Origin of the sequence: Variovorax sp. Varisp36 (genome assembly GCF_047304235.1) — a bacterium.
Classification (GTDB): Bacteria; Pseudomonadota; Gammaproteobacteria; order Burkholderiales; family Burkholderiaceae_C; genus Variovorax.
On the sequence record NZ_JBGLYU010000011.1, the window covers coordinates 1 to 55,404 of the forward strand.

The window sequence follows — 55,404 nt, forward strand, 5'->3', positions numbered from 1 at the left end:
GGCGATTCGCAGCGCTCGAGCTGGCTGCTTTCGCCGGCGGTGGCGCTGCCTGCGGCGCTGCCGGTGGCCATGGTCTTAGCCGACTGGCTGCCCATCTGCATGTCGGTCGCCGCGCAACCGGTGAGGAGAAGTGCGCCGACGGTGATGGCCGCGAGCGGGAACTTGGTGAACAGCATGGTGGACTCCCTCCGTTTATTCAAGAAATCTGGGGTTGGAAAAACAGCGGTCGAGGATACGCGCAAAGGATTGCAGGGATCAATCAAACGAACGCCAGCCCCTCGGTTCACAACACTAGGCCGTTCGGCGGATGCGCTCGATCAATCCGTTGAGGGCCTCGATGGAGCCGAAGTGGATGGCGAGCTCGCCGCTTTCCTCGACCCGGCCGCCGCGCTTGCTGCGCTTCTTGATGCGCACCTCGACCTCGGCGGTGAGCAGGTCGGCCAGTTCTTCTTCCACGCGCTGCAGGTCGCGCGACTTCTCGCCGTCGTTGCTGCGCCGCGATGGCGTGAGCGTGAACTCGGCCGCGAGCTTCTTCACCAGCGACTCGGCCTCGCGCACCGACATCTTCTTGGCGGCGATCTGGTTGGCCGCCGTGATCTGCGTGCCGCGATCGAGCGACAGCAGCGCGCGGGCGTGGCCCATGTCGATGTCGCCGGCCATCAGCATCTGCTGTGCGGGTTCGGCCAGGTTCAGCAGGCGCAGCAGGTTGCTGGCCGCGCTGCGCGAGCGGCCCACAGCCTGCGCCGCTTGCTCGTGAGTGAGCCCAAACTCACTCACAAGGCGTTGCAGACCTTGGGCTTCTTCGAGCGGATTGAGGTCTTCGCGCTGGATGTTCTCGATCAGCGACATCGCCGCCGCGGCCTCGTTGGGCACGTCGCGCACCAGCACCGGCACGCTGTCGAGGCCCGCGAGCCTGGCGGCGCGAAAACGGCGCTCGCCCGCGATGATTTCGTATTCCGCGTTCTTGGTGGCAGCCGATTCGGCATCGAGCCGGCGCACCAGGATCGGCTGCATGATGCCCTGCACCTTGATGCTCTCTGCCAGCTCGTAGAGCGCGCCTTCGTCCATGCGCGTGCGCGGCTGGTAGACGCCAGCAACCATCTGCTCGAGCATCAGCGTGTTCGGGTTCCTTGGCGCGCCGCCCTCTTCCGGGCCCACGTTGCCGTTCAATCCGTTGTCGACGGAAGGCGCGGCCGTCGGGCCGAGCAGCGCCTCGAGGCCGCGGCCCAGGCCCTTGGGTTTCTTGGTCGCCATCAGTTCTTTTCTTTCGAGATTTCGTTCAGGAGCTTCCGTCCTTCAGGCCAGTCGCCGAGGCCGGATTCAGCATTCAGGTGGCCGCCCGGGCCGGCATCGATGAAGCGCGCCCCCCAATCCCTGGCGAGCTGCTGCGAGCGCGGGGCTTCGCAGTACGGGTCGTCGTTGGCGGCGATCATCACCGCCGGAAACGGCAGCGGCTTGCGCACGATCGGTGCCCAGCCTGGAATCAGCTGGCGCAGGTCGTCGCGCTCCACATCGCCAGGTGCCACCAGCAGCGCACCGCGCACCTTGTGCGTGTTGCGCGAATGCGCGGCCCAGGCCGCGACGAGGATGCAGCCGAGGCTGTGTGCCGCAAGAACCACCGGGCCGGGCGAGGCCAGCACCTCTTCTTCGAGCCGCGCAGACCAGTCGCCGCGCAGCGGTCGCATCCAATCGTGCTGCTCGACACGGCGATCACCGTGAACCGACTCCCACAGGGTTTGCCAATGGCCGGGGCCGCTGTTCTGCCAACCTGGCAGCAGCAGGATGCGAGGATCTGTCATTTGCTACTAACTCGATAGCGCATTGCCAGCCGGTGGCATGCGTCAGGCGTTGTTTTCACTGGTGGAATCGGATGCAGGCGCGACAGCAGGCGCCATCACGTCGTCGGGAATGGGCAGGTCCGGCGCAATGCGCGTGACCGGTGCGATCGGCGGTGCCACCGCGCCCGAGGCAAAAGCGCTTGCGGGTGGCATCTTGTCGATCAGCTCCTGGGCAAAGGCAATGAAGGCCTGGCTGCCGCGGGCGGCCGGATCGAACACCACGCCCGGCAGTCCGTAGCTTGGTGCCTCGGCCAGCCGCACATTGCGCGGAATCACCGTGTCGAACACCTTGTCGCCGAAGTGGGACTTGAGCTGCTCGCTCACTTGCTGCTGCAGCGTGATGCGCGGATCGAACATCACGCGCAGCAAGCCGATGATCTGCAGGTTCTTGTTGAGGTTGGCGTGCACCTGCTTGATGGTGTTGACCAGGTCGGTCAGCCCTTCGAGCGCGAAGTATTCGCACTGCATCGGCACGATCACGCCGTGGGCGGCGCACAGGCCGTTCAGCGTCAACAGGCTCAGGCTCGGCGGGCAGTCGATCAGCACGAAGTCGTACTCGGCACCGACGGCGGCCAGCGCGGTGCGCAGGCGCTTCTCTCGGCGATCGAGTGCCACCATCTCGACTTCCGCGCCGGCCAGTTCGCGGTTGGCGCCCAGCACGTCGTAGCCGCAACCACCCTCCACCAGCTTGTCCGCCTTGACGCGGGCCTCGGACACCGAGGCCGATTCGAGCAGCACGTCGTACACCGTCAGCTCCAGCTGGCGCTTGTCGATGCCCGAACCCATGGTGGCATTGCCCTGCGGATCGAGGTCGATCATCAGCACGCGCTGGCCGACTTTGGCGAGGCCGGCGGCCAGATTGACGGTGGTAGTGGTCTTGCCGACGCCGCCCTTTTGGTTGGCGATGCAGAAAATCTTGGCCATGTGAGTACCGGGATCGATCGATCAGCGCGAGATTGCGAGCTTGACGCCGAAGGCGATCAGGAAACTGCCGGCAAGCTTTTCGAGCGTAGTGGAAATGCGGGGATTCGCGCGGATGCGCTCGGCCAGGAAATGCGTGAGCAGCGTGGAGGTCAGGCCGTACAGGAAAGTCAGCGCGGCGATGGTCACCGCCATTGCGCCGAAGGTGATCAGGCCCTGGTGCCGGGCCGGATCCACGAACAGCGGGAAGAAAGCCATGTAGAACACGATCGCCTTTGGGTTCAGCAGCGTGATGGTGAACGCCTGGCGCATGAAATGGCTGGGCTTGATATTGAGGATGGGTGCCGAACCGGGCTTGGCCAGCAGCATCTTGATGCCCATCCAGGCCAGATAGGCAGCACCCAGCCACTGCACAGCCTTGAAGGCGGCCGGGTAAGCCGCCATCACGGCCGACACGCCAGCCACCGCCGCCCACAGCAGAAACTGGTCGCCGATGATGACGCCGGCCGTCGCAGCCAGGCCGCCTCGGATGCCGCCCTTGCTGGTCGAGGTGATCAGCGCCAGATTGCCCGGACCGGGAATCAGAAGAAACAGGACGATGGCGGCGACGAATGCGCCGTAGTCAGCAATGCCGAACATGGGTTTTGCCTCGAAAAAGCGAGTCGGAAGAGAGACCGAAGGGAGGCATCGAGTCTAAGCGAGCACGCCGTCACAGAGACTGTTCCGACACCGGCTTTTACCGGTGCCGCCGCTTCTTTTGCGTATTCAGTCGCTGATTTGGGCGAGGTCCTTGCGCGCCCAAACGATGCAACGCTCGGCATCCAGGCCCGGAACCGTCAGTTGTTCCACGTGAAACACTTTGACGCCCTTGGGCAAGATTGCAAGTTCATCGTTGGGCACCTTGCCCTTCATGGCCAACCAAACGCCGCCGGGCGCGAGGAGGTTCATCGAACCGTTGAAGAAGTCTGGCAACGATGCGAAGGCGCGCGAGCTGATGACCTCGTAGCTGCCAGCCAGGGATTCGACTCGGGCGTGCAGTCCGCGAAGGTTCGGCAGTTCCAGTTCGGCTGCCACTTGCTGGACAAAGGCCGCCTTCTTGGCGACCGCATCGAGGCAGCTCACCTCGAGGTCGGGCCGCATGATGGCGATCACCACGCCGGGCAAACCGCCGCCGGAGCCGACATCGAGCAACTTGCCCTTCCCTGCCCACTCGCGTTGCAGCGGTGCGATGGCCGCAAGACTGTCGAGCAGGTGGTGTGTGAGTACGCTGGCCGGATCGCGCAAGGCCGTGAGGTTGTAGACCTTGTTCCACTTGAGCATCAGCGTGCCGTAAGCCAAGAGGCGCTCGCCCTGGCTGTCGGACAGGGCGACTCCCATCGCAGCCGCGCCTGCGCGCAGCGTATCGATCGGCGCCGTCATTCCGCAGACTGCGGCTCGGTGGCTGCTTCCGTGGTGGCGGTGTCGCTGGCAAAGGCCTTGTGGCCACCCTTGCGCAGATGAATCATCAGCAAAGAAATGGCGGCTGGCGTCACACCGGAGATACGTGAGGCCAAACCCAAGGTCTCGGGACGGTGCTTGTCCAGCTTCTGCCGCACCTCGAAACTCAGCGCCTTGACTTGGCCATAGTCGAAGTCGGCGGGAAGCTTGAGGTTTTCGAAGTGCGCTGCGCGCTCCACCTCGTCGTGCTGGCGCTCGATGTAGCCTGAGTATTTGGCCGAAATCTCGATCTGCTCGATCTCGGTTTCGCTCAGCGCCACCTGCGCGTTGTACTTGCCGCCGTCCAGTGACATCAGCGTTTCGTAGCTCACGTCGGGCCGGCGCAGCAGGTCGGCCAGGTTGTATTCATGGTCGATGGCCTTCCCCAGCACCCGCTCCGACTCGGCGGCCGGCAGGTTGCGCGGGTTCACCCAGATCGACTTGAGACGCTCTGTTTCACGTGAAACAGCATCACGCTTGCGGCTGAAAGCGTCCCACCGTGCGTCGTCGACCAAGCCAAGCTTGCGCCCTGCTTCGGTCAAGCGCATATCGGCGTTGTCCTCGCGCAGCTGCAGACGGAACTCGGCGCGGCTCGTGAACATGCGGTAAGGCTCGGTCACACCCTTGGTGATCAGGTCATCGACCAGCACGCCCAGGTAGGCCTCGTCGCGACGCGGCAGCCAGGCGTCTTCGCCACGGCACTGCAGCGCGGCGTTGATGCCGGCGAACAGGCCCTGGGCAGCGGCTTCTTCGTACCCGGTCGTACCGTTGATCTGCCCGGCAAAGAACAGGCCCTTGACCGAGCGGGTCTCGAAGCTGCTCTTGAGTTCGCGCGGATCGAAGTAGTCGTACTCGATGGCGTAGCCAGGCCGCAGGATGTGCGCGTTCTCCAGGCCCGGCATCGAGCGCACCAGCTGGTACTGGATGTCGAACGGCAGGCTGGTCGAGATCCCGTTCGGGTAGTACTCGTTGGTCGTCAGTCCCTCGGGCTCCAGGAAGATCTGGTGGCTTTCCTTGTCCGCAAAGCGGTTGATCTTGTCTTCCACACTGGGACAGTAGCGCGGACCCACGCCGTCGATCTTGCCCGTGAACATGGGGCTGCGGTCGAAACCCGAGCGGATGATCTCGTGCGTGCGCGCGTTGGTGTGGGTGATCCAGCAGGGCATTTGCCGCGGGTGCATGTCGGTGCGGCCCATGAAGCTGAACACCGGCATCGGCCCTGCCCCACCAGGCATGCCGTCGCCCGGTTGTTCGGTGCACTTCGAAAAATCAATGCTGCGGCCGTCGAGCCGCGGCGGCGTGCCGGTCTTCAGGCGGCCCTGCGGCAACTTCAGCTCCTTGAGCCGCGCCGACAGGCTGATCGCCGGCGGATCGCCCGCCCGGCCAGCCTGGTAGTTATCGAGGCCGACGTGGATACGGCCATCGAGAAAAGTGCCCGCGGTCAGCACCACCGTGCGCGCGCGAAAGGCAATGCCCACTTGCGTGACGGCGCCGACCACGCGATCGCCCTCCACCATCAGGTCGTCGACTGCCTGCTGGAACAGGCTCAGGTTCGGCTGGTTTTCCAGGCGGTGGCGGATCGCTGCCTTGTACAGGATCCGGTCGGCCTGCGCACGGGTGGCGCGCACGGCCGGGCCCTTGCTCGAGTTGAGAATACGGAACTGGATACCGGCTTCGTCCGTCGCAATTGCCATCGCGCCGCCGAGCGCATCGACCTCCTTCACGAGGTGGCCCTTGCCGATGCCGCCTATCGACGGGTTGCAGCTCATCTGCCCCAGCGTCTCGATGTTGTGGGAGAGCAGCAGTGTCTTGGCGCCCATGCGCGCGGCAGCGAGCGCGGCTTCGGTGCCGGCATGGCCGCCGCCAACGACGATCACGTCGAATTCTTTGGGATACAGCATTTGAAATGGGAGCGCACAACTGACGCGTGCGCGGCGCAAAAGGGGGCGCCAATTTTAATCGTCCAGGCCCCTTTGCGCCCGCTGTGTGGACAAGCTAGGGGCGCCTGCCCAGTTGCGCCCCAACGCCCGTTGTCATTGAACAGATTGCTATGTACTTTATAGCAATCGGGCTGCATCAATCGAGCGTCTTCTTCACCGCGCCAATGCCAAGCGCGGCCAGCACGATGAACAGAACCGCCAGTACCAGGAACAAGCCGAACAGCAGCTTCGCAATGCCGGCAGCACCCGCTGCCACGCCACCAAAGCCCAGCAACGCGGCCACAAGGGAGATGCCCGCAAAAATGATCGCGTACTTCAACATTCGGAAACTCCTTCCGGCAGCCTCATGCCACCGTGCCGCGGAGCTTAGAAGAGCGGTCGATACGCTCGATGGTCACCGCGCGCGAGCCGCCGTAGGACAAGAACGCGAGGTTGCCAAACCCGCTAGCATCCGCTGCGGTCTCCCACAAAATCAACCTCCGTCATCCATTGGAGTTTTTTCGAATGAAGCTGTATTACTCGCCAGGCGCCTGCTCGCTCTCCCCTCACATCGCGCTGCACGAGGCAGGCCTCGCCTTCGAGCCGGTACTGGCCAGCACCAAGAGCCACAAGCTGCAGGACGGCACCGACTACTACGGCATCAATCCGCTGGGCTACGTGCCGATGCTCGAACTCGACGACGGCGCCCGCCTGCGCGAAGGCCCGGCCATCCTCCAGTACATCGCCGACCTCGCCCCCACCAAGAACCTCGCGCCGGCCGCCGGCACCATGCAACGCTACCGCCTGCAGGAGTGGCTGACCTTCATCGGCACCGAAGTGCACAAGGGCTTCAGCCCCCTGTTCAACCCGGGCATGCCCGAAGAAGCCAAGGGCATCTTCAAGGACAAGCTCAAGTCGCGCTTCCAGTGGCTCGACGGCGAACTGGCCAGCAAGCCGTTCCTGATGGGCGATCATTTCAGCGTGGCCGACGGCTACCTGTTCACCGTCACCAATTGGACCAAGCCGACCGGCGTCGACATCTCTGACTTTCCCAACCTGCTGGCCTGGCACGCACGCGTGGGTGCCCGGCCCGCCGTACAGGAAGCGATGAAGGCCGAAGGCCTCCTGAAGTAAGCCGAAGCACGCGAAAGCGTGCAGAAGCAACGAAGCGAGCGAGGCTCCTCCTAGGGAAAACCCGCATCGCTTCAGCCACAAGCCGCACGATGCGGCTTTTTTTATGGCGCACGCTACGGGAAGGCTTCAGAAGACCGAAGAAGGAATCTCCACCATGCCCGAGAAGACCCCTCCCGAACTGCGCGAAGAGATGCGAGGGCCCGTCATGTGGCTCACCATCGACCGGGAAGAGCGCCGAAATGCGATCAACGGCGCGGTGGTCGCGCGGCTGTCGGACGCTCTTGCCCGCGCCAACAGCGACAACGCCGTGCGCGCCGTGGTCATCACCGGCGCCGGCACACGCGCCTTCTGCGCAGGCGCCGACCTGCACAGCGGCACTTCCTTCAAGTTCGACTATGCCGCGCCTTACCAGAACATCGCCAACCTGTTCCGCCAGGCACGCCAGTCGACCGTGCCGCTGATAGCCCGCGTCAACGGCGCCTGCATGGCGGGCGGCATGGGGATCATGGCGATGTGCGACATGGCGGTGGCCAGCAGCCAGGCCGTGTTCGGCCTGCCCGAGGTGAAGGTCGGCCTCTTTCCTGCGCAGGTGCTCAGCGTGCTCGGCGGCCTGCTGCCGCGCCGGGTGCTGGCCGAGATGTGCATCACCGGCGAACCCATCACCGCCGCGCAGGCGCTCGAACTGCGGCTCGTGAACCGCGTGAGCGACGACGTCGACGAAAGCGTCGACTGGCTGCTCGGCCGCATGCTCGACAAGTCGCCCGCCGCCATCCGGCGCGGCCTCTACACGATGAAGAAGATCGAGGCGATGGCCTTCGAGGAATCGATGGCCTTCACCGAAAGCCAGATCGGCCTGTTCGCACTCACCGAAGATGCGGCCGAGGGACAACTCGCCTTCCGCGAGAAGCGCAAGCCGCAATGGAGCGGCCGATGAACAGCGGCAACGAACGCACCGTCCGCATCGGCGGCGCCTCCGGCTTCTGGGGCGACAGCAGCGTGGGCGCGCCGCAGCTCGTGGGCAGCGGGCAGGTCGACTACCTCGTGTTCGACTACCTTGCCGAACTCACCATGTCGATCCTCGCGGGCGCGCGGCTCAAGAAGCCCGAGCTGGGCTATGCCACCGACTTCGTCTCCGTCGCGATGAAGGCCGTGCTGAAGGACGTCGTGAAACAAGGCATCCGCGTGGTGAGCAACGCCGGCGGCGTGAACCCGCAGGGCTGCGCCGATGCGCTCGCGGCGCTGGCCGCCGAACAGGGCATCGCGCTGAAGATCGCTGTGGTGAGCGGCGACGACGTGTCCCCGCTGCTGCCGCAGCTGCGCCAGTCGCAGCCGCCCGTGCGCGAGCTGCAGAGCGGCGCCGCCTTGCCCGAACGCGTGCTCACTGCCAACGCCTATCTGGGCGCACGGCCGATCCAGGCCGCGCTCGATGCGGGCGCGCAGGTCGTCATCACCGGGCGTTGCGTCGACTCGGCCGTCACGCTCGGCGTGCTCATGCACGAATTCAATTGGCAGCCGGGCGACTTCGACCTGCTCGCGGCCGGCAGCCTCGCGGGCCACATCATCGAATGCGGCTGCCAGGCCACCGGCGGCCTGCACACCGACTGGGACACCGTGCCCGATTGGCCCAATATCGGCTACCCCATCGTCGAATGCAGCGCCGACGGCAGCTTCGTCGTCACCAAGCCCGCTGACACCGGCGGCAAGCTCACGCCCGCGGTGGTGGGTGAGCAGATGCTCTACGAGATCGGCGATCCCGCGGCTTACCTGCTGCCCGACGTGGTGGCCGACTTCACGCAGGTGCGCATCGAGCAGGCCGGCGAACACCGCGTGCGCGTGCACGGCGCGCGCGGGCGTGCGCCGACCGCGAGCTACAAGGTCTGCGCCACTTATGTCGACGGCTTCAAAGCCGCGGCGCAGCTCACCATCGTCGGCTTCGATGCGGTGGCCAAGGCCAGGCGCACGGGCGAGGCGATCCTCGCGCGCACGGGTGCGCTGTTCTCGCAGCAGGGATTCGGCCCCTACAGCGGCGCACTGCTCGAAGTACTCGGCGCGGAGTCATGCTACGGCCCGCATGCTCGGGCCCTGCAGACGCGCGAAGCTGTGCTGCGGCTCGCGGTGACGCATTCGCGCAAGGAAGCCCTGGAACTGTTCGCGCGCGAGGTCGCGCCGGCCGGCACCTCGTGGGCGCCCGGCACCACCGGCGCGGGCGGCGGGCGCGCCTCGGTCTCCCCATCGATCCGGCAGTACGCATTCCTGCTCGACAAGTCGCAGGTCGAGGCTCGCGTCGGCATCGACGGCGTGTGCATCGACGTGCCCCGCGCCACAGCGCCTGCGCCGCACGCCGGGTCCGTTTCACAGCCTGCCAGAGCCACGGAAACGCATGAAGCACCTGTGCCCGCGGACGCCGTCGAAGTGACGCTGCTGCGCCTCGCATGGGCGCGCAGCGGCGACAAGGGCGACACCTCGAACGTCGGCGTCATCGCACGCCACCCCGCCCTGCTGCCGCTGCTGCGCGAACAGCTCACCGAGGCGCGCGTGGCCGAATGGCTCGCACACCTTGTCAAGGGCCGCGTCACGCGCTACGAGGTGCCGGGCATCGATGCCTTCAACTTCGTCTGCGAACAGGCGCTGGGCGGCGGCGGCATGGCCTCGCTGCGCAACGACCCGCTCGGCAAGGGCATGGGTCAGATCCTGCTCGCCATGCCGCTGCGCGTGAGCCCGGCACTGCTGGCGCTGCTTCTCTAGCACCATTCGGGACAACCGTGCGACAGCAGGGTTGAGGCCGGGCGCTTAGCCTTGCGCCTGTTCCAACTCTGCCATTGATCGCACGATGTCCAACCTCTTCGACCCCATCCAGGCCGGCGACCTGAAGCTCGCCAACCGCATCGTCATGGCGCCGCTCACGCGCAACCGCTCGCCGAATGCGATCCCGCCCGACCTCGCCGCCACCTACTACGCCCAGCGCGCCAGCGCCGGCCTGCTCATCACCGAAGCCACCGCCATCAGCCACCAGGGCCAGGGCTACGCCGACGTGCCCGGCCTCTACGGCACGGAACAGCTCGACGGCTGGAAGCGCGTGACCGACGCCGTGCACGCCAAGGGCGGCAAGATCGTGGTGCAGCTGTGGCACGTGGGCCGCGTCTCGCACAGCGAACTGCAACCCGGTGGCGGCAAGCCCGTCGCCCCCTCGGCCATCACCGCCAGGACCAAGACCGTGCTCATCAAGGACGGCGTGCCGACCTTCGTCGAGACCTCCGAACCGCGCGCGCTGGATGCGGGCGAGCTGCCCGGCATCGTGCACGCCTATGCGGTGGCTGCACGCAGCGCGGTCGAGACCGCCGGCTTCGACGGCGTGGAACTTCACGGTGCCAACGGCTACCTGCTCGACCAGTTCCTGAAGGACGGCAGCAACAAGCGCACCGACGACTACGGCGGCAGCATCGAGAACCGCGCCCGCCTGCTGCTCGAATCCGCGCGCGCCGTGGTCGACGCCGTCGGCGGCGGCAAGACCGGCATCCGCCTGTCGCCCGTGACGCCTGCCAACGACGCGCACGACAGCAACCCGCAGCCGCTGTTCACCTACGTGGTGAAGCAGCTCGCCGCGCTCGACCTGGCCTACATCCACATCATCGAAGGCGCCACCGGCGGCCCGCGCGAAATCGAAGACCGCCCCTTCGACTACGAGGCCCTCAAGGCCGCGTACCGCCAAGCCGGCGGCAAGGGCGCATGGATGGTCAACAACGGCTATGACCGACCGCTGGCCGAGGAAGCGCTGAAGGAAGGCGATGACCTCGTGGCCTTCGGCAAGCCCTTCATCTCGAACCCCGACCTCGTGCGCCGCCTGCGCGAAAACGCGCCGCTCAACGAGCTCGACAAGGCCACCATGTACGGCGGCGGCGCGAAGGGCTACACGGACTATCCGGCACTGGCCTGAGCCACGCCGTGGTACGGGGCCATGGCAAGATGCGGCGGACCCATCCATCCGCCGTCATCCGCCGACAGGAGAGAAATGCCATGGCCCTCATTGCGCAACGACTGGCCTCGCTCGGCCTCGTGCTGCCGCCGCCTGCGATCCCGCCGGCCGGCGTCATCCTCCCCTTCCAGTTCGTGCGCGTCGTCGGCCGCCGCGCGTTGATCTCCGGCCACGGTCCGCTCAACGCCGATGGCACCATCGCCGCACCGCTCGGCAAGCTGGGCCGCGAACTGAACGTCGAGCAGGGCTGCGCAGCCGCGCGCCTCACGGCACTCGCGATGCTCGGCAGCCTGCAGCGCGCCCTCGGCGACCTCGACCGCATCACCGCGTGGACGCGCGTGTTCGGCATGGTCGCGAGCGCACCCGGCTTCGACAGGCAGCCCGCCGTCATCAACGGCTTCTCCGACCTGATCCTCGAATTGTTCGGCCCCGACATCGGCGCGCATGCCCGCAGTGCGGTGGGCATGGCGGAGCTGCCGTTCAACATCCCGGTCGAGATCGAGGGCGAGGTGGAAATCGGCGCATGAGCCCCGCCGACAAAGGCTTTCTGATCGACCTGATCGCCGCACAGCCCGCGTGTTCCTGCGCAAGCCTTTGAATTGATCCTTCCGATGCAACTCGACCGCATTCACCACGCCGCCATCATCTGCGCCGACTACGTGGTGTCGAAGCACTTCTACACCGAGGTGCTCGGCCTGCGCGTGGTCGCCGAAAACCATCGCGCCGCGCGCGACTCGTACAAGCTCGACCTCGCCCTGCCCGACGGCTCGCAGATCGAACTCTTTTCCTTTCCCGGTGCGCCCGCGCGACCCACGCGGCCCGAAGCGCAAGGGCTGCGCCACCTGTCGTTCGAAGTGCACGACGTGCAGGCTGCGGCCGATGAACTCGCATCGCAAGGCATCGCGGTCGAGCCGCTGCGCATCGACGAATACACGGGCCGCCGCTTCACCTTCTTCGCCGATCCCGACGGTCTTCCGCTCGAACTCTACGAGGCCGCGCCGGCCGGGAACCTCGAGGCGCTGCTGTTCGAACTCGAAGGCGCACTGCATCTTCGCGAGGTGCGCGCGAGCGCCGCGAAACTCGAAGAACTGCTCGACGACGACTTCCACGAACTTGGCGTCTCCGGCGCGGTCTGGACGCGGGATGCCATCATCGATGCGCTGCGTGGCGAGGCCTTTTCGGCACGCACGATGTCGGACTTTCGCGTGCTGCGCGTGGCACCCGACGTGGCACTGGTCACCTACCGCGCGCACCGCCAAGCCATTGCGCAGCGGCCTGCAGCGGACTCGCTGCGCAGCTCTCTGTGGAAGCGCCGGCATGGCCGCTGGCGCATGGCGTTCCACCAGGGTACGCCGCTCTAGCTTGCCGGCGCTTCAGCCCGCTTCGCCGAATGCCACGCTGACGCGCAAGCCAGTGGGCTCCGCCGCTTCGAGCCTCAGCTCGGCGCCCAGCAGCTCGGCATAGCGCGCCACGATCGACAGCCCCAGTCCCGAGCCCTGCCCCAGCTTCTCGCCGGCCGGACCCTGCGCCCAGCGCTGCATCAGGTCGCGCTGCGCCTCCAGCGGAATGCCCGGCCCGTCGTCGATCACACTCAGCGTGTGGCCCGCGAGCTCGACCGTGATGGTGCGCCCGCCATAGCGCAGCGCGTTGTCGATCAGGTTGTCGAGGATGCCTTCGACCAGCGCCTCGTTGGCTTGCACGACCACGCCGTCGTCGAGGCCCCGCGCGCCCAGGTCGACACCACGCGCGTCGGCGCGCGCAAGGTGCCGCAGCACCGTCTGCTCGGCCAGCACGTCGAGCCGCACCGGCACGCGCTTGAGCTCGGTACGCGCCTCCTCGGCCAGCGCCAGCGCCAGCAGCTGGTCGATCAGGTGGCTGGCGCGCGCCTGCCGTTCCGAGACGCGCTCCAGCTGCTCGCGCCACACATTGGTGTCGTGCTGCGCCAGCCCGTACTCGGCCAGCGCGCGGATGCCCGCCAGCGGCGTGCGCAGTTCGTGCGCCACGTTGCCCACGAACTCGCGCTGCGCCTGCACGCTGTGGCCGAGCCGCTCGAACAGCGAGTTGACCGCGTTGCCCAGGCGCTGGATCTCGCGCGAGGTCTGCGCCACCGCCACCGGCGACAGGTCGCGCACGTCGCGCCGGTCGAGCGCGCGCTGCAGGTCGCCGAGCGGCCGCAGGTCGCTGCGGATGCCGTACCAGAGCCAGATGGCCAGCAGGATGAGCAGCACGATCTGCGGCGCCAGCGCGTAGCCCAGCAACTGCCGCACCAGTGCGGTCCGGCTCAGCGTGGTCTGCGCGATCACCACGCGGTACGGCATGCTGATGTCGGGCTCGGCGTCGTGCTCGAGCACCACGGCGCGCAGCACGCTGCCCTCGTAGTTGATGTCGGCGAAGCGGTAGCGCGCCCCGTCCGCCGGCAACGGCGCCTGCAGGCCCGGCTGCCCGGAGATCAGCGTGCCGTCGAGCCGCTGGACCGCGAAGTACACCTTGTCGACCTGGTCGAAAAGCACGGTGGCCACCTCGCGCGGCGTCAGCAGCAGCTCGATGCCGCGTTCGCCCGCCTGCACGTTGGCCGACAGCGCATAAGCGTCGTCGAGCATGCCGCGGTCGAAGGCCTGCTCGGAAAAATAGTTGGCGATGACCAGCGCGATGACCGCACCGACCATCCACGTGAGCGCCAGCGGCACCAGCACGTTGCGCAGCACGCGCCGCGTGAGCGATGGCGCACGAACGGCCGAGGGCTGCGGTTCTGTCGTCTGTTCGGTCACGCGCGGATCACACCTCGGCTTCGAGCAGGTAGCCGATGCCGCGCAGCGTGCGGATGCTCGCGCCCGAGCCCTGCAGCTTCTTGCGCAGGCGCGAGATGAAGGCCTCGAGCGCGTTGTCGCCCAGCGATTCGTCGAAGCTCGAGAGCTTGTCGGACAGCGCCCGCTTGCTCACGGTGCGGCCCGGCGGACTCATGAGTTCCCACAGCACCTCGAACTCGCGTGCCGGCAGGTCGAGCGGACCGCTCGCGGTCGAGAAGCGGCGTGCCTTGCGGTCGAGCTTCAGCTGGCCCAGCAGCACGAGGTCTTCGGTACCCTTCGCGCGGCGCACCAGCGCACGCAGGCGCGCTTCGACCTCGGCCAGGTCGAAGGGCTTGCCGAGGTAGTCGTCGGCACCCGCGTCGAGGCCCGCGATGCGTTCTTCGGTACGCCCGCGCGCCGTGAGCACCAGCACCGGCGTGCGGTCGCCCCGCGCGCGCGCCTGCCGCAGCGCGTTGAGGCCGCTCGCGAGGCCGCTGGTCGGGCTTGCGGTGGCCGGCAGGTTGAGGTCGAGCAGCACGGCATCGAAGGGCTGCACACGCCACAGGTGGTCGGCGTCCTCGACGTTGGTCGAAACGTCGACGCGATGGCCGGCATCCGCGAGGCTGCGCACCATCACGTCGCGCAAAACGGCGTCGTCTTCGACAAGCAGAATTCGCATGGTGTTTGAATGGTTGGGGGGTAATCTGCCTCGCGAACGACGGGTCAGCGGCCGGTCAGTCGCTCCAAGCGATAAACGCCGCATGAGCATACGACAGCACGATGAAACACGGGCCATTTTCATGGCTGGCACCACACGATGAGTGCGCGTGAACCCTCCGATCTGTTGAGCCTTGTGCCTCCGCAAGTGCAGCGCACCGCCGTGGTCCTGCTGCATGGTTTATGCAGCACGCCTGACGAGCTGCTGACCGTGCAGTCCGCACTGCGCAGCCGCGGCTACCCGGTGCACCCGCTGTCGATCGAGGGTTATTCGTTCGATGCCGCTGCGCCGCTGCAGCGCGCCGCGCCGTACGAACGCTGGCTCGACGCCATCCAGGCCCATGTGAAGGCGCTGCGCACGCAGCACGACCGCGTGATGCTGGTCGGCATTTCCGCCGGCGCCTCGCTCGCGCTCGGCGCGGCCATCCGCTGCGGCAGCGACGTCGATGCGCTGGTGCTCATGTCGACCACGCTGCGCTTCGACGGCTGGGCCATCCCGCGCACGCAATTCCTGCTGCCGCTGGCCTTCTACACGCCGCTCGGCCGGTTCTGGCAATACCGCGAGCGCCCGCCCTACGGCGTGAAGAACGAGCGCGTGCGCGCCTGGATCGAGCGCGAGCTGCGCCATCGCAAGGTTTCGCGCGCCGGAAGTTCCGTCATCGGCGTGGGACATCTGCGCGAGCACGACCGGCTCATACGCCACGTGCGGCGCAACCTCAACGGCGTGCAATGCGGCAACGTGCTCGCGCTGCATGCCCAGCAGGACGAGGTGGCCAGCGTGGCCAACCTCGACATCCTCGCGCGCGGCCTGCGCTGCCGCGACTTCCGCACCGTCGTGGTCGCCAACAGCTACCACATGATCACGATAGACAACGACCGCCAGCAGGTGGTACGCGAAACGGTATCGTTCGCCGATGCCGTGGCGCATGGCACGACGCCAGAGCATCCGCTGTACGCCTGACCTCGTTCGACACGCCTGAAAGGAAAGCATCTCCATGTCTTCTTCCGCTTCGCCCACCTTCAACAGCATCGCGGCGATCCTCGAGACCGACTTCCGCATCGAGCGCTCGGCCATCTCGCCGGCCACCGCGCTGTCGGACCTCGGCCTCGACTCGCTCGCGCTGATGGAGTTCGTCTTCGCCGTCGAGGACGCCTTCCACCTGCGCATTCCCGAAGACCGCCTCGACCCGCGCGAAGCCGGCATCACGCTGGAACGCCTGTGCGACGTGATCGACGCCGAGAGCGCCCCCGCGGCCGCCGTCCAGCCCGCCGAAGCGGCCGCATGAGCAGCGGCGCCGCCCACGCCGTGCTCGCCGCTTCGGCCACACGCGCCGCCTCGGCGCCGGTGCGCGTGAGCGGCATCGGTTTCGTCACGCCCATTGGCCGCACCATCGAGGCCTTCGACGAGGCGTTGTTCGCGGGCCGCTCGGCCGTGCGTGCGCAAACGCTGGAGATCGAGGGCATGGACCCGATGGCGCTCGCCGTCGCCGCCTGCGACTTCGATTCGAATGGCATGCGCAGCACCTCCCGCCTGCCGCTGGACCGGGGCACCGCCATGGCCCTGGCTGCGGCGCAGGACGCGGCGCTGGAAGCAAAGATCGACCTCGACACCATCGACCGCGACCGCCTCGGCATCTTCTGGGGCAGCGGCCTCGCCGGCGCCGGCACCTTCGACAACACCACCAGCGCGCTCTACGGCGAACAGCGCCGCATGCGTCCGACCACCGTGCTCACCGTGATGCCCAACGCCGCCGTGGCCGAGCTCGCGCTGCACTTCGGCGCACGCGGTTCGGCCATTGCCTACGCCTGTGCCTGCGCCTCCTCGGCCGTGGCCGTCGGCGAGGCGATGCGCGCCATCCGCGGCGGCTGGATCGACGTGGCCATCGTCGGCGGCCACGACGCCATGCTCACGCCCGGCGTGATGGCCAGCTGGAACGCAATGCGCGTGATGGCGCCGCCGCCGGCCGATGCGCCCTCCTCGGCTTGCCGTCCGTTCTCGGGCGACCGCGCGGGCTTCGCCATCGGTGAAGGCGCGGCCGCGCTGGTGCTCGAATCCGAAGCGCATGCGGCCGCACGCGGCGCCGAAGTCGCGCCCTTCGTGCTCGCGGGCTACGCCACCAACTGCGACGGCACGCACATCACCAACCCCGACACCGCGGGCCAGGTGCGCGCGATGCGCGCTGCGCTGCGCGACGCGGGCATCGAGGCCTCGGACGTCGGCCACATCAACGCACACGGCACGGCCACCTCGGCCGGCGATGCAGCCGAGGCCGCATCGATCCGCGAAGTGTTCGGCAGGGCCACGCCGGTCAGCGCGACCAAGGCGATCCACGGCCACGTGCTCGGCGGCGGCGGTGCCATCGAACTCATCGCCGCGCTGCGCGCACTGGCGCGCGAGGCGCTGCCGCCCATCGCCAACCTGCAGACGCCCGACGCCACATTCGACCTCGATTTCGTGCAGGGCGAGGCGCGCGAGGCCAAGGGCATCCGCTATGCGCTGTCCAACTCCTTCGCCTTCGGCGGCACCAACGCCGTCATCGTGGCCGGCCGCGCGTGCGAACGCTGAAGATTCGCTGAACACTCTCTGAAAAAACGAACGCGGTGCACCGGCTGGTCGTTTTCGTCGTGCCTGTGTTCGCGCTGCTCATGGCCTGCGAGTTCGCCTGGGGCTGGCTCCAGCGGCGCAACACCTACCGCTTCAGCGACACGCTCGGCAGCCTGAGCCAGGGGCTGCTGAGCCAGGCACTCGCGGTGTGCACGCAGCTGTTCCAGATCGGGCTCTACGCCATGGTCTATCCGCTGGTCGCGATCTGGACCCGGCCCGGCTTCTGGGACAGCGCCGCAGGCTGGATCGCCGCCGTGCTGTTGTTCGACTTCTTCGACTACTGGCTGCATCGCGCGGGCCACGAGTCGGCCGTGTTCTGGGCCGCGCACTCGGTGCACCACCAGAGCCAGCATTTCAATTTTTCCACCGCGCTGCGCCAGGAAAGCACCGTGGTCTTCCTGGGCTGGTCCTTCTACCTGCCGATGGCGGTGGTGGGCGTGCCGCCCGAGCAGTTCGGGCTGGCGGGACTCATCGTGCTGGTCTACCAGTTCTGGATCCACACCGAGCACATCGGCAAGCTCGGCTGGTTCGACCGCGTGTTCTCGTCGCCCTCGAACCATCGCGTGCACCACGCGGTGAACGACGGCTATTTGGACCGCAACTACGGCGGCATGCTCGTGGTGTGGGACCGGATGTTCGGCACCTTCGCCGAGGAAACCGAACGCTGCGTCTACGGCACGCGCAAGGCGCTCGCGAGCTTCGACCCGATGCGCGCGATCCTCGGCCCCTATGTGCCGCTGCTGCGCGACGCACGGCATACGAAGCGCTGGCGGGACAAGATCGCCGTGTGGTTCAAGCCCCCGGGCTGGCGGCCGACCGATGTCGCGGCGCGGTTTCCGGAAGCGCCTTTTTCGCTGGAAGAAGCCATGCACATCCACGCCCCCGCGCTGACGCGCCCGCAGGTCGCGTCGGCCGCCCTCCACTTCGCATGCTGGGTCGGCGTGACGCTGGCCTTTCTCTGGCGCGCCGACGACCTCGCGTTCCACACCGGGCTGACGCTGCTCCTGCTGGCGGTCGGCGGCTTCTGGTCCATCGGCGCGGTGCTCGATTCGCAGCTTCGGCTGCGCTGGGCCTGGTGCGCGCAGGCGGCGCTGCTGGCGATGTCTGCGGTGCTGCTCTTCACCTGATGGACATCCGCTCGCCCCCGCTATGCTCGGCGCCTTCATCGTTGCAAGGCACCCATCATGCGCAGGCTGGCCACACATGAAGACATCGACACGGTCTTCGCCCTCTACATGCACGAGAAGGTCGTGCCCTTCCTGGGCTACGACCCGATGCCGATCGAGGACTTCCGCGCCATCTACCAGGAACTGCTCGACGGCCGCAACTTCTACGTCTACGAGCGCGAGGGGCGCATCGCCGGTTTCTACCGGGCCACGCGCTACCCGGGCCGGGTGCGGCACGTGGCCTGCCTGGGCACGCTCGCGGTCGATCCCGCATTTCACGGCCAGGGCGTCGCGCTCGCCATGGTGAGCGAAGGCATCGACGCACTGAAGGCCATCGGCATCAGGCGCATCGAACTCTTCGTCGAAAGCGACAACGCACCTGCGATGCGCTTCTACGAAAAACTCGGCTTCGAACGCGAAGGCACCTTGCGCAAGTTCTACAAGCGCGCCGGCGATGCGCAGGCCATCGACGATCACGTCATGGCGCTGCTGATCGACTGAGCGGCAAGCCTCAGGCCCTCCAGCGCCGCAGCAGTAGCGCATTGGCCATCACGCTCACGCTCGACAACGCCATGGCAGCACCGGCCACCACCGGGCTCAACAGGCCGAAGGCCGCAAGCGGGATGCCGGCCACGTTGTAGGCGAAGGCCCAGAACAGGTTCTGCCGGATCTTCGCGACCGTGCGGCCCGAAAGCTCGAAGGCCTGCGCCACCAGCGCGAGGTCGCCGCGCATCAGCGTGATGCCGGCTGCTTCCATCGCCACGTCGGTGCCGCCGCCCGAAGGCGCCATCGCGATGCCCACATCGGCCGCTGCCAGCGCGGGCGCGTCGTTGGCGCCGTCGCCGACCATCGCTACGACGTGTCCGTTCTTCCTCAGCGCACCAACCTGCGCCGCCTTGTCGGCGGGCAGCACGTCGGCACGCACGTCTTCGGCCGCGATGCCGAGCCGTGCGGCCATGGCCTGGGCCGCGCGCAGGTTGTCGCCCGAGATCATCACCACGCGCAGGCCACGCGCATGCAGCGTGCGAATGGCTTCGGCGGCTTGCGGCTTGGGCTCGTCGGCGAAAGCGAGCAATGCCTGTAGATGCGCGGCGCCCGCCTCATCGAAGCGTAGCAATGCAGACACGGTGGCACCTTGCGCCTGCAGGCCGTCGACATCGGCGGCTTCGGGCATCGCGTCGAGTTCGCGGCACCAGCGCAGGCTGGCGATGGCCCAGGTGACGCCATCGACATCGCCGCGCACACCCCGGCCCGGCATCGCCTGCATCGCGCTCAATGCGCGCGGCTGCAGGTTGCGCTGCGCTGCGGCGGCCAGCACGGCCTTGGCCAGCGGATGCTCGCTGCCGCTTTGCAAGCTGGCGGCAGTTGCCAGCAGTTGGTCTTCGGTTGCCCGAATACCCGCCGCCGGTACCAGCGCAGTCAACACCGGCCGGCCCACCGTCAACGTGCCTGTCTTGTCGAACGCGACGGTATCGACGCGGTGCGCAATTTCCAATGCACGCGCATCCTTGATCAGAATGCCGTGCCGTGCCGCCACGCCCGTGCCTGCCATCACCGCGACCGGCGTCGCAAGGCCCAGCGCACATGGACAGGCAATGACGAGCACGGCCACGGCGTGGATCAATGCGGTCTCGATGCCTGCGCCCGCCATCATCCAGCCAGCGAACGTGACGAGCGCAATCACCAGCACCACCGGCACGAACACGGCCGCCACCTTGTCCACCAGCCGCTGGATCGGCGCCTTCGCAGCCTGTGCGTCTTCGACCAGCCGGATGATGCGCGCGAGCACGCTCTCGGCGCCGACCGCGCTCACTTCGATGACCATGCGCCCGTCGCCATTGACGGCGCCGCCGGTCAACGCATCGCCCGGTCCCTTGGCCACCGGCAGCGGCTCGCCGGTGAGCATCGATTCATCGACTTCGGACTGCCCCTCGATCACCCGAGCGTCGGCCGGCACGCGCTCGCCGGGCCGCACCGCGAGGCGGTCGCCCACCATCACCTCGGCCAGCGGCACGTCGCTTTCCTTGCCGCGCGCGCCCACCAGGTGCGCCACTTCGGGCCGCAGCTGCTGCAACGCGCGGATCGCTGACGTGGCCTGGCGCTTGGCGCGCGCCTCCAGCCACTTGCCGAGCAGCACCAGCGTGATCACCACCGCCGAAGCCTCGAAGTACAGGTGCGGCATCTCGCCATGGCCCGCATGCTCGCCGGTCGCCGCGCGCCACCAGAGCCAGAGCGACAGGCCGAAGGCCGCGCTGGTGCCGAGAGCCACCAGCAGGTCCATGTTGCCGGTGCGCGCTTTCGCCGCATGCCAGCCAGCGCGATAGAAGCGTGCGCCCAGCCAGAACTGCACCGGTGTCGCGAGCAGCAGCTGCAACCATGGCGGCAGCATCCAGTCCTGCCCGAAAGGATCACCGAGCATGGGCGCCAGCAATGGGATCGACAGTGCCAGGCCCACAGCGACCGGGCCGAAACCGTGCCAGGGCGACAGCGCAGCGGCTTCGTCGGCCGCGGTGCTTGCCGCCCGCGGTTCGTAGCCGGCGGCGCGCACGGCGCGGCGCAGGCGAACGTCCATGCCTTCGTTGCCGCTCGTGACCACGCGGGCCGACTCGGTCGCGAGATTCACGCTCACGTCCTGCACGCCCGGTACATTCTTGAGCGCGCGCTCGACGCGCATCACGCACGAGGCGCAGGTCATGCCGCCGACCGAGAGGTCCAGCGTCATTGGAGGAGATTGCAGATTTTCCATGCCCCGAGGCTAAAGCCTCACACGATGGCAAGGTCAAGCGGCAGATCCAGTGTCCCTATGCTGGACATTGACATCGTGAGAGGGTTCAAACTTGCGTCTCACATACTTCCATCACTTCCAAGGAGCCATCACGATGAGCCAGAAATTCCAGGTCACGGGCATGAGCTGCGGCCACTGCGTGAGCGCGGTGCAGAACGCGGTGCAAACGGTGGACCCCGAAGCACAGGTGACGGTCGACCTCGAGACCGGCCATGTCGACGTGCTGAGCGAACAGCCGCGCAAGGACATCGTCGCCGCGATCGAGAACGCGGGCTACGCCGTTCAATGAGCGCGGGCCACGTCGCCATCGGCGAAGCGGCGCAGCGCTCCGGCGTGTCGGCCCGCATGGTCCGCCACTACGAAGGGCTGGGCCTGCTGCCGGCGGTGGCGCGCACCGAAAGCGGCTATCGCCAATACGGCGATGCCGACATCCACACGCTGCGCTTCATCAAGCGCTCGCGCGACCTCGGGTTTTCAATGGAAGAAATCGCCGAACTCGTCGGGCTGTGGCACAACCGCCGACGCACGAGCGCCAGCGTGAAGCGCATCGCCGAGAAGCACCTCGGCGAACTTGAGCAGCGCATTGCGGACATGCAATCCATGCGCAACACGTTGGCCCACCTGGTGCACTGCTGCCACGGCGACGCCAGACCGGATTGCCCCATCCTCGATGACCTGAGCAAGGTCTAGATCAGGCGCCCCGCACCAGCGAAAGAACCTTGCCCGCATCCAGCGTGCGGGCCTTTTCCTGGATCGCCGGCAGGTACTGCGTCTGCAGGCTCTGCCCTTCCTTCACCACGCCCGAGAACGCGTCCTTCAGCATCTGCGTCGAAAGGGTCCGGCCGCCGGCGTAGTAGCGCTTGGCCACATGGCCCAGTGCATAGGTCGAGGCGAAGCTCATCCCCGAGCTCACGGCCTGGTTGCCCAGCCCGCGCAGCAAGCCACCGCCGACCTTGCCGAGCAATCCGCCGAGGAGCTTGCGACCGGCCTGCTCCAGGTACTGCGAGGTCAGGCCCACGCCGACAGTCGCCAGGAAATCCTTCACGTGACCGCTGTCGAGCTGGTAGCCGTACGACTGGCCGATGCGGTAGACCAGCTTCATCTGCAGCGGAATGATCGCCATGGTCGAGAGCGTCTCGGGCAGCAGTTCCAGCGCGCCGTTGAGGATGGCGGCATTGAGGATCGACTTGTCGAGCTCGGCGCTGTCCGGCGTACCGGGCGCCGCCACGGCGCTGCCCCCAGCGGCGGTAGCCACGGGCACCGCCGCGATGTCTTCCGCGCGCTGCGAGAACGCGGCCGCCGAAGCATCCAGCCCCAGCGAAGTTCGCACGTCCGCCAGGAACATCCGCTCGGCCTCCGACTGCGTGCCGTCGGCATCGCACACGCACACCGCCATCTCGTAGGCCAGCTGCCTCGACTCGGTGCTTTTCAGCTCCCCGGCCACCGAAGCCAGCGACACGCGCTTCATCAGCACGTCCTGGTAGAGCGTCGGCAGGTTCAGGCCGTCGGCCTGCGACAGGCCCTCGGCAATCCGCTTGATCTCGGCGCGCTCGCGCTCGTGCTTCTCGCCGTCGACAAAGGCAGCCAGCAGCGACAGGGTAACTATCGACTTTGTTTCTGAAGGTGTCATTTGTACGAAATTTCGCAATATGAAGGATCCGGTTCGGTCGCCATGGCTGGCGAAGGTTCCGCCGCCGGTTCTCCCCACAAACCTTGGGCAACTCTGTGGATAACGTCGGCACTTCTGTGTAGGGGTTCGGCAAGTCATTGATTTACAAGGGAAATAAACAGTTTGCCCAAATTTTCAGCAATGGATTTCTCGCGCCGGAAACCGCCTTTCGCAGATTTTCCGGAGTGCGTCAAAGGACAACTCTGGGGACATTTTTTGAACAAGGCATCGGTTATCCACAGGCCGGAGCGGGTACCCCATGTTGTTCATATGCCGGGTACAAACCCGAAGCGCGGCTGCGCACAGTGACAGAGGTATGACAAGTGCTTGTCGCATAACGAAAAAAGCGGCATGTCCACAGAAGTGGGCGACCCTTATCTACTACTACTAATTTGAATAAGAAGAATAAGAAGATGGGAAAGGGGAAAGCTGCGCCCGAAAAAAAAGCCGCGAACGGCCGCGCCGGTCCACGGCGCCTCCGGTCCAAACCGGTCCTCCCGGCGCTTCCCCTCGCTAACATCCGCGGATGAGCTTCAAACCCCGGATCCTGATCGCCGAAGACGAATCGGGCATCGCCGACACGCTGCAGTACGTCCTGAAAAGCGACGGATTCACGCCGGTGTGGTGTGCCACGGCCGAGGAAGCCATTGCCCAGTTCGCGCAGGAGGCGCCGGCCCTGGCCATCCTGGACATCGGGTTGCCCGATCTCAACGGTTTCGAACTCTTCAAGCGCCTCCAGGCGCTGAACCAGGCCATGGGCGGCCCGGAGGTGCCGATGGTGTTCCTGACCGCCCGCAGCGACGAGATAGACCGCGTGGTGGGCCTCGAACTGGGCGCGGACGACTACATCGCCAAGCCGTTCTCGCCGCGCGAACTCGTCGCCCGCGTGCGGACCATCCTGCGGCGCAGCGCGAGAAACGGCGCAGGAGCCCCGGCAACAGCCGCGGTTGCAAACCATGGGGTGCCCCATCAAATTCCGGCCCAGACGCCTCCTGAGAGCCCTCAAGCACCCGCAATGCCCTTCTCGCTCGACCACGAGCGCATGCAGATCCGCTATTACGGCCGCGTGCTCGAGCTCTCGCGCTACGAATACGGCCTGCTGAGACTGCTGGTGCAGCGCCCGGGGCGCGTCTTCACGCGCGACGAACTGCTCGAACTGGTCTGGGACGATTCCAGCGACAGCTTCGACCGGACGGTCGACGCGCACGTCAAGACCCTGCGCGCCAAGCTCAAGGCGATCGCGCCCGAAGTCGAGCCGATCCGCACGCTGCGCGGCACCGGCTACGCACTGAACGAAGAACTGCCGACCAAGGCGTCGTGACAAGACGCACGCGCATCTTCATCGGCATCCTGCTGATCTACACGGCGGGCATCGCCTTCCTCCTCTATCGCGTTGTTTCCGACATCGATCCGCGCTACCGTGAGTCGGCCGAGGAATCGCTGGTCGAGACCTCCCAGCTCGTGGCAAGCCTGGTCGAGCAGGATGTGATTGCCGGGGCCATCAACACCGCACGGCTCGAGCCGCTGTTCCGCACCGTCTACGCGCGCGAGTTCTCGGCGCAGATCTACAACCTGCACAAGAGCCGCGTCGAGCTGCGCGTCTACGTCACCGACCGCAGCGGGCGTGTGATGTTCGATTCGCTCGGCAGACACCTTGGCGCCGACTATTCGCAGTGGAGCGACGTGAGCCGCACGCTCGCCGGCCTGTACGGCGCACGTACTTCGCGCGACGTCGATGGCGATCCGCGCACTTCGGTCATGTACGTGGGCGCACCCATTCGCTGGAACAACGAGATCGTCGGCATGGTCAGCGTCGGCAAGCCGGTGCAGAGCTTCGGCCAGTTCGTGGAAGACGCACGCGTGCGCACCATCTGGGTCGGCGTCGGTTCGGCGCTCGCACTGCTGCTGCTCACGCTCATCGTTTCTGTGTGGCTGGTGCGCCCCTTCGGCCTGATCCGCGACTACTGGACCTGGGTGCGCGCACAGCGCAGCCTGAGCCTGGCGCGCATGGCACGGCGCGCGGTCGACGGCGTGCGTACCGGCTTCAGCGAGATGCGCGATGCGCTGACCGGCCGCAACTACGTGGCCGACTACGTGCAGACCTTCACGCACGAGGTGAAGAGTCCACTCTCCGCCATCCGCGGCGCGGCCGAGCTGCTGCAGGAGCCGTCGATGCCGCATGCCGAGCGCGAACGCTTCCTGAAGAATATCGAAGGCGAGACGCAACGCATCCAGGAAATCGTCGACCGCATGATGGAGCTCACTGCGCTCGAGACGCGGCGCACGCTGGACCGCACCGAGCCGGTGGCGCTGGCTTCGCTGATCGACGACATCGCCATCAGCGCGCAGCCAGCGGCTGCAAGGCGCAACATCAAATTGCTCGTGAACATCCGCGACGAAGCCCGCACGGAAGGCGACCCGTTCCTGCTGCGCCGCGCGATCAGCAACCTGCTGGACAACGCCATCGATTTTTCACCGCGCGACAGCGAAGTGCTGCTCACGCTGGAAACCACGTCGAAGCTCGCCCGCGTGAGCGTGCGCGACCGTGGTCCGGGCATTCCGGAGTACGCGCAGGAAAAGGTCTTCGAGAAGTTCTATTCGCTCGCCAGGCCGCACAGCCAGAAGAAGAGCACGGGGCTGGGGCTGGCGTTCGTGAAGGAGATCGCGGCATTGCACCGCGGCCGCATCGAGCTCGGCAATGCGTCGCGCGGCGGGGCCGTGGCGACGCTCACGCTGCCGCTGCTGTCAAATCATTGAGCCGCGGGACGGCCGATCAGCGCGCTGTACGCACGGCGCGTCTCCGGGCTCACCGCCCCGAGCGCCTGCAGATACTGCGTCTGGTGCTGCGCGATCATGCGTGCCGACGCCACCGTCTTCGAGCGGCAGTACCAGTGGCAGGTGTGCTGCATCAGGAACAGCTCGGCCGACATGGTGAAGGCCTTCGACTTGGGCGTACGGCCGGCTTCGTTGCGCATGACGCCGGCGATGCCGCTCGCGTGGATCAGCAGGGCCTGCCGCATGTCGAAGGTCGCGGCCGGAAAGAAGTGGGTGAACATCGGAATGGCAACCGGCAGTTTGCTCACGCGCGTGACAGCTTCGGGCAAGCGCGAGAACTCGGCGGCGAAGCTGTCGAACTGGGCGGAGAGCTTTTCCTCGGTGGCGTCCAGCAAGTGCCAGATCTGCTGGCGGCGCTCGGCGTCGTCTTCGCCGAGGCAGCGCATGTAGCCGGAGGTGAGGCTTTCCATCAGCTTCTCGATCTGGTGGCGGCCGAGGTGGCTGGCCAGCAGTGCGATGCGCAGGCGCTGTTCCCTGGACTTGAGGATGTAGAAGCCGGTGGCAAAAAGCGCCACCAGAGTAAGAATTTCCATGTATGCGTGGAGAAAAAAAGAGAAGGCGGGAAGCAGCACCGAGTGTAGGCACCGCGACCCGCCTTCGCTTTTTCCGCTTCGACTTCTAGCGGAAGAAATCGAGGATCTTGTTGCGCTCCTCGGGCGGCGGCGGCGCCCCGATTGGCGCACCCGTGAGTTCTTCGGCCGGCGGTGGCGGCGTCTCGCTGTTCTCCAGGCCCAGGCTCGCCACGCTGTGGCCCGGCGTGAAATCGTCGAAGTACCACTCGCCGTCGACGTTCACCACGCCCGCCGGTTCGGCCGGCTGCGTCACGGGCACGCCCTGCAGTGCTGTCTGCATGTAGCCGATCCAGATCGGCAGGCTCAGGCTGCCGCCGGTTTCGCCGCGCACGCCGAGTTGGCGCGGCGTGTCGTAGCCGATCCACGCGATGCCGACCATGGTCGGCTGGAAACCCGCGAACCAGGTGTCGAAGGAATCATTGGTGGTGCCGGTCTTGCCATAGAGGTCGTCGCGCTTCAGCGCCTGGTGGGCCTTGAAGCCGGTGCCGCTCTTCACCACGCTCTGCAGCAGCGAGTCCATGATGAAAGCGTTGCGTTGCGGAATGGCGCGGCGTGTTTCGTCGAGCACCGGCGCTTCGGTTTCCATGATGACCTTGTCCCTCAGGTCGGTGACGCGCGTGACGAGGTACGGATTGACGCGATAGCCGCCGTTGGCAAACACCGAGTAGCCCACCGCCATCTGCATCGGCGTGACGGAACCGGCACCCAGGCCCATCGGCAGGTTGGCGGGATGCTTGTCCTTGTCGAAGCCGAACTTGGTGACCCAGTCCTGCGCATAGGGCGCGCCGATCGACTGCAGCACGCGCAGAGTGACGAGGTTCTTCGATTTCATCAGCGCGGTGCGCAGCGGCATCGGGCCTTCGTAGGTGCCCTCGAAGTTCTTCGGCTCCCACGGCTGGCCGCCGTTGGCGGCGGCATCGAAGTACAGCGGCGCGTCGTTCACTACGGTGGCGGGCGTGAAGCCCTTTTCGAGTGCGGCCGAATAGATGAAGGGCTTGAAGCTCGAGCCCGGCTGGCGCCAGGCCTGCGTGACGTGGTTGAACTTGTTCTTGCCGAAATCGAAACCGCCCACCAGCGCCTTGATGGCGCCGCTGCGCGGGTCCATGCCGATGAAGGCGCCTTCGACTTCCGGCAGCTGCGTGATTTCCCAGGTGTTCTTCGGCGTCTTCGCCACGCGGATCACGGCGCCGCGGCGGATCTTGATGTTGGGCGGCGCCTTCGCGGCAAGGCCGGACTGCGCGGGCTTCAGGCCATCGCCAGTAATCTGGATGGTTTCGCCATTGGCGCGCACGGCGCTGATTTCCTTGGCGTTCGCGTCGAGCACCACGGCAGCCACCACGTCGCCGTTGTCGGGATGCTCGGCGAGCGCGTCGTCCACGGCCTCGTCGACTTCCTTCTGCTCGGTCGGCAGGTCGACGAACTTCTCCGGGCCGCGATAAGGCTGGCGCCGTTCGTAGTCCATGATGCCCTTGCGCAGCGACCGGTAGGCCGCGGCCTGGTCGGCCGCCACGAGCGAGGTGTAGACCTTCATGCCGCTGGTGTAGATGCTGTCGCCGTACTGCGCGTACATCATCTGGCGCACCGTCTCGGCCACGTATTCGGCATGCAGGCGGTTCGGGTCGCCGGCGTCGCGCAGGTGGAGTTCTTCCTTCTTGGCTTCGGCGGCCTGCTCGGCGGTGATGAAGCCGGTTTCGTGCATGCGGTCGATCACATACAGCTGGCGCGCCCGCGCGCGGCGCGGGTTGGCCACCGGGTTGTTGGCGCCGGGTGCCTTCGGCAGGCCGGCCAGCATCGCGGCTTCGGCGACGGTGACGTTCTGCAGCGGCTTGCCGAAGTAGGTTTCGGCGGCGGCGGCAAAGCCGTAGGCACGGTTGCCGAGGTAGATCTGGTTCAGGTAGATCTCGAGGATCTGGTCCTTGGTGAGCTGCCGTTCGAGCCGCAGCGCCAGCAGGATCTCGTAGGTCTTGCGGCTCATCGTCCGTTCGGAACTCAGGTACACGTTGCGCGCCACCTGCATCGTGATGGTCGATGCGCCCTGCTTGCGGCCACCCTTCAGGCTGGCGACCGCGGCGCGCAGGAAGCCCTTGTAGTCCACCCCGCCGTGGTCGTAGAAGCGTGCGTCTTCAACGGCCAGCACAGCGTCCTTCATGACCTTCGGAATGCTGGCGAAGGGCGTGAGGTTGCGGCGCTCTTCACCGAACTCGCCGATCAGCTGGCCCTCGGTCGAGTACACGCGCAGCGGCAGCTTGGGGCGGTAGTCGGAAAGCTCCGAGACATCGGGCAGCTTCGGGTAGATGGCAACCACCGCGACGATGGCCGCGACCAGCACCACGAGCGCGCCGGAGCCCACCCCGATGGCGCCCCAGCCGGCAATGCGTTTCCAGCGGTGGCGGGGATCGACCGGCGCCGCGCTGTCGTCGTCGGAAGGTTGGGGGCTTGAGCGTTTGAACATAGGAATTGGCTACTGGCTGGCGAAAGGTTGGAGCCGCCGCGCGCTGCTGCGTTCCAGAGGTCGAGCGCGCCGCACTGCGCCGCCTGCTGCGCGCAATGCATGGCATCGAAATACTTGTCTTGGTCGAAGGCGATCGGCAACAGGTCCACCCTGGCGCCAAGGGCGCGGACGGTGGCATCGCAGAGACCGCGGTTGCAGGCCGCGCCCATCGTGAAATCGTCGGTGACGAGCAGGCCCTGACAGCCCCATTCGCCTCGAATCACCTGTTGCACGATTTTGCGCGAGAAAGAGACCGGATATTCGGCGTCGAGTTCCGCAAGGATGACATGGCCCGGCATGATCGCGGCATCCGAATGTTTCGACACGTCTTGAAACGGTTTCCGGCCGCGCGCCCTCTGCAGCTTCATGGCGCCTGCGCTTCGGGTGCCGCGACCGAAGCCGGTTCCACGCGGCGAGAGAGCGCATACCAGTCGACCTTGCGCGTGACCAGCATCAGCACCGCCAGCATGCCGAAGATCAGCAGCGCACCCAGCAGCAGCGCGTTGCTTTCGGAAGCCAGCAGGCCGTAGAGCGCGCCATAGAGCAGCGCAACGAAGGCGCCGAACGACAGGCCGCGCCGCCAGCCTCCGAGCACTGCGCTGAAGTACACGGCCAGCAGGGCGACGCTCGCCGCGGCGGCGCCCGCGTAGGCCATCCAGAACGCGAATTTCTCGGAGAGCGCGAGCAGCAGCAGGAAGAACAGCGCGATCGACAGGCCGACCAGCCCGTACTGAATCGGGTGCAGGCGCAGCTTGCGGAACAGCTCGAACATGAAGGCGGCCATCAGCACCAGCCCGATGAACAGTACGCCGTACTTGCCGGCGCGCGTGCTCATCGAATAGACGTTGATCGGCTGCGCGAGCGACACGTCGAAGGTCTGCAGCGGACCTGTGTTGCGGTGCGCGGCGGTGGCAACAACTGCGGCGGCGGCGTTGTCGTCGGCGGGACCGCCGCGGGCCGAGAGACCCGCGCGCACCTGTTCGCGCGCCGAAGTCACGAGCGAAGACACGCGCCAGTGCGCGTCGAAGCCCTGTGGCGTCACGCTGCGCTCGGCTGCGAGAAAACGCCCGCCGAAGCTGGGGTGCGCCCAGGGCGAACTCAGGTGCGCAGTCGTTTCCTCGGCGATGGGCGCGATGGCGAGTGTGTCCTGCCCGACCAGGCCGAGCTTCATGTCGAAAGAAACCGGCGTACCGGCCTGCCATGCGGTGAGCGCCGCGCCCGTGACCGGTGCGTGGATGCCGTCGGCAAACCAGGCGCTATCGGCCAGGCCCGGCACGCGCTGCCTGAAACGCAGCGCCTCGCCGCCCATCGTCATCGCTGGCGAACCGTCGAGGCCGCGCAGGTCGCTCACGTTGAAGGCGATGAAGGGCGCCTTGAATTCGATCTTCGAATCGACCTCGCTGTGCGCCACGGCTTTCGGGTCGAAGGCCGCGAAGCCACCGGTGAGCGTGGCGCTGAGTGTGTAGAACGGAATCCTGAAGATGCCGCGATAGCGTTCCTGCGGCGCCATCGAGCCCTCGATGTGCAGCTTGTCCGGGAACACCACGTGGGCCATTTCCTTGCTGCGCGGCTCCTGGCCGATCACCTTGCCTTGCGCGTTGCGCAGCGGCTCCATCCAGCGCTCCACGTACGGCACCAGCAGCAGCGGGCCGACCATCGTCTGGCGCCCGGCATAGGTGGCGGCGAGCTCGTCGGCCGCTTCGCGCTGGCTCTCGCCGCGGCCGCGGTTGAGCGATTGGATCTCCCCCAGCGGAATGCACAGGAGCAGCAGCAGGAACAACAGGCCGGCGACCTTGGCCAGCATGGAATTCAGCACGGCCTTGAACAACTGAAGCATTTTCTTCTCTCCTCGTCTGTAGCGAAGCCGCGATGCTCGCCGCGCGACCCGAAGGCCGTGTGAAGCGTGCGCGCCGCCTCGCTTCACACAGACTTCACACAGCGGCCGATGGCGCCGTTCGACTTCAACGCGCCTTCCAACTGCCTTCTCGTGCGGTGCCGACAGTTGCGGCTGTGCAAGTTCGCACGGACAAGGAACCCCGCCATGGATGCCCACACCACCCCACGTCCCGGCCGCTGGCTCTGGCTCGCCACCGTGAGCCTGGCGGCTGCGGGCTTCATCGCCACGGGCGTGCGCCCGGCGCATGCGCAGGAAGCGCCCGCCGGAGCGCGCCTGAAGACCGAGAGCCCCTATTTCTTCGTGAAGAGCGACGACCCCTCGGTCGACCGCCTGCCTCTGAAGGGCACCGAGGTCTCGGTGAAGATCTCGGGCGTGATCGCCGACGTGACGGTCACGCAGACCTACCGCAACGAGGGCCAGCGCGCCATCGAGGCGAAATACGTGTTTCCCGGCTCGACCAAGGCCGCCGTGAGCGGCCTCAACGTGCGCCTGGCCGACCGGCTCATCACCGCGCAGATCCGCGAGAAGCAGCAGGCACAGATCGAGTACGACACGGCGAAGAAGGAAGGCAAGACCGCCGCGCTGCTCGAGCAGCACCTGCCCAACGTGTTCCAGATGAACGTCGCCAACATCCTGCCGGGCGACGATGTGAAGGTGGAGCTGCGCTACACCGAGCTGCTGGTGCCGCAGTCGGGCAACTACCAGTTCGTGTTCCCGACCGTGGTCGGGCCGCGCTACAACAGCCCGCAGTCGGAGAACGCGCAAGCGAAATGGGTCGCGCAACCGACGCTGGCCGCGGGCGTGGCGCCCAACACCAGCTTCAAGCTCAAGGCCAGCATCGACACGCCGATGGGCCTGAAGGAAATCCGCTCGGCCACGCACGCCATCGACGTGAAGAAGAGCGACGAAGACCAGCACGCCGACATCGTGCTCACCGCCGACGGCCGCCCCGCCGACAACCGCGACTTCGTGCTCGACTACCGCCTGGCGGGTGAAAAAATCGAATCGGGCCTGATGCTCTACAAGGGCCAGGGACAAAACTCGGATGGAAGCGCCGAGAACTTCTTCCTCGCCATGGTCGAGCCTCCCAAGGCCGTGGCCGCCAGCGCGATTTCGCCGCGCGACTACATCTTCGTGGTCGACATCTCGGGCTCGATGCACGGCTTTCCGCTCGACACCGCGAAGACGGTGCTCGAACGCCTGATCGGCGGCCTGCGGCCGAGCGACACCTTCAACGTGCTGCTGTTCTCGGGCAGCAACAGGATGCTCTCGCCGAAGTCGGTGCCGGCCACGCGCGCCAACATCGAGCAGGCGCTGGCCACCATCCAGAACTACAGCGGCAGCGGCAGCACTGAACTCATTCCGGCGCTCAAGCGCGTGTACGCCGAACCGAAGGAAGACAGCGTGTCGCGCACCGTGGTGGTGGTGACCGACGGCTACGTGACGGTCGAGCGCGAAGCCTTCGAGCTGGTGCGCAACAACCTCTCGAAGGCCAATGTGTTCGCCTTCGGCATCGGCTCGTCGGTCAACCGCAGCCTGATGGAAGGCATTGCGCGCGCCGGCATGGGCGAGCCCTTCATCATCACCGACCCGGTGCAGGCGCCCGAGCAGGCCGCGCGCTTTCGCCGCATGGTCGAGGCGCCGGTGCTCACCAGCGTGAAGGCCACCTTCGGCGGGCTCGACGTGTACGACGTGGAGCCGCAGGCGCTGCCCGACGTGCTCGGCGAGCGCCCGGTGATCGTGTTCGGCAAGTGGCGCGGCGAAGCCAAGGGCCGCGTGATCATCGAAGGCCGCAGCGCCAATGGGCCCTACCGCCAGGAAGTGCGCATCGACGAGCGCACCCGCCATGACACGGCCGCACTGCGCACGCTGTGGGCCCGCCACCGCATCCAGAGCCTGAGCGACCAGGAAACGCTGGAAGGCGGCGTGGCCTTCAAGGAACGCATTACCGAACTCGGCTTGAAGTACAGCCTGCTCACGCAGTACACGAGCTTCATCGCCGTCGACAAGGTGGTGCGCAATGCGGCGCCGCAGAACAGCGTGGACGTGAACCAGCCGCTGCCGCTGCCGCAAGGCGTGAGCGACCTTGCACTGGGCGCCGAGGTGCCGAGCACGCCCGAGCCCGAATCGCTGGGCGCCATCGCCGTCGTGCTGTCGATGCTGGCCATGCTGCGCCGCCGCGCGCGCCGCAACGACGCCCGCCGCCTTACCGCCTGATCCATCGAGAAAGAAAAAATGTCTCTGGCAACGCTCGCCCACCGCCACCCGCGCATCGTGGACTGGGGCATCCACATCGACCGCACGCCGGCCGCAGGCTGGCTCGGGCTGCAGCTCGTCGCGCTGATGCCGACCTGGGCCTGGATGGCACAGCGCATGCGCGACGGCTCCGACGATCCCATGGGGCTGCTGGCGCTGGTCGCGCTCGCCGCCCTGGCCTGGAGCCGCCGGCGCGAACTGCGCGCCTCGCCGCGCCTGGGCTGGCTCGCGCTGGCGGGCGCGGGCACCGTGCTCGCGACGCTGCTGCGCACCGGGCTCGGCTTCATGCCCGCGCTGCCGCCGCTCGCGGCGGGGCTGGTGGCCGTGCTGTCGCTGGCGTGCGGGCTGCTCGCTTTCCTGCCGCGCCGCGTGGCTGCGCTGCCGGTGGCTGGCCTGTCGGTGCTCGCGCTGCCGCTGCTGTCGTCGCTGCAGTTCTATGCCGGCTATCCGCTGCGCGTGGTGACGGCCGAGGCCAGCCGCTGGCTGCTTGCGCCCGCTTTCGAGGTGGCGCGTGAAGGAGCGAGCCTGGTGGTCGACGGCCGGCTCGTGGTCGTCGATGCGCCCTGCTCCGGCGTGCAGATGGTGTGGCTCGGCTACTTCACGGCCTGCGCGGTCGCGCTGTGGGCGTCGCGCAGCGACCGGGCCTTCCTGCGCCGGCTGCCGATGGTCAGCCTCCTCGTGTTGGCCGGGAACATCGTGCGCAACAGCGTGCTGATCGCCTTGGAAGGCGCGGGCCATCCGCTCGCACCCTGGGCGCACAACACGCTGGGCCTGCTGGTGCTGGCCGTGGTGTGCGGCGCCATCGCCCGCCTCATGGTGCCGGCACGACCCGTGCCCGAACCGGCCGAACTGCCCATCCCGGGCCTGATCACCACCCAGGGAGGCCGCCATGTCGACACCGTTCTTTGAGCGCTGGTTTGCGAACCATTTCATCAATCGCATCGGCCACAAGGCCGCCTTCGCGCTGGCAATGCTGCTGTGCGTGCTGTGGTCGGCCGCCGCGGCGGTGCGTACGCCGGCCGAACCGGTCGCCGCCGCCGTGCCGCGTGAATGGCCGAGTGAATGGGACGGCGCTCCGTTGCGCCCGCTGGCCCTGAGCGACGTGGAACAGCGTTTCGCCGACCGCTTCCCCGGCGCCATCGGCCGCATGACCGACGGCACGCAGACGCTGGTGATGCGCGAGGTGACGCAGCCCACGCGCATGCTGCATCCGGCAGCGGACTGCTACCGCGCGCTGGGCTATCGCATCGAACAGGCGCGCCTGGAACGCGATGCGCAGGAACGGTTGTGGCGCTGTTTTGTTGCGCAACGGCACGGAGCGCAAAAAATCCGCGTTTGCGAGCGCATCGTCGATGCCCGGGGCACCGCTTTCACAGACACTTCAAGCTGGTACTGGGCAGCGGCCAGCGGCCAATCCCATGGGCCGTGGCAAGCTGTCACCGTGGCGAGACCGATCTGAGAACGTGCCTGTGAAGAAGACCCTGCGATTCGTGCTTTTCGGCCTGCTGGCCCTGGTCATTACGGCCTGCGTGGCTATCTTCCTGATAGCCAAGCTGGCGCTCGCGCCGGCCGCCGGCGAATGGAGCACCACGGTGAAGGCGGGGCCGCTGAGTTTCGAGATCGGCGTTCCGACGGCCGTGCGCGTGGCCACCTCGCCGTGGTTCGCGCCGCATCTCGACGGGCGTTCGCTGGACACCCGCTTCGGCACCGTGCGCTTCGCCTGGAAGCCGGCCGGCGAGCTGCTGGAGATGCAATGCGCGCCTTGCAGCGCCGACGTGCCGGCGCTCGGCACCCAGCCGATCAGGATCGAGCGCCTGCTCGCCACCGTGAAGCGCGACGGCAACACGCTGAATGGCACCTTCGAAGCCACGCCCCAGAGCACCGACACCACCCGGCTGCAGGGCCATTGGGACGGCAAGGTCACGCTGAAGAACCTGCAGCTCAACGCCAGCGTGCAGGATGCGCCCATCGAGCGCTGGTACGCGGTACTGGTGCCCCAGCTGCCCGAGCTGCAGCGCGCGCGCATCGGCGGCACGCTCGCGCTGCGAGGCCAGCTCGTACTGCCCGAGGCCACCTTCGCCGTGCAGCCCGTCATCAGCCAGTTCACCGTCGAAGGGCTGGGCACCGAGGCTATGCTCAACGCGCGCACCAGCTGCGGACCGTCGGCCAGGCTTGCCAACGACAGCTGGCTGGCGCGTGCCGTCATCGCCGCCGAAGACCAGCGCTTCTTCACCCACAACGGCTACGACCTGACCGAGATCCTCGCGTCGATCGACAACAACCAGAAGCCCGGCCAGATCCGGCGCGGCGGCAGCACGATCACGCAGCAGCTGGCCAAGCTGCTGGTGACGGGCAGCGACCGCACCGCCGAGCGCAAGCTGCGCGAGCTGCTCTACGCGGTCGAGATGGAGCAGACGCTGGGCAAGGCCCGCATCCTGCAGCTGTACCTGGACAACGCGCCGTGGGGCGGCAACGCCTGCGGCGCCGAGGCCGCGGCGCGCCGCTACTTCAAGCGCAGCGCGCGCACGCTCGAGCCGGCACAGGCAGTGTGGCTCGCCGCCATGCTGCACAAGCCGCAGGCCGTGCTCGAACAATGGCGGCAGGATGGCCACGTCGACGCCGACCGCATCAAGTGGATTGCCGAGGGTGTCCGCGGGATCAGCCGGAACCAGCGCGAAGCGCTGCTCAAGGGCGTGGCCGCAGCGAAGTTCACGGCGCCGGAGGCCACGAAACAATGAACACCACACCCCTGGGCATCCCGGATATCGAAGCCATCGAGCGCGCCACCATCGCGGCGGTGTCGCCCGACCTGACCGAGGAGCTCGACGGCTGGCTGCTGCCCTTTGCCGGCGGCACCGTGAAACGCGCCAGGTCGGCCGTGCCGCTGCACCGCAGCGAGGTCGACCACGGCACGCTCGACCGCATCGAGGACCGCTACGACAGCCGCCAGGTCACGCCCGCGCTGCGGCTGGCCGAAGCACCGTGCTTCGAGGGCCTGCGCGCCGAGCTGGAGCGGCGCCACTACATCGACGACAGCCCGACCTGCGTGCAGGTCGGCTCGGCGCAGCGCATGCGGCAGGTGGTCGCAGGCGGCGCGCTGGCCGACGTCGATCACGCGCCCGACGCCGCCTGGTCGGCGCTGTTCCTCGGCGAGGGCTTCGATCCGGTGGACGGGGCCCATCGCGTGCGGATGCTGTCGCGGGCCAAAGGCTCGCTCTATGCGAGCGTGCGCGAAGGCGGCCGCACGGTGGCGGCGGGGGCGATGGCGTTCGGGCACGGCTGGGCCAGCGTGCACGGCATGCGCACCGAGCGGGCGCAGCGGGGGCGGGGCCTGGCGGCACGCGTGCTGGCCGGGCTGGCGCAGGCCGCGTCGGCACGTGGCTTCGAGCGGGTGTTCCTGCAGGTCGATGCGCAAAACCATGCGGCGCTGTCGCTGTATCGCCGCGCCGGCTTCGAAACGCAGTGGAAATACTGCTACTGGCAGCGCCAGCAGTGGCCGTGACATGTCAAGCCGCCCGCTGACAGGCCGCGGGTGGCGCGGTGGGCGCGTTAGTGCCACCATGGACGGATGACGAACGCCAACCACCACGCCAACCATCCCACCGATCCCGTCGCCACGCCGCGCGGCATCGACCACATCGTGGCCGGTGTTTCCACCAGCGACGGCGACGGCGTCAAGCTCACCCGCGTGCTTCAGCAGCCGCTGCAGAAGCGGCTCGACCCTTATCTGATGCTCGATGCCTTCGGCAGCGACAACCCGGGCGACTACATCGGCGGCTTTCCCAACCATCCGCACCGCGGATTCGAGACCGTCACGTACATGATCGCCGGCCGCATGCGCCACCGCGACAGCGCCGGCCACGAAGGCCTGCTGGAGAACGGCGGCGTGCAGTGGATGACCGCCGGCCGCGGCCTCGTGCACAGCGAACTGCCCGAGCAGGAAGAAGGCCTGATGGAAGGCTTTCAGCTGTGGCTCAACCTGCCGGCCAGGGACAAGATGCGCGAGCCCTGGTATCGCGACATCCAGAGCGAGGAGATCCCGGAATTCACCACCACCGGCGGCGCGCACGTGCGCGTGATCGCGGGCGCCAGCCACGGCATCGAGGGTGCGGTGCGGCGCGAGCACACCGAGCCGCTGTACCTCGACGTCACGCTGCCGCCGGGCGCGGAGTTCGCGCAACCGCTGCCGTACGACCACAACGCGCTGGTCTACGTGTTCCGCGAATCGCTGTGGATCGCGGGCAGCGAAGTCCCGACGCGGCGCATGGCGATCCTGGCCAACGACGCGGGCAGCGACGGCGTGGTGCTGCGTGCCGGCGCGACCAACCACAGCCCCGCGCGTGCGCTGCTCATTGCCGGCAAGCCGCTGCACGAGCCCATCGCGCAGTACGGCCCTTTCGTGATGAACACGCAGGAGCAGGTCCAGCAGGCGGTGCACGACTTCCAGAACGGCAAGCTGGGCTGAACCTGTAGTCGCCCGCCTACCGAAAGTCGGCATCGGGCAGGGTTCCGGCCACCGCATGGGCCCCCTAGATTGCGCTCATGCCCACCACGATCCGGAAAGGACAGGCGCCGGCCACGCTGCAACGCGCCCAGTTCCACGAACGCTTCATGCAGCCCTTCCAGGACCCGGCCTTCCAGGCCGAGGCCGAGTCGCTGCGGCGCATCGAACTCATCGCCTGGGAAGCTTATGAGCAAGGCCGCAAGGCGCCCGTCACCCGCAGGGCGGGGCCCGGCTATGCGGACCCGGACTACGAACTGTCCGTCGACTGGCTCGAAGCCAAGGCCCGCATCGACGCGGCGCAGCTGGCCTGGGGCCTGCCGCAGACGCCTTCGCGCGTGCTGCTGGTGAACGGGTCGCCGCGCAACGACGGCACCTGCCCCGGCGAAGTCTCCAAGACATGGCGGCTGGCCGAACTGGCGCGCGAGGTGCTCGACGGCAGCGGCATCGAGACCGACCTGCTCGACCTGAGCCTGCTCGCTTCCGAGTACGGCCGGCAGATCCACCCCTGCAAGGGCTGCGTCTCAACCGCCATGCCGCTGTGCCACTGGCCCTGCAGCTGCTATCCCAACCATTCGCTGCGCCAGACCGGCGACTGGATGAACGAGATCTACGAACGCTGGGTGTCCGCGCATGGCGTGATCCTGCTCACGCCCACGCACTGGTACCAGGCGGCGAGTCCGCTGAAGCTCATGATCGACCGCCTCGTGTGCGCCGACGGCGGCAACCCGGACCCCACCAGCACGCATGGCAAGAATCCCGAGGAAGCCAAGGCGCTCGAACTCGAAGGCTGGGGCTATCCCAAGCACCTCGACGGCCGCGTCTACGGCGTGGTGGTGCACGGCGACGTGGCAGGCGTGGAAAGCGTGCGCCGAAGCCTCGTCGACTGGCTCGACTGGATGGGGCTGGTCGACGCCGGCACGCAGGCGCTGCTCGATCGCTACATCGGCTACTACGAACCCTACGCCACCAGCCACGACGCGCTCGATGCCGATGCCGACGTGCAGGAAGAAGTGCGCAACGTGGCGCGCGCCGTCGCCCGGGCGGTCGGCGACCTGCGCGCCGGCAGGCTGCAGGTGCCAGACCGCGGGCTGAAGCGGCCCCGGCCCAAGTAAAAAGTCACGCCAACAGGCCGCTTTCGCGCTCGCTGTACATCATTCTTTACGCAAGCTCACGCCGGCCTAACGGAGGCGATACAGAGCGCTTCCACACTTCGTCTCACCTGCTGCCCATCGGTGGCGGGCTTCTTCGAAAGGAAGCACTTCTCATGATTTCTCTTCGCCAACGCATCGTCTGGGCCAGCCTGCTGGGTTCGGCCGCCCTCGCCTCTTCGGGCGCGTTCGCTCAAGCGCCGGCCGCCTCCACCCCAGCCGCACCCGCCGCCGCGGTGGCCCAGGCCGACAACGCCGCGGTGCCCAAGGCGCAGCACAAGCGCATGGACCCCGCCCAGCGCATGGAGCGCATGCAGGAGCGCCGCACCAAGCGTCTTGCCGCCCTGAAGGACAAGCTCAAGCTCACCGCGGCCCAGGAAGGCGCATGGAGCACCTTCACCGCCGCGACGCAGCCGCCCGGCGGTCCGCGTCCGCACATGGACCGTGCCGAGTTCGCCAAGCTGACCACGCCGCAGCGCCTGGAGCGCATGGAGGCTCGCCGTGCCGAACGCAGCGCGATGTTCGCCAAGCGCGCCGAAGCCACGAAGACTTTCTACGCTGCGCTGACGCCCGAGCAGCAGAAGACCTTCGACGCCGAGACCGTGCACTTCGGCGGCCACCGGGGCGACCACGACGGCCATCGCGGCCATGAAGGCCAGCGCGGTGCGCCGGCACCTGCCAAGGGCTGATCCACACCCGCTGCGCCGGTGACGGCGCCATCGAATGAAAGCCCGCAACGCGAAAGCGCTGCGGGCTTTTTTCATCGACGGGCGGGTTTTACTGCGGCGTGCCCGTCTTGTCCGTCGGATTGGTCACCACGTCAGGGCGTTCGCCCTTCTGGCCGAACTGCGGCTTGACCTTGCGCCCCGTCTGGCTGACCTCCGCGCGGGACATCTCGCCGGTCGGCTGCGGCATGGCGTTGGGCTGGTGGTTGACGGTGGTGGACGCCTCGCCCTTGGGCACCACGCTGTTGGCATTGTTGCGGTTTTGCACACGGGCCTCGGCCTTCACCGCCTCGCGCGATATGGGCATCGAGGCATCGGGGCGCTGCGGCGGATTTGCGACGCCGGCAGGCGTCATGGTGCTGGCTTCGCCGCCCACCGACGGGTCGGGCTGGGCGGGAATGGACGTGGCCTGTGCCGACGCGATGCCGGCCATGCCCAGCAACGCGGCGAGAACCGTGGCGTGAAAAGTGATTTGCTTCATGGATGTGCTCCTTGTGGCTTTGTGTCGGTGTCGAGGATGAAACGCGGGCTGCTTTCCGAGCCCTCGAAAATCACCGTAGAAGCAGCGAAATTCCCACCGTGTGGGGGTGCGGCAGGCCTGCCTGTAGGAGCCGGCCGCCCACGCGTGAAAGGGGGCGGAAGGAGGTGGCGAGTTCCTACAGTCAGGAGGGGCGCGGCAACGTACAACTTGCACAACGATGTCCTCCTCTCCAATTCCAGACGCCGCGGCGTCCGCGCAGGCCGCGCCGACCTCGCTCAAGGTCATGACGGTGAACACCCACAAGGGCTTCACCGCGCTCAACCGCCGGTTCATCCTGCCGGAGCTGCGCGACGCCGTGCGCACCGTGGGCGCCGACGTGGTGTTCCTGCAGGAAGTGCTCGGCACCCATTCGCGCCATTCGCGCAGGGTAAGCAACTGGCCCGAAGCGCCGCACTACGAATTCCTGGCCGACACCATGTGGCCGCAGTTCGCCTACGGGCGCAATGCGGTGTATCCGAAAGGCCACCACGGCAATGCGCTGCTCTCGAAATTCCCGATCGTGCATTTCCGCAACCACGACGTGTCCGTGAGCGGTCCCGAGAAGCGCGGGCTGCTGCATTGCGTGCTGCGGCTGCCGGGCCGTGTCGTCGACGTGCACGCGGTCTGCGCCCACCTCGGGCTGGCCGAGGCGCACCGGCAGCAGCAGCTCGAGCTGCTCTGCCACATCGTGCGCGACGAGGTGCCGGCCGACGCGCCGCTGATCGTGGCGGGCGACTTCAACGACTGGCGCGGCCGCGCGCACGAGATCCTGGAAAAAGGCGCCGCTCTGCGCGAAGTGTTCGTGCATGCCAACGGCCGCGCGGCCAGGACCTTTCCCGCCCGCTTCCCCGTGCTGCCGTTGGACCGCATCTACGTGCGCAATGCCGGCGTGCACGCGCCCGTGGTGCTGCCGCGCCGGCCGTGGTCGCACCTGTCGGACCACGCCCCGCTGGTGGCGGACATCGACCTGTGAGCGCAGTGCGCGCGCGAGCCATGAGCAGCAGGAACAACAACAACCACTGGACCGGCGGCAACCGCATCGAGTTGCTGGAGAACGGCGAGCAGTTCTTCCCGCGCGTGTTCGACGCCATCCGCAAGGCACGGCGCGAGGTGATCGCCGAGACCTTCATCCTGTTCGAGGACAAGGTCGGCCTGCAGCTGCACGCCGCCATGCGCGAGGCGGCGCAGCGTGGCGTGAAGATCGACCTGATGATCGACGGCTTCGGTTCGCCGGATCTCTCGCGCGAGTTCATCGAGGGCCTGACATCGGCCGGCGTGAAGGTGCGGGTGTTCGATCCGGGTCAGCGCTTCATGGGCCAGCGGCTGAACGTGTTCCGCCGCATGCACCGCAAGATCGTGGTGGTCGACGGCGAGCGCGCCTTCGTCGGCGGCATCAACTATTCGGCGGACCACCTGCTCGATTTCGGACCCAAGGCCAAGCAGGACTATGCGGTGGAACTCGCGGGCCCGATCGTGGGGGAGATCCACCAGTTCGTGCTGCGCGCCATCGCGCTCGGCGGCAAGGGCGCGAGCTGGTTCCGCCGCCGGCTGAAGCTGGCGCCGCCCGTGAACCAGGTCCGCGCCGGCGAGGCCGATGCGATGTTCGTCACGCGCGACAACCGGCGCCACACCAACGACATCGAGCGGCAGTACCGTGCGGCCATCCGCGCGGCGCGCAAGCGCATCGTGATCGCCAATGCGTATTTCTTTCCGGGCTACCTGCTCATCAAGGAATTGCGGCGCGCGGCGCGGCGCGGCGTGGACGTGCGGCTCGTCCTGCAGGGCGAGCCCGACATGCCGATCGTCAAGACTGCCGCGAGCATGCTCTACCACCACCTGCTGCATGCCGGCGTGCGCATCTACGAATACTGCGACCGTCCGCTGCATGGCAAGGTCGCGCTCATGGACGACAGGTGGAGCACCGTGGGGTCGAGCAACCTCGACCCGCTGAGCCTGTCGCTGAACCTCGAGGCCAACGTGATCGTGCGCGACGCGGCCTTCAACCAGGTGCTGTGGGAGCGCATGGACCGGCTGATGCAGCACAGCTGCAAACAGGTGGAGGCGGCCGATCTCGCCAGCGAATGGAGCGGCTGGCGGCTGGTGCGCAGCTTCTTCGTCTTCCACATCCTGCGCTGGTACCCGGCCCTGCTGGGCCGCCTGCCGCGACACGCGCCGCGCCTGACGCCGGCCGAGGCCACCGACCTCGCGAGCCGGCGCGGCAGCGGCCGCAGCGACCCGGCCGGCGGCGCCACCCGGACGGAGGCCGCCTGAGCGGGAGCGCCGCATCGAATCGATGACCACCATGGCCCTCTCCCACCACGGCTGGTGGCCCTGGATTCGCCGCGCGGCGACGTGGGGCTTCTTCGCGCTGATCGCGTGGCTGCTCGTGCGGCAGGCGCGCACCATCCACTGGGACGAGGTGTTCGACGCGATCCGCTTGCTGCCTGCCGCCGTGCTGCTTGCGGCCGGCGCGCTGGCGGCCTGCAGCTTCGCGCTCTACAGCACCTACGACCTGCTGGGCCGGCACCTGACGCGGCATCGGCTCGGCACGGGCACGGTGATGGGCGTGACTTTCATCAGCTACGCCTTCAACCTCAACCTCGGGTCGCTGGTGGGCGGCGTGGCCTTCCGCTACCGGCTCTATTCGCGCCTGGGCCTCGCGAACGAGACCATCACTCGCGTGCTCGGCTTCAGCATGCTGACCAACTGGCTCGGCTACCTCGTGGTGGCCGGTGCAGCATTCCTTTTCTGGCCGATGAGGCTGCCGCCCGGCTGGAAATTCGACCACGAGGACCTGCGCATGCTCGGCGCGGTGCTGCTGATGGTGGCCCTGGCCTACCTGGTGCTGTGCGCAGCGGCGAAGGGGCGCGTCTGGCGCGTGCGCGGCCATGCGTTCAGGACGCCGGGGCTGGCGATGGCGCTGCTGCAGCTCGCCATGTCATGCACCAACTGGTCGCTGATCGGCGGCGTGATCTGGTTCCTGCTGCAGGGTCAGGTCGGCTATCCGCAGGTGCTCGCGGTGCTGCTGGTGGCGGCGGTGGCCGGCGTCGTCACGCACGTGCCGGCGGGGCTCGGCGTGCTCGAGGCGGTGTTCGTGGCGCTGCTGTCGCACGAGGTGCCGGAAGCCCAGCTGCTCGGCGCGCTGCTGGCCTATCGCGGCCTGTACTACCTGCTGCCGCTGATGGTGGCCGCGCTGGGCTATCTGGTGACGGAGGCGAGAGCGAAGCGGCTGGGGATGGCGGGGCGCTAGAAGCGATAGGCGTAGCGCAGCCGGACGAAGGTCTCGCCCGGGTTCGGCTTCTTGATGCCGCCATTCGAGAAGTGCTGCACGCGCAGCGACAGTTCATGCGCGCCGTGCTCGCCGAAGCTGCGTCCGATGCCCAGCACCTCAGTGAACTGGAAGGCGGTGCTGAAGCTGCGGTCGGGCGTCCTGTAGACGTGATCCATCACGCTGCCGCCGACGCCACCTTCGGCAAACCAGGGCGAGTCGCCATGGTCGAAGCGGTAGCGCCAGGTGTAGATGGCGCCGATCTGCGTGTAGTTGCGCGGGCCGTTGCCGAGGGCCGGCGCATGCCAGTTGCTCAGGTACACATCCCAGTAGCCCGAGAGTGCGCCTTCGCGCACCGGCTGGCGCGGTGACCATGGGAAGGTCATGCCTACCGTGGCCGAATCGGCGCTGCCCATTTGCCCGTGCGGGGCGCGGCCTCCCTCGACGTACATGCCCGTTGCGCTGTCTTCGAATGCATGGGCCGCCGCGCCCGGAAGAGCCGAAAGGGCCGTGAACAGGGCGGCCCGGAGGGGTGTGGCGACGCGAAATCTCATGATGCGGCCCGTAATGAGTGACATGAAACAGGAAGACATCATCAATCTCAACCCTGTTCAGCATTCGCTCGGCACGTAATTTCCACATCGGGAAGTAGGACCCGATCAATAAAAATGCAGTGCCGGATTTGTTGCACTGCAGCATTTTCGGGCCGGCGAAGCCTATAGTGGTCCGACCTCCTCCAGCGCACTGCCCTCATGCCCTCCTTCACCTCCGCCGCCCGCCTGGCCAATCCGCTCATGCAGTGGTTCGACCTGGCCTTCAAGACCCATGAGATGCTGCTGTCGTCCGGCTCCGTGATCCGCATGCGCACCGAGCGCATCGCCAAGGCCGGGCTCACGCCCAGTGCGGCCGACCTCGCGGAATTCCAGCTCATGGGGCAGGAAAAGCTGGCGGCTGCGAGCGAGGCTGGCATCGCGATGGCGAAGCAGTGGCACAGCAGCCATTTCTCGCTCGCCAGCCGGGTGCTGCAGCAATGGGTCCAGGGCACGACGGCCTTCTTCTTGCTGGCGGGCAGCGTCACGCCGGCCCAGGCGGCCGCGCATGGCGATGCGTTCGTGCAATCGGCCGCAGGCACGGTCGATGCCGCGAGCCAGCTGCCGGCAATCGCGGCGCGCATCGCACGCGAGGGCCTGGAGCCGATCCACGCGGCGGCGACCTCCAACGCACGCCGGCTGGCCGAACTCGAATCCTGAGCAGGCTCTTCAGGACTTCGCCGGCACCAACGTCAGCAGTGTGATTTCGGAAGGCGCGCCAAAGCGCTTCGGCGGGCCCCAGTAGCCGGTGCCCCGGCTCACGTACACCCACATGTCCTGCAGGCGGTGCAGGCCGGCCGTGAAAGGCTGCTGCATCGGCACGAACAGGTTCCAGGGAAAGAACTGGCCGCCGTGCGTGTGGCCAGACAGCTGCAGCTGGTAGCCGGCCGCCGCAGCCAGCGGCGCGCTGCGCGGCTGGTGCGCAAGCAGCACGCGCGTGTGCACCAGCGGCGGCGCATCGTGCAGCGCCAGGTGCGGATCGCTGGCGTGCGCCGCGTCGAAGTGCCCGGCAGTGAAGTCGGTCACGCCGGCGAGTACGAGCGCGCTTTCGAAGAGCTCTTCATCGGTCTGCGCGCCGCGCACGTTGCGCGTCTGCAGCACCACGTGCTCGTTGAGCAGCACCTTCAGGCCCAGCCGGCGCAGCTCGTCGATCCAGGCATGCGCGCCCGCGTAGTACTCGTGGTTGCCCGTGACCACGAAGGTGCCGTGGCGCGCACGCAGACCGGCCAGCGGCGCGATGTGCTCGCGCAGTTCCGGCACGGTGCCGTCGACCAGGTCGCCGGTGATCGCGATGGCGTCCGCGCCCAGGCGATTCACCGCATCGACGATGCGCTGGATGTACGCGTTCCGGATCGTCGGACCCACGTGGATGTCGCTGAGCTGCGCGATCGTGAAGCCTTCGAGTGCCTGCGGCAGGCCGCGGATGGGCACGTCCACCCGCTTCACGCCGGCCGTGCGGCGCGCATTGAGGAAACCGATCGCCGACGTGGCCGTGGCCATCGCCAGCACGGCCAGCGCGCTCCATGGCTGCAGCACATTCCACTGCACCGGCACACCGCCCAACGCGCTTGCGAGCCAGGCGAGCAGCAGGCCAGCGTCGCGCAGCAGCGTGAGCACGAACATCGACGAGAACCAGCCCATGCCGATCAGGCCGATCCACTTGAGCACATCGCCCGTGGCGGCGTCGCGCCCGATGCGGCGCGACACGAAAGGCAGCGGAATCGTGACCGCCGACACCGCGAGCGCGAACAGCGCCAGCGGCCACGCGGGCGTGAGCACGGCCAGCGCGGGCAGCAGGCGCAGCGCGATATAGACGTGCAACAGCGCGGTCAGGGCGCTCAGGGGACGGATCGGCATCGGGGCAATGAAATCGGGCACTGCCCGGGACACCTCATCTGCAAGGCGCATGCCGCGCATTCAAGGCGCCGGGAAGTGCGGCGATAGCTATTTTTTCTATAGCGCAATGCGCCCGGATAGCAGGCTTCAAGGCTCTGCCGGACCCACAAGAACGGTACCGGTCCGCCGCGGTGCCGGCGCCCACTTTCGCCGCGTTACTGCACCGTGCGCGTGCCGGCCGAAGCCATGTCGGTGCCTGCCGGCCAGATGAAGCTCGCCTTGGCCGGCGCGCCCTGCAGCACGTGCAGCTGTTGCTTCAGCACCTGGCTGCCGATGCGGGCCTCGACCTCATAGGTGCCCGGATCGAGGCGCGCCACCATGAACGGGCCGCCCGACACCACGTTGTCGAGCAGTGCGGTGCCGCTGCTGTCGCGCACCGTCACGTGCACGTTGGCCGCGAAGTCGGCGCCCTTGCTGTCCTTGACCGCGAATTCGAAGGTGGCGGGCCAGCGCGGCGACACCGTCTCCATCAGCTGGGCCTCGTCGCTGCCTATGCCGCCGCTCATGTATTCGACACCGTGCGCCATGTAGATCGGCGGGTTCACCGCCGCCTGGGCGGGCGAAAGCGCGCCGAGCACAACGGCGGCGCAGAACAGAGCCGCCGCCAGCGGCCGCATCGCGCGCGATGATGGAAAACGGGTGCTCATGGTCGGAATCCTTTCCTTGTCGTCGTGGCGAGAAGCCACGACGTCACTGTGCGGTTCGCGGCTTAGGAAAGGCTGACCGGAAAAAAGCTCAGCGGGCGGTGGACGTCTGCGCCAGCGCCTGTGGCAACGAAGGCGCGACCGAGGCCATGTCGAAATTCGAGGGCCACACGAACGACGCACGCGCCGGCATGCCGGCAATCACCACCAGCGACTGCGTCAGCGTGAGGCCGCCGAGTGTCACGTTCACGTCATAGGCGCCCGGATTGAGGCGCGCCAGCATGTAGGGGCCTTGCGACTGCACGTCCATCACAACCTGGCCGGTGTATTTCTGGCGTACTTCAATGAGGGCCTTGGCGGGAAAGCCGGGCACCCCTGCCCCCTTGCCGTCGCTGACGCCGAAATCGATGGTCGCGGCCCAGCGCGGCGACACCATTTCCATGAACGCGGCTTCGTCCTTGGCGGTGCCGCCGCACATGTATTCGATGCCCTGCGCCACCTGGATGGGCGGGTTCGAGAACGCGTGGGCTGAAGTCACGGCCCCGAGGAATGCTGCTGTACCGCCCAATACCAGCGCGGCCAGGGGCCGGCGGAGACGCGTAGGGTTCATTGCTGTGTGGTCCTCGATCTTGCGTGACGTGAAATCCGTCGGGGATTTTGCTTAGCAAGAGTCGGGCTAGATATAGCGTTTACGAGGAACGATCTTCGGATTGGAGGTGAATGCTATTGTTTTCATAGCTGATGACGGCCTTGTGACGTGCATTGCCGGTGCTTTTACTGACAAGCCTGAGGGAAACCCTGATGTGCCTCGGTCTGCGGCGTTTTCGGGACGGATTCCGCCGGCGGGCATGGCGCGCGCCTACAGCCGCACATGGCGGCGCGGGTTAAGAACGGCTGAACGCAAACAAGGAGCTTCGGCCATGACATTCCAATCGACCATCGACGACTTCAGGAAAGTGGATGCCGCGCGCGCCGACTATCCCGGTGAGCATCTCGCTGTGCTGGGCGCCGGCGTTTTGCTGCTGCTGGCGGCGGGCCGCAGCCGCTCGTTGCTGGCGCGCATCGCCGTCGGTGCGGCCGGCGGTGCGCTGATCGGGCGCGCGGCGAGCGGCACCGGAGGGATCGCCCGGTTGGCGGGCGCATTGCAGGCCGGGGGCTGGCCATGGCTGCGGCGCTGAGAGGACGGCCTGGCCGGTCCTTTGGGCCTTGGGGGCCGCCGCAGTATTGGGCACCGTGCCTCGGGGTGGCACTCGTGGCGATGTTCCTGTTCTATGCGACCCTCCAGGGGCTGGTACGGGAAAGCGCGGCACGCGCGCCGGTTCAGGCGAGCGTCCCGGCTGCGTTCGTCCAGCCGCCCGTGACGAGCGATCGCGAGGAAGCTGCGCGGCCTGTGAGGCCGGCCGCCCTCCCCGTCGCGTCTCTCGTTCCGCTGGAGGGTGCCCCTGTCGGGCCTCCCAGCGTGGCAACGCCCACCGTCAAGGTGACCAAGTGCATCGGCCCATCGGGCGAAGCCGAATACTCCGACGGCCCGTGCTCGAACGGCGGGCTCGCCACAACCTTGCGCCTGCAATGAGAAACGCCCGGGTGACCGGGCGTTTTCAGGCTCTTCAGCGGTGCGGCACGGGACCGCGGATGTGGGTGACGACCATCATCACACGTCGATATTCGCCGCCCGCAGCGCGTTCTGCTCGATGAACTCCCGGCGCGGCTCCACCTCATCGCCCATGAGCATGGTGAACACGCGGTCGGCTTCGATCGCGTCGTCGATCTGCACCCTGAGCAGGCGCCGCACGGTCGGGTCCATGGTGGTTTCCCACAGCTGCTCGGGGTTCATCTCGCCCAGGCCTTTGTAGCGCTGGCGCGAGGTGGCGCGCTCGGCTTCGCTGATCAGCCACTTCATGGCCTGGCGGAAGTCGTCGACTTTTTCTTCCTTGGCGCGTTCGCCTTCGCCGCGCTTGACCAGCGCGCCTTCGGGACTCAGCAGGCCGCGGAAGGTGTTGGCGGCTTCGGCGAGCGCTGCGTAGTCGGCGCCGTGGACGAAGTCCTGCGTGAGCACGCTGCTCTTGATGTTGCCGTGGTGGCGGCGGCTGATGCGCAGCAGCGGCTTGTCGGTGCGGGCGTCGAATTCGCTGCTCACCTCGGCCGGCACACCGGTCGTGTTGAGCTCGCGCAGCTTGGCCTGCAGCGCGACGGCCGAAGCCTCGGCGGCGGGCGTGGTGTCGAGGTCGAGCGCCACGCCGTCGGCAATCGCGCGCAGCGCCTCGGCGTCCATGAAGTTGCGCAGGCGCGCAATGACGGCCTCGGCCACCTGGTGCTTGCGCGCCAGCTCGGCCAGGGTATCGCCGGCGAGCGTGGTGGAGTTCGCGCCGCCGGTCTGCAGGCTCGCGTCCTTCAATGCCACCTTGAGCAGGAAGGCGTCCAGCGCGGGGCCGTCCTTCAGGTATTGCTCTTCCTTGCCGACTTTCACCTTGTACAGCGGTGGCTGCGCGATGTAGATGTGGCCGCGCTCCACCAGCTCCGGCATCTGCCGGTAGAAGAACGTGAGCAGCAGCGTGCGGATGTGGGCGCCGTCGACGTCGGCGTCGGTCATGATGATGATGCGGTGGTAGCGCAGCTTGGCGACGTTGAAGTCGTCCGCGCCGCCGCCCGCGGTGGTGGCGCCGGCGCGGCCGATGCCGGTGCCCAGCGCGGTGATCATCGTGAGAATTTCGTTGCTGGTCAGCAGCTTCTCGTAACGTGCCTTCTCGACGTTCAGGATCTTGCCGCGCAGCGGCAGGATGGCCTGGAACTTCCGGTCGCGGCCCTGCTTGGCGGAGCCGCCGGCGGAGTCACCCTCCACCAGGTAGACCTCGCACAGCGCCGGATCTTTTTCCTGGCAGTCGGCCAGCTTGCCGGGCAGGCCCATGCCGTCGAGCACGCCTTTGCGGCGCGTCATTTCGCGGGCCTTGCGGGCCGCTTCGCGGGCGCGGGCAGCCTCGACGATCTTGCCGCAGATGATCTTGGCGTCGTTCGGGCGTTCCTGCAGGTAATCGGTCAGCAGCTTGCCGACGATGTCTTCCACCGGCGCGCGCACTTCGCTGGACACCAGCTTGTCCTTGGTCTGGCTGGAGAACTTGGGCTCGGGCACCTTCACGCTCAGCACGCAGCACAGGCCTTCGCGCATGTCGTCGCCGGTGACTTCGACCTTCGCCTTCTTCGCGAACTCGTTCTCTTCGATGTACTTGTTGATGACGCGGGTCATCGCGGCGCGCAGGCCGGTCAGGTGGGTGCCGCCGTCACGCTGCGGGATGTTGTTGGTGAAGCAGAGAACCTGCTCGTTGTAGCCGCTGTTCCACTGCATCGCCACCTCGACGCCGATGTGCGTGCCGGGGATGCCGCCGTAGGTGTCGGCCGGGCGCTCGCCCTCGGCGTAGAACGAGTTCGGGTGCAGGACGGTCTTGCCCTTGTTGATGAACTCCACGAAGCCGCGCACGCCGCCGGCGCCGGAGAAGTCGTCTTCCTTGCCGGTGCGCTCGTCCTTCAGGCGGATGCGCACGCCGTTGTTCAGGAAGCTCAGTTCGCGCAGGCGCTTGCTGAGGATCTCGTAGTGGAAGTCCGAGTTCTCCTTGAAGATCTGGGTGTCGGGCAGAAAATGCACCTCGGTGCCGCGCTTGTCGGTGTCGCCGATGATCTTCATGGGCGAGACTTCGACGCCGTTCACCGTTTCGAGCAGGCGGTCCTGCACGAAGCCGCGGCTGAATTCGAGCTCGTGGATCTTGCCTTCGCGGCGCACCACGAGGCGCAGCATCACGCTCAGCGCGTTCACGCAGCTCACGCCCACGCCGTGCAGGCCGCCCGACACCTTGTAGCTGTTCTGGTTGAACTTGCCGCCGGCGTGCAGTTCGGTCAGCGCGATCTCGGCGGCCGAGCGCTTGGGCTCGTGCTTGTCGTCCATCTTCACGCCGGTCGGGATGCCGCGGCCGTTGTCGGTGACGGAGATCGAGTTGTCGGAGTGGATGGTCACGACGATGTCGTCGCAATGGCCGGCCAGCGCCTCGTCGATGGAGTTGTCCACGACTTCGAACACCAGGTGGTGCAGCCCGGTGCCGTCGGAGGTGTCGCCGATGTACATGCCGGGGCGCTTGCGCACGGCCTCGAGGCCTTCGAGGATCGTGATCGAGCCTTCGCCATAGCTGGTGTCGGCGGCTATGGCCTCGGGCGGCACGACCTGAACTTCAGGCGTGTAGACCGGCTCGGTGTGCGGCACTTCGGGCTTGTTTTCTTCAGCACTCATTCGGATATTCCTCTGTCTCTCACGGCATTCACGTGATTTTTCGGGCTCTCAAAAGCTCAATTCGCCGCCTCTTGAAAGCGCAAACCCGCGGAGGGCCGCGGGCTGTGTGCGCAAGGCGCTTCGGGGTCTGTCTGCTAGATACGCATCGGCATCACGACGTACTTGAAGGATGCGTTCTCGGGGATGGTCAGTAACGCCGAGCTGTTGGAGTCGGCAAGCTCCAGCTTGACCATGTCCTGGTCCATGTTCGACAGCGCGTCGATCAGGTAGGTGACGTTGAAGCCGATCTCGATGGCGTCGCCGCCGTAGTCGATGTCGAGTTCGTCCTGCGCTTCTTCCTGCTCGGCGTTGTTCGACGCGATGCGCAGCGTGCCCGGCTCGATGTTCAGGCGCACGCCCTTGAACTTCTCGCTCGTCAGGATGGCGGTGCGCTGCAGGCTGGCCAGCAGCGGCGCGCGGCCCAGCGTGACGCTGTTCTTGTGGTTCTTCGGGATCACGCGGTTGTAGTCGGGGAACTTGCCCTCGACCAGCTTGGTGACGAACTCCATGCCGCCAAAGCTGAACTTGGCCTGGTTGTTCGCGAACTGCATCTCGATGGCGCCTTCGGCGTCCGACAGCAGGCGCTGCATTTCGATCACGGTCTTGCGCGGAAGAATGACTTCCTGGCGCGGCACCTCGACGTCGAGCATGGCGGAGGAAAACGCCAGGCGGTGGCCATCGGTGGCGACCAGGCTCAACTGCTTGCCTTCGGCCACGAACAGGATGCCGTTCAGGTAGTAGCGGATGTCGTGTACGGCCATCGCGAACGAAACCTGCGAGAGCAGGTCCTTCAGCGTCTTCTGCGGCACGCTGAACACAGGGCCGAAATTGGCGGCTTCCTGCACCAGCGGGAAGTCTTCGGCGGGCAGCGACTGCAGCGTGAAGCGGCTCTTGCCGCCCTTGAGCACCAGCTTGCTCGCGCTCGACTCGAGGCTCACGGTCTGGTCGGCCGGCATGGTGCGCAGGATGTCGATCAGCTTGCGCGCGCCGATGGTGGTTGTGAAGCTGCCTTCGTCGCCGCCGAGCTCGGCGGTGGTGCGGATCTGGATTTCGAGGTCGCTGGTGGTCAGCTGCAGCTGGCCGCCGGTCTTGCGGATCAGCACGTTCGCCAGGATCGGCAAGGTGTGACGCCGCTCCACGATGCCCGCCACCGACTGCAGCGCGGCGAGGACTTTGTCTTGGTTTGCCTTCAAAACGATCATGTCTTCTTCCTCTTCTCTATCTCTTTGAATCAGCTTGTAAGGGCGCCATTCTCCGCTGTCGCGAGGGGCTTTCTTGATGACATTCGACGGTCAGCCCTTGAGCGTCTGCTCGAGCACGTGAAGCTGCTGGTTGAGTTCGGTGAGCTGCTGGCGCTCGCCCGAGATCTTGCGCACCGCGTGCAGCACCGTCGTGTGGTCACGCCCGCCGAACAGCTCGCCGATTTCGGGCAGGCTTTTCTGCGTGAGCTCCTTGGCCAGGTACATCGCGATCTGCCGCGGCCGCGCAATGCTGGCCGGACGCTTCTTGCTGTACATGTCGGCGACCTTGATCTTGTAGTAGTCGGCCACCGTCTTCTGGATATTCTCGACCGAGATCTGACGGTTCTGGATCGACAGCAGGTCGCGCAGCGCCTCGCGCGCCAGGGCGATCGAGATCTCCTTCTGGTTGAAGCGCGAGTAAGCCAGGATCTTGCGCAGCGCGCCTTCGAGTTCACGCACGTTGGAGCGCACGTTCTTGGCGACGAAGAAGGCCACTTCTTCCGGCATTTCGGCCGATTCGGCGCGCGCCTTGTTGATCAGGATGGCCACGCGCATCTCGAGCTCGGGCGGCTCGATGGCCACCGTGAGGCCCGAATCGAAGCGCGACACCAGGCGTTCGTGGATGTCGGCCAGGCCCTTCGGGTAGGTGTCGCTGGTCATCACGATGTGCGACTTCTTGGCGAGCAGGGCCTCGAACGCATTGAAGAATTCTTCCTGCGTCCGGTCCTTGTTGGCGAAGAACTGCACATCGTCGATCAGCAGCAGATCGAGCGAGTGATAGCGCTCCTTGAACTCATCGAAAGTCTTGCGCTGATAGGCTTTGACCACATCCGAGACGAACTGCTCGGCATGGATGTAGAGAACTTTGGAATCCGCCTTGTCGGCCAGCAGCCGGTTACCCACAGCGTGCATCAGGTGGGTCTTGCCCAGGCCGACGCCGCCGTAGATGAAAAGCGGGTTGTAAAGATGGCCCGGCATGCCGGCCACGTGCATGGCCGCGGCGCGCGCCATGCGGTTGGCCGTGCCCTCGACCAGGGTGTCGAAGGTGAGACCGGAATTCAGCCTGTTCTTGAAGCCCGCGGCGGCCGGCTCCTCGCCCGGGCCGGCCACGTCGCGCGGCACGTCGGTTTCGGCCATGACGGCCACAGGTGCAGGGCGTACGGCCGCTTCGCGAGGAGCAAGCGCTAACTCAATGGCGACCGGCTGGCCGTACATCTTCTCGGCCATGGCGGCGATCTTGCCGGCGTACTGAGCCCGGATCCAGTCGAGCTTGAAGCGGTTGGCGACGAACACCGTCATGCGCGAGAGGTCGTCGGCGACCTGCGCAGTCAGGGGCTTGATCCAGGTGTTGAATTGCTGCTCTGACAGCTCCTGCGCGAGTTGGTCGACGCAGGCCTGCCAGAGGCTTTCGCCGATGCCGTCAGTCGACATGGGCGCTTGAAAAAGTGATGAGACCCTCGGGCATTTTTTGGTATAGGTATTGTGGATATTCTCTGCTGGAAGGCGCCCGGCATTCTAACTTGTCAAAACCTTATCCACACGCCGCCGGGCCGATCGAAAGGCCCGCAAATCCACTCGAAGATTGTTCCGGCGGCCAATGTTTGCGATAATTGCGGGTTTCCCTGAAAACCTCTTGCGTCTTTCGGGGACCATCCGAAACACGCTCCCCCGGCGGCCCGCAGGTACTTCATGCTTTTTGTGCGAAGAACCGGCGCGAACAGGGAAATAGGAAATCACCATGAAACGCACTTATCAAGCATCCAAAGTCCGCCGCGCCCGTACCCACGGCTTCCTGGTCCGCATGAAGACCCGCGGCGGCCGCGCCGTCATCAACGCACGCCGCGCCAAGGGCCGCAAGCGCCTGGCGGTCTGACGGCAGCCCACCTGCCGTTGCCAGCAGCCGACACGTCAGCGCAGGCTTCCACAGCCAGCGCTTCCGGCGTATCCGGTCCGGCTTCCATGCAGCGGCTCAAGACCCGCGCGCAATTCCAGGCCGTCCTCGCAGGTGCCACCGTGGCGCGCACTGCTCATTTCGCATTGCATCGCTGTGCGCTCGATCTCGCATCGGGCGCACAGCCGTTGTTCGCGTCCGACGATGTCTGGCTGGGCGCCATGGTGCCCAAGCGCTGGGCGCGTCGCGCGGTCACGCGCAATGCCATCAAGCGCCAGATCTATACGGTGAGCGCCGCACCCGGCGTCGGCTTGCCACGTGCTGCGCACGTGGTGCGGCTGCGCGCCGGTTTCGACCGCAAGGAATTCGTGAGCGCCACATCGGACAAGCTCAAGGCAGCGGTGCGCGCCGAGCTCCAGCAGCTGCTGGCGCGGGCGGCGCGTTCTTCCGCGCCCGCTTCGGCACCTCCGCCCGCTTCCTCCTCGTCATGAAACGCCTGCTGATCGGCCTTGTGAAGGGCTACCGCCTGCTGCTGAGCCCCTGGCTCGGCCAGTCGTGCCGCTTCACGCCGACCTGTTCGGTGTATTCGATCGAGGCGCTGGAAGTGCATGGCGCGCTCAAGGGCAGTTACCTCACTCTGCACCGCATCGCGCGCTGCCAGCCATGGTGCGATGGCGGGCACGATCCGGTTCCACCGAAATCACAGCGTCGCACTGACAAGTCAGGCTCGCTGTTTTCGTCTCTTCTCTCCTCCGACAAGAAGTCTTCGTCATGAACGATATACGCCGCACGATCCTGTGGGTGATTTTTGGGTTCTCGCTGGTGCTGCTGTGGGACCAATGGCAGGTCTTCAACGGCAACAAGCCGACCTTCCTGCCGTCGAGCAAGCCGGCCGCGGTGGCCTCCGCCCCGGCCGCGGGCAGTGCACCCGCTGCCAGCAACGGCGTGCCGGCTGCATCTTCGTCGGGCGCGAGCGGCGGCAGCGCCGGTGCCGTGCCCACGCAAGCCGCTGCAGCCGCGCCGCGCGAGCAGGTCAGCGTGACCACCGACCTGTTCAAGGCCACGATCGACAGCGAAGGCGGCACAGTCAACCACCTCGAACTGCTGAAGTACGACGAAGCCGACCGCACCAAGCGCGTCGTGCTGTTCGAAAACGGCTCGCCGGCCACGCGCTATGTGGCGCAGACCGGCCTGCTGAATCCCGTCGACTCGGGTGAGCGCTTTCCCAACCACCTGACGCAGATGACGCCGAAGGCCGGCCCGCGCGAGATGGCCGATGGCCAGAACACGCTGGAAGTGGGCTTCGAAAGTGCCCCCGTCGGCGGCCTGAAGTACGTCAAGACCTACGTGTTCCACCGCGGCGACTACGCCATCGGCGTGCGCCACGAGGTGGTCAACACGAGCGACCAGCCGCGCGACGCCCAGCTCTACATGCAGCTGCTGCGCCATGGCACCGTGGCCGCCGGCACGATGTTCGGCACCAACACCTTCACCGGTCCCGCCGCGTACACCAACGAGAAGAAGTTCCACAAGCTCGACTTCAAGGACATCGCCAAGGGCAAGATCGAACCGCCCCCGCCGGCCAACGACGGCTGGATCGCGATGGTGCAGCACTACTTCGTGTC

55 protein-coding genes (1 of these 55 only partly in view) are annotated in these 55,404 nt (G+C 67.0%); 32 read left to right on the forward strand and 23 right to left on the reverse strand.

Annotation, left to right across the window (positions count from 1 at the left end; translation table 11 throughout):
- Positions 1-291 precede the first annotated feature (291 nt).
- The 7 genes from ACCD11_RS09140 to ACCD11_RS09170 form a co-directional block, all read right to left on the reverse strand.
- Positions 292-1,254, reverse strand: coding sequence for a ParB/RepB/Spo0J family partition protein (locus ACCD11_RS09140; protein WP_413313614.1), 963 nt, complete (start codon positions 1,252-1,254; stop codon positions 292-294).
- Positions 1,254-1,799, reverse strand: a complete 546-nt coding sequence (locus ACCD11_RS09145) for an RBBP9/YdeN family alpha/beta hydrolase (RefSeq protein ID WP_413313615.1) — start codon at positions 1,797-1,799, stop codon at positions 1,254-1,256. The genes ACCD11_RS09140 and ACCD11_RS09145 overlap by 1 nt, the downstream gene beginning before the upstream one ends.
- Before the next feature lie 42 nt (positions 1,800-1,841).
- Entirely contained in the window at positions 1,842-2,762 is a 921-nt protein-coding gene (locus tag ACCD11_RS09150; protein ID WP_007833577.1) for a ParA family protein, read from the reverse strand.
- Positions 2,763-2,783: 21 nt separating this feature from the next.
- The gene (locus tag ACCD11_RS09155) at positions 2,784-3,398 is read right to left on the reverse strand and encodes a LysE family transporter (protein WP_413313616.1); all 615 of its coding nucleotides are present in this window, start codon (positions 3,396-3,398) and stop codon (positions 2,784-2,786) included.
- 126 nt (positions 3,399-3,524) lie between these two features.
- Positions 3,525-4,178: a 16S rRNA (guanine(527)-N(7))-methyltransferase RsmG gene (rsmG, locus tag ACCD11_RS09160; protein WP_007833587.1), complete on the reverse strand. Its 654-nt coding sequence runs from the start codon at positions 4,176-4,178 to the stop codon at positions 3,525-3,527.
- The gene (gene mnmG / locus ACCD11_RS09165; protein ID WP_413313617.1) at positions 4,175-6,136 is read right to left on the reverse strand and encodes a tRNA uridine-5-carboxymethylaminomethyl(34) synthesis enzyme MnmG; all 1,962 of its coding nucleotides are present in this window, start codon (positions 6,134-6,136) and stop codon (positions 4,175-4,177) included. Before mnmG ends, rsmG begins: the two co-directional genes overlap by 4 nt.
- Before the next feature lie 175 nt (positions 6,137-6,311).
- Positions 6,312-6,497, reverse strand: a complete 186-nt coding sequence (locus ACCD11_RS09170; RefSeq protein ID WP_413313618.1) for a DUF1328 family protein — start codon at positions 6,495-6,497, stop codon at positions 6,312-6,314.
- A gap of 182 nt (positions 6,498-6,679) precedes the next feature.
- On the opposite strand from ACCD11_RS09170, the gene gstA reads away from it, so the two are divergent.
- The 6 genes from gstA (at position 6,680) to ACCD11_RS09200 (ending at position 12,622) form a co-directional block, all read left to right on the forward strand.
- A complete protein-coding gene (gstA, locus tag ACCD11_RS09175; RefSeq protein ID WP_413313619.1) occupies positions 6,680-7,288 on the forward strand; it encodes a glutathione transferase GstA in 609 nt (202 codons plus the stop codon).
- Between the two features lie 154 nt (positions 7,289-7,442).
- Positions 7,443-8,222 carry an enoyl-CoA hydratase/isomerase family protein gene (locus ACCD11_RS09180; RefSeq protein WP_413313620.1) on the forward strand — a complete coding sequence of 260 codons (780 nt, stop codon included), beginning with the start codon at positions 7,443-7,445 and terminating at the stop codon, positions 8,220-8,222.
- Positions 8,219-10,033 carry an acyclic terpene utilization AtuA family protein gene (locus ACCD11_RS09185; RefSeq protein ID WP_413313621.1) on the forward strand — a complete coding sequence of 605 codons (1,815 nt, stop codon included), beginning with the start codon at positions 8,219-8,221 and terminating at the stop codon, positions 10,031-10,033. Before ACCD11_RS09180 ends, ACCD11_RS09185 begins: the two co-directional genes overlap by 4 nt.
- 85 nt (positions 10,034-10,118) lie before the next feature.
- Positions 10,119-11,222, forward strand: a complete 1,104-nt coding sequence (locus ACCD11_RS09190; RefSeq protein ID WP_413313622.1) for an alkene reductase — start codon at positions 10,119-10,121, stop codon at positions 11,220-11,222.
- 80 nt (positions 11,223-11,302) lie between these two features.
- Complete coding sequence (locus tag ACCD11_RS09195) at positions 11,303-11,788, forward strand: RidA family protein (protein WP_007833599.1); 486 nt, start codon at positions 11,303-11,305, stop codon at positions 11,786-11,788.
- Between the two features lie 84 nt (positions 11,789-11,872).
- On the forward strand, positions 11,873-12,622 hold the full coding sequence (locus tag ACCD11_RS09200) for a VOC family protein (protein ID WP_413313623.1): 750 nt from the start codon (positions 11,873-11,875) through the stop codon (positions 12,620-12,622).
- Positions 12,623-12,634: 12 nt separating this feature from the next.
- Here the strand turns inward: ACCD11_RS09200 and ACCD11_RS09205 are convergent, their stop codons facing one another.
- Both ACCD11_RS09205 and ACCD11_RS09210 read right to left on the reverse strand, forming a co-directional pair.
- Entirely contained in the window at positions 12,635-14,029 is a 1,395-nt protein-coding gene (locus tag ACCD11_RS09205) for a sensor histidine kinase (protein ID WP_413313624.1), read from the reverse strand.
- A gap of 7 nt (positions 14,030-14,036) precedes the next feature.
- Entirely contained in the window at positions 14,037-14,726 is a 690-nt protein-coding gene (locus ACCD11_RS09210) for a response regulator transcription factor (RefSeq protein WP_007833605.1), read from the reverse strand.
- A 138-nt stretch (positions 14,727-14,864) separates the two neighbouring features.
- Here ACCD11_RS09210 and ACCD11_RS09215 point away from each other — a divergent pair, with 138 nt between their 5' ends.
- The 5 genes from ACCD11_RS09215 to ACCD11_RS09235 are packed head-to-tail and all read left to right on the forward strand — an operon-like array spanning position 14,865 to position 19,036.
- Positions 14,865-15,725, forward strand: a complete 861-nt coding sequence (locus ACCD11_RS09215; RefSeq protein WP_007833607.1) for an alpha/beta hydrolase — start codon at positions 14,865-14,867, stop codon at positions 15,723-15,725.
- A 34-nt stretch (positions 15,726-15,759) separates the two neighbouring features.
- Positions 15,760-16,050 (forward strand): phosphopantetheine-binding protein, encoded by a 291-nt coding sequence (locus ACCD11_RS09220; protein WP_413313625.1) that lies wholly within the window; start codon positions 15,760-15,762, stop codon positions 16,048-16,050.
- Entirely contained in the window at positions 16,047-17,330 is a 1,284-nt protein-coding gene (locus ACCD11_RS09225) for a beta-ketoacyl-[acyl-carrier-protein] synthase family protein (protein WP_413313626.1), read from the forward strand. Before ACCD11_RS09220 ends, ACCD11_RS09225 begins: the two co-directional genes overlap by 4 nt.
- 35 nt (positions 17,331-17,365) lie before the next feature.
- Positions 17,366-18,496: a sterol desaturase family protein gene (locus tag ACCD11_RS09230; protein WP_413313627.1), complete on the forward strand. Its 1,131-nt coding sequence runs from the start codon at positions 17,366-17,368 to the stop codon at positions 18,494-18,496.
- A 57-nt stretch (positions 18,497-18,553) separates the two neighbouring features.
- Positions 18,554-19,036, forward strand: coding sequence for an N-acetyltransferase family protein (locus ACCD11_RS09235; protein ID WP_413313628.1), 483 nt, complete (start codon positions 18,554-18,556; stop codon positions 19,034-19,036).
- Positions 19,037-19,046: 10 nt separating this feature from the next.
- On the opposite strand, the gene ACCD11_RS09240 is transcribed toward ACCD11_RS09235, so the two are convergent.
- A complete protein-coding gene (locus ACCD11_RS09240) occupies positions 19,047-21,257 on the reverse strand; it encodes a heavy metal translocating P-type ATPase (protein ID WP_007833620.1) in 2,211 nt (736 codons plus the stop codon).
- A gap of 157 nt (positions 21,258-21,414) precedes the next feature.
- Between ACCD11_RS09240 and ACCD11_RS09245 the strand changes: the two genes are divergently transcribed.
- Positions 21,415-21,609 carry a heavy-metal-associated domain-containing protein gene (locus tag ACCD11_RS09245; protein WP_007833622.1) on the forward strand — a complete coding sequence of 65 codons (195 nt, stop codon included), beginning with the start codon at positions 21,415-21,417 and terminating at the stop codon, positions 21,607-21,609.
- Positions 21,606-22,010 carry a Cu(I)-responsive transcriptional regulator gene (cueR, locus tag ACCD11_RS09250; protein WP_007833624.1) on the forward strand — a complete coding sequence of 135 codons (405 nt, stop codon included), beginning with the start codon at positions 21,606-21,608 and terminating at the stop codon, positions 22,008-22,010. The genes ACCD11_RS09245 and cueR overlap by 4 nt, the downstream gene beginning before the upstream one ends.
- Position 22,011: 1 nt before the next feature.
- Here the strand turns inward: cueR and ACCD11_RS09255 are convergent, their stop codons facing one another.
- The gene (locus ACCD11_RS09255; RefSeq protein WP_413313629.1) at positions 22,012-22,950 is read right to left on the reverse strand and encodes a YcjF family protein; all 939 of its coding nucleotides are present in this window, start codon (positions 22,948-22,950) and stop codon (positions 22,012-22,014) included.
- Between the two features lie 565 nt (positions 22,951-23,515).
- Here ACCD11_RS09255 and creB point away from each other — a divergent pair.
- Positions 23,516-24,310, forward strand: a complete 795-nt coding sequence (gene creB / locus ACCD11_RS09260) for a two-component system response regulator CreB (protein ID WP_413313630.1) — start codon at positions 23,516-23,518, stop codon at positions 24,308-24,310.
- Entirely contained in the window at positions 24,307-25,746 is a 1,440-nt protein-coding gene (gene creC, locus ACCD11_RS09265; protein WP_413313631.1) for a two-component system sensor histidine kinase CreC, read from the forward strand. Before creB ends, creC begins: the two co-directional genes overlap by 4 nt.
- Here creC and ACCD11_RS09270 read toward each other — a convergent pair.
- The 4 genes from ACCD11_RS09270 to creD all read right to left on the reverse strand — a co-directional run bounded on the left by ACCD11_RS09270 (position 25,740) and on the right by creD (position 30,724).
- Positions 25,740-26,357, reverse strand: a complete 618-nt coding sequence (locus ACCD11_RS09270; protein WP_413313632.1) for a hypothetical protein — start codon at positions 26,355-26,357, stop codon at positions 25,740-25,742. The genes creC and ACCD11_RS09270 overlap by 7 nt on opposite strands.
- An 85-nt stretch (positions 26,358-26,442) precedes the next feature.
- The gene (locus ACCD11_RS09275; RefSeq protein ID WP_413313688.1) at positions 26,443-28,722 is read right to left on the reverse strand and encodes a penicillin-binding protein 1A; all 2,280 of its coding nucleotides are present in this window, start codon (positions 28,720-28,722) and stop codon (positions 26,443-26,445) included.
- Positions 28,605-29,255 carry a glycoside hydrolase family 3 N-terminal domain-containing protein gene (locus ACCD11_RS09280; RefSeq protein WP_413313633.1) on the reverse strand — a complete coding sequence of 217 codons (651 nt, stop codon included), beginning with the start codon at positions 29,253-29,255 and terminating at the stop codon, positions 28,605-28,607. Before ACCD11_RS09280 ends, ACCD11_RS09275 begins: the two co-directional genes overlap by 118 nt.
- Positions 29,252-30,724, reverse strand: coding sequence for a cell envelope integrity protein CreD (gene creD / locus ACCD11_RS09285; RefSeq protein WP_413313634.1), 1,473 nt, complete (start codon positions 30,722-30,724; stop codon positions 29,252-29,254). The genes ACCD11_RS09280 and creD overlap by 4 nt, the downstream gene beginning before the upstream one ends.
- 204 nt (positions 30,725-30,928) lie before the next feature.
- Between creD and ACCD11_RS09290 the strand changes: the two genes are divergently transcribed.
- The 8 genes from ACCD11_RS09290 to ACCD11_RS09325 all read left to right on the forward strand — a co-directional run bounded on the left by ACCD11_RS09290 (position 30,929) and on the right by ACCD11_RS09325 (position 39,381).
- Positions 30,929-33,001, forward strand: coding sequence for a VIT and vWA domain-containing protein (locus tag ACCD11_RS09290; protein ID WP_413313635.1), 2,073 nt, complete (start codon positions 30,929-30,931; stop codon positions 32,999-33,001).
- A gap of 18 nt (positions 33,002-33,019) precedes the next feature.
- Complete coding sequence (gene xrtQ / locus ACCD11_RS09295) at positions 33,020-33,949, forward strand: exosortase Q (protein WP_413313636.1); 930 nt, start codon at positions 33,020-33,022, stop codon at positions 33,947-33,949.
- Positions 33,930-34,499, forward strand: a complete 570-nt coding sequence (locus ACCD11_RS09300; protein WP_413313637.1) for a hypothetical protein — start codon at positions 33,930-33,932, stop codon at positions 34,497-34,499. Before xrtQ ends, ACCD11_RS09300 begins: the two co-directional genes overlap by 20 nt.
- A 10-nt stretch (positions 34,500-34,509) precedes the next feature.
- Entirely contained in the window at positions 34,510-35,778 is a 1,269-nt protein-coding gene (locus tag ACCD11_RS09305; RefSeq protein ID WP_413313638.1) for a biosynthetic peptidoglycan transglycosylase, read from the forward strand.
- Positions 35,775-36,542 (forward strand): GNAT family N-acetyltransferase, encoded by a 768-nt coding sequence (locus ACCD11_RS09310; protein WP_413313639.1) that lies wholly within the window; start codon positions 35,775-35,777, stop codon positions 36,540-36,542. Before ACCD11_RS09305 ends, ACCD11_RS09310 begins: the two co-directional genes overlap by 4 nt.
- A 66-nt stretch (positions 36,543-36,608) precedes the next feature.
- Positions 36,609-37,505 carry a pirin family protein gene (locus ACCD11_RS09315; protein ID WP_413313640.1) on the forward strand — a complete coding sequence of 299 codons (897 nt, stop codon included), beginning with the start codon at positions 36,609-36,611 and terminating at the stop codon, positions 37,503-37,505.
- Between the two features lie 77 nt (positions 37,506-37,582).
- Positions 37,583-38,656, forward strand: coding sequence for a flavodoxin family protein (locus ACCD11_RS09320; RefSeq protein ID WP_413313641.1), 1,074 nt, complete (start codon positions 37,583-37,585; stop codon positions 38,654-38,656).
- A gap of 152 nt (positions 38,657-38,808) precedes the next feature.
- Positions 38,809-39,381 carry a Spy/CpxP family protein refolding chaperone gene (locus ACCD11_RS09325; RefSeq protein WP_413313642.1) on the forward strand — a complete coding sequence of 191 codons (573 nt, stop codon included), beginning with the start codon at positions 38,809-38,811 and terminating at the stop codon, positions 39,379-39,381.
- An 88-nt stretch (positions 39,382-39,469) separates the two neighbouring features.
- On the opposite strand, the gene ACCD11_RS09330 is transcribed toward ACCD11_RS09325, so the two are convergent.
- On the reverse strand, positions 39,470-39,898 hold the full coding sequence (locus tag ACCD11_RS09330) for a hypothetical protein (protein ID WP_007834801.1): 429 nt from the start codon (positions 39,896-39,898) through the stop codon (positions 39,470-39,472).
- A gap of 217 nt (positions 39,899-40,115) precedes the next feature.
- On the opposite strand from ACCD11_RS09330, the gene ACCD11_RS09335 reads away from it, so the two are divergent.
- The 3 genes from ACCD11_RS09335 to ACCD11_RS09345 are packed head-to-tail and all read left to right on the forward strand — an operon-like array spanning position 40,116 to position 43,187.
- Positions 40,116-40,910, forward strand: a complete 795-nt coding sequence (locus ACCD11_RS09335) for an endonuclease/exonuclease/phosphatase family protein (RefSeq protein ID WP_413313643.1) — start codon at positions 40,116-40,118, stop codon at positions 40,908-40,910.
- Positions 40,911-40,930: 20 nt separating this feature from the next.
- Positions 40,931-42,208, forward strand: coding sequence for a cardiolipin synthase ClsB (gene clsB, locus ACCD11_RS09340; RefSeq protein ID WP_413313689.1), 1,278 nt, complete (start codon positions 40,931-40,933; stop codon positions 42,206-42,208).
- A gap of 22 nt (positions 42,209-42,230) precedes the next feature.
- Complete coding sequence (locus tag ACCD11_RS09345) at positions 42,231-43,187, forward strand: lysylphosphatidylglycerol synthase domain-containing protein (RefSeq protein ID WP_413313644.1); 957 nt, start codon at positions 42,231-42,233, stop codon at positions 43,185-43,187.
- On the opposite strand, the gene ACCD11_RS09350 is transcribed toward ACCD11_RS09345, so the two are convergent.
- Positions 43,184-43,759, reverse strand: coding sequence for an acyloxyacyl hydrolase (locus tag ACCD11_RS09350; RefSeq protein ID WP_413313645.1), 576 nt, complete (start codon positions 43,757-43,759; stop codon positions 43,184-43,186). The two genes, ACCD11_RS09345 and ACCD11_RS09350, sit on opposite strands and share 4 nt — an antisense overlap.
- Positions 43,760-43,957: 198 nt before the next feature.
- Here ACCD11_RS09350 and ACCD11_RS09355 point away from each other — a divergent pair, with 198 nt between their 5' ends.
- A complete protein-coding gene (locus ACCD11_RS09355) occupies positions 43,958-44,455 on the forward strand; it encodes a polyhydroxyalkanoate granule-associated phasin (RefSeq protein ID WP_413313646.1) in 498 nt (165 codons plus the stop codon).
- Between the two features lie 9 nt (positions 44,456-44,464).
- On the opposite strand, the gene ACCD11_RS09360 is transcribed toward ACCD11_RS09355, so the two are convergent.
- From ACCD11_RS09360 to ACCD11_RS09370, 3 genes are all read right to left on the reverse strand, one after another.
- Positions 44,465-45,712: a metallophosphoesterase gene (locus tag ACCD11_RS09360; RefSeq protein WP_413313647.1), complete on the reverse strand. Its 1,248-nt coding sequence runs from the start codon at positions 45,710-45,712 to the stop codon at positions 44,465-44,467.
- A 134-nt stretch (positions 45,713-45,846) separates the two neighbouring features.
- Positions 45,847-46,338: a hypothetical protein gene (locus ACCD11_RS09365; RefSeq protein ID WP_413313648.1), complete on the reverse strand. Its 492-nt coding sequence runs from the start codon at positions 46,336-46,338 to the stop codon at positions 45,847-45,849.
- An 88-nt stretch (positions 46,339-46,426) separates the two neighbouring features.
- Positions 46,427-46,945, reverse strand: a complete 519-nt coding sequence (locus ACCD11_RS09370) for a hypothetical protein (protein ID WP_413313649.1) — start codon at positions 46,943-46,945, stop codon at positions 46,427-46,429.
- A 310-nt stretch (positions 46,946-47,255) separates the two neighbouring features.
- Between ACCD11_RS09370 and ACCD11_RS09375 the strand changes: the two genes are divergently transcribed.
- Positions 47,256-47,513, forward strand: coding sequence for a hypothetical protein (locus tag ACCD11_RS09375; protein ID WP_007834816.1), 258 nt, complete (start codon positions 47,256-47,258; stop codon positions 47,511-47,513).
- A 473-nt stretch (positions 47,514-47,986) separates the two neighbouring features.
- On the opposite strand, the gene gyrB is transcribed toward ACCD11_RS09375, so the two are convergent.
- From gyrB to dnaA, 3 genes are all read right to left on the reverse strand, one after another.
- On the reverse strand, positions 47,987-50,608 hold the full coding sequence (gene gyrB / locus ACCD11_RS09380; RefSeq protein WP_007834820.1) for a DNA topoisomerase (ATP-hydrolyzing) subunit B: 2,622 nt from the start codon (positions 50,606-50,608) through the stop codon (positions 47,987-47,989).
- Between the two features lie 134 nt (positions 50,609-50,742).
- Positions 50,743-51,849 carry a DNA polymerase III subunit beta gene (gene dnaN, locus ACCD11_RS09385; protein ID WP_007834821.1) on the reverse strand — a complete coding sequence of 369 codons (1,107 nt, stop codon included), beginning with the start codon at positions 51,847-51,849 and terminating at the stop codon, positions 50,743-50,745.
- Between the two features lie 90 nt (positions 51,850-51,939).
- Positions 51,940-53,319, reverse strand: a complete 1,380-nt coding sequence (gene dnaA, locus ACCD11_RS09390) for a chromosomal replication initiator protein DnaA (protein WP_007834823.1) — start codon at positions 53,317-53,319, stop codon at positions 51,940-51,942.
- A 307-nt stretch (positions 53,320-53,626) separates the two neighbouring features.
- Here dnaA and rpmH point away from each other — a divergent pair, with 307 nt between their 5' ends.
- The 4 genes from rpmH to yidC all read left to right on the forward strand — a co-directional run.
- Complete coding sequence (gene rpmH, locus ACCD11_RS09395; RefSeq protein ID WP_007834827.1) at positions 53,627-53,761, forward strand: 50S ribosomal protein L34; 135 nt, start codon at positions 53,627-53,629, stop codon at positions 53,759-53,761.
- An 86-nt stretch (positions 53,762-53,847) separates the two neighbouring features.
- The gene (locus ACCD11_RS09400) at positions 53,848-54,270 is read left to right on the forward strand and encodes a ribonuclease P protein component (RefSeq protein ID WP_413313650.1); all 423 of its coding nucleotides are present in this window, start codon (positions 53,848-53,850) and stop codon (positions 54,268-54,270) included.
- On the forward strand, positions 54,267-54,554 hold the full coding sequence (gene yidD, locus ACCD11_RS09405; RefSeq protein WP_007834832.1) for a membrane protein insertion efficiency factor YidD: 288 nt from the start codon (positions 54,267-54,269) through the stop codon (positions 54,552-54,554). Before ACCD11_RS09400 ends, yidD begins: the two co-directional genes overlap by 4 nt.
- Positions 54,551-55,404: the 5' portion of a membrane protein insertase YidC gene (yidC, locus tag ACCD11_RS09410; RefSeq protein WP_007834833.1), read on the forward strand. It continues 856 nt past the right edge of the window; only the first 854 of its 1,710 coding nucleotides appear in the window; its start codon is at positions 54,551-54,553; its stop codon lies off the right edge, out of view. The genes yidD and yidC overlap by 4 nt, the downstream gene beginning before the upstream one ends.

Bases quoted from the DNA above. Each gene is read 5' to 3' on its own strand.
- ACCD11_RS09375 (WP_007834816.1), top strand. From the start codon at position 47,256: ATGACATTCCAATCGACCATCGACGACTTCAGGAAAGTGGATGCCGCG.
- ACCD11_RS09180 (WP_413313620.1), top strand. From the start codon at position 7,443: ATGCCCGAGAAGACCCCTCCCGAACTGCGCGAAGAGATGCGAGGGCCC.
- ACCD11_RS09330 (WP_007834801.1), bottom strand. From the start codon at position 39,898: ATGAAGCAAATCACTTTTCACGCCACGGTTCTCGCCGCGTTGCTGGGC.
- ACCD11_RS09335 (WP_413313643.1), top strand. From the start codon at position 40,116: ATGTCCTCCTCTCCAATTCCAGACGCCGCGGCGTCCGCGCAGGCCGCG.
- gstA (WP_413313619.1), top strand. From the start codon at position 6,680: ATGAAGCTGTATTACTCGCCAGGCGCCTGCTCGCTCTCCCCTCACATC.
- cueR (WP_007833624.1), top strand. From the start codon at position 21,606: ATGAGCGCGGGCCACGTCGCCATCGGCGAAGCGGCGCAGCGCTCCGGC.
- ACCD11_RS09355 (WP_413313646.1), top strand. From the start codon at position 43,958: ATGCCCTCCTTCACCTCCGCCGCCCGCCTGGCCAATCCGCTCATGCAG.
- ACCD11_RS09215 (WP_007833607.1), top strand. From the start codon at position 14,865: ATGAGTGCGCGTGAACCCTCCGATCTGTTGAGCCTTGTGCCTCCGCAA.
- yidD (WP_007834832.1), top strand. From the start codon at position 54,267: ATGAAACGCCTGCTGATCGGCCTTGTGAAGGGCTACCGCCTGCTGCTG.
- clsB (WP_413313689.1), top strand. From the start codon at position 40,931: ATGAGCAGCAGGAACAACAACAACCACTGGACCGGCGGCAACCGCATC.
- ACCD11_RS09360 (WP_413313647.1), bottom strand. From the start codon at position 45,712: ATGCGCGGCATGCGCCTTGCAGATGAGGTGTCCCGGGCAGTGCCCGAT.
- ACCD11_RS09245 (WP_007833622.1), top strand. From the start codon at position 21,415: ATGAGCCAGAAATTCCAGGTCACGGGCATGAGCTGCGGCCACTGCGTG.
- ACCD11_RS09225 (WP_413313626.1), top strand. From the start codon at position 16,047: ATGAGCAGCGGCGCCGCCCACGCCGTGCTCGCCGCTTCGGCCACACGC.
- creB (WP_413313630.1), top strand. From the start codon at position 23,516: ATGAGCTTCAAACCCCGGATCCTGATCGCCGAAGACGAATCGGGCATC.
- ACCD11_RS09170 (WP_413313618.1), bottom strand. From the start codon at position 6,497: ATGTTGAAGTACGCGATCATTTTTGCGGGCATCTCCCTTGTGGCCGCG.
- creD (WP_413313634.1), bottom strand. From the start codon at position 30,724: ATGCTTCAGTTGTTCAAGGCCGTGCTGAATTCCATGCTGGCCAAGGTC.
- ACCD11_RS09210 (WP_007833605.1), bottom strand. From the start codon at position 14,726: ATGCGAATTCTGCTTGTCGAAGACGACGCCGTTTTGCGCGACGTGATG.
- ACCD11_RS09145 (WP_413313615.1), bottom strand. From the start codon at position 1,799: ATGACAGATCCTCGCATCCTGCTGCTGCCAGGTTGGCAGAACAGCGGC.
- ACCD11_RS09320 (WP_413313641.1), top strand. From the start codon at position 37,583: ATGCCCACCACGATCCGGAAAGGACAGGCGCCGGCCACGCTGCAACGC.
- ACCD11_RS09235 (WP_413313628.1), top strand. From the start codon at position 18,554: ATGCGCAGGCTGGCCACACATGAAGACATCGACACGGTCTTCGCCCTC.
- ACCD11_RS09365 (WP_413313648.1), bottom strand. From the start codon at position 46,338: ATGAGCACCCGTTTTCCATCATCGCGCGCGATGCGGCCGCTGGCGGCG.
- xrtQ (WP_413313636.1), top strand. From the start codon at position 33,020: ATGTCTCTGGCAACGCTCGCCCACCGCCACCCGCGCATCGTGGACTGG.
- ACCD11_RS09370 (WP_413313649.1), bottom strand. From the start codon at position 46,945: ATGAACCCTACGCGTCTCCGCCGGCCCCTGGCCGCGCTGGTATTGGGC.
- ACCD11_RS09280 (WP_413313633.1), bottom strand. From the start codon at position 29,255: ATGAAGCTGCAGAGGGCGCGCGGCCGGAAACCGTTTCAAGACGTGTCG.
- ACCD11_RS09240 (WP_007833620.1), bottom strand. From the start codon at position 21,257: ATGACGCTGGACCTCTCGGTCGGCGGCATGACCTGCGCCTCGTGCGTG.
- dnaA (WP_007834823.1), bottom strand. From the start codon at position 53,319: ATGTCGACTGACGGCATCGGCGAAAGCCTCTGGCAGGCCTGCGTCGAC.
- ACCD11_RS09255 (WP_413313629.1), bottom strand. From the start codon at position 22,950: ATGACACCTTCAGAAACAAAGTCGATAGTTACCCTGTCGCTGCTGGCT.
- rsmG (WP_007833587.1), bottom strand. From the start codon at position 4,178: ATGACGGCGCCGATCGATACGCTGCGCGCAGGCGCGGCTGCGATGGGA.
- mnmG (WP_413313617.1), bottom strand. From the start codon at position 6,136: ATGCTGTATCCCAAAGAATTCGACGTGATCGTCGTTGGCGGCGGCCAT.
- ACCD11_RS09325 (WP_413313642.1), top strand. From the start codon at position 38,809: ATGATTTCTCTTCGCCAACGCATCGTCTGGGCCAGCCTGCTGGGTTCG.
- ACCD11_RS09220 (WP_413313625.1), top strand. From the start codon at position 15,760: ATGTCTTCTTCCGCTTCGCCCACCTTCAACAGCATCGCGGCGATCCTC.
- ACCD11_RS09350 (WP_413313645.1), bottom strand. From the start codon at position 43,759: ATGAGATTTCGCGTCGCCACACCCCTCCGGGCCGCCCTGTTCACGGCC.
- ACCD11_RS09200 (WP_413313623.1), top strand. From the start codon at position 11,873: ATGCAACTCGACCGCATTCACCACGCCGCCATCATCTGCGCCGACTAC.
- ACCD11_RS09315 (WP_413313640.1), top strand. From the start codon at position 36,609: ATGACGAACGCCAACCACCACGCCAACCATCCCACCGATCCCGTCGCC.
- rpmH (WP_007834827.1), top strand. From the start codon at position 53,627: ATGAAACGCACTTATCAAGCATCCAAAGTCCGCCGCGCCCGTACCCAC.
- ACCD11_RS09300 (WP_413313637.1), top strand. From the start codon at position 33,930: ATGTCGACACCGTTCTTTGAGCGCTGGTTTGCGAACCATTTCATCAAT.
- ACCD11_RS09140 (WP_413313614.1), bottom strand. From the start codon at position 1,254: ATGGCGACCAAGAAACCCAAGGGCCTGGGCCGCGGCCTCGAGGCGCTG.
- ACCD11_RS09290 (WP_413313635.1), top strand. From the start codon at position 30,929: ATGGATGCCCACACCACCCCACGTCCCGGCCGCTGGCTCTGGCTCGCC.
- dnaN (WP_007834821.1), bottom strand. From the start codon at position 51,849: ATGATCGTTTTGAAGGCAAACCAAGACAAAGTCCTCGCCGCGCTGCAG.
- ACCD11_RS09345 (WP_413313644.1), top strand. From the start codon at position 42,231: ATGACCACCATGGCCCTCTCCCACCACGGCTGGTGGCCCTGGATTCGC.
- ACCD11_RS09155 (WP_413313616.1), bottom strand. From the start codon at position 3,398: ATGTTCGGCATTGCTGACTACGGCGCATTCGTCGCCGCCATCGTCCTG.
- gyrB (WP_007834820.1), bottom strand. From the start codon at position 50,608: ATGAGTGCTGAAGAAAACAAGCCCGAAGTGCCGCACACCGAGCCGGTC.
- ACCD11_RS09190 (WP_413313622.1), top strand. From the start codon at position 10,119: ATGTCCAACCTCTTCGACCCCATCCAGGCCGGCGACCTGAAGCTCGCC.
- ACCD11_RS09150 (WP_007833577.1), bottom strand. From the start codon at position 2,762: ATGGCCAAGATTTTCTGCATCGCCAACCAAAAGGGCGGCGTCGGCAAG.
- ACCD11_RS09195 (WP_007833599.1), top strand. From the start codon at position 11,303: ATGGCCCTCATTGCGCAACGACTGGCCTCGCTCGGCCTCGTGCTGCCG.
- ACCD11_RS09185 (WP_413313621.1), top strand. From the start codon at position 8,219: ATGAACAGCGGCAACGAACGCACCGTCCGCATCGGCGGCGCCTCCGGC.
- ACCD11_RS09310 (WP_413313639.1), top strand. From the start codon at position 35,775: ATGAACACCACACCCCTGGGCATCCCGGATATCGAAGCCATCGAGCGC.
- ACCD11_RS09270 (WP_413313632.1), bottom strand. From the start codon at position 26,357: ATGGAAATTCTTACTCTGGTGGCGCTTTTTGCCACCGGCTTCTACATC.
- ACCD11_RS09400 (WP_413313650.1), top strand. From the start codon at position 53,848: ATGCAGCGGCTCAAGACCCGCGCGCAATTCCAGGCCGTCCTCGCAGGT.